This is a genomic window from Streptomyces sp. NPDC050625, from assembly GCF_040654755.1.
Taxonomy (GTDB): Bacteria; Actinomycetota; Actinomycetes; order Streptomycetales; family Streptomycetaceae; genus Streptomyces.
In genome coordinates, this window is the sequence record NZ_JBFAIQ010000020.1 from 55351 (window position 1) to 113021 (window position 57671).

The 57671-nt window shown below is 72.5% G+C and carries 49 protein-coding genes (2 of these 49 only partly in view); 22 read left to right on the plus strand and 27 right to left on the minus strand.

The window, feature by feature from the left end; translation table 11 throughout:
* Both AB0I54_RS33155 and AB0I54_RS33160 read right to left on the minus strand, forming a co-directional pair.
* A protein-coding gene (locus AB0I54_RS33155; RefSeq protein ID WP_363299935.1) for an SMC family ATPase crosses the window boundary here: on the minus strand, positions 1 to 2844 show its 5' portion. Its footprint begins 150 nt before the window's first position; the window shows 2844 of its 2994 coding nt (coding positions 1-2844); the start codon lies at positions 2842 to 2844; its stop codon lies beyond the left edge, outside the window.
* Positions 2841 to 4004 (minus strand): exonuclease SbcCD subunit D, encoded by a 1164-nt coding sequence (locus AB0I54_RS33160; protein WP_363299936.1) that lies wholly within the window; start codon positions 4002 to 4004, stop codon positions 2841 to 2843. Before AB0I54_RS33160 ends, AB0I54_RS33155 begins: the two co-directional genes overlap by 4 nt.
* Before the next feature lie 279 nt (positions 4005 to 4283).
* Between AB0I54_RS33160 and AB0I54_RS33165 the strand changes: the two genes are divergently transcribed.
* Complete coding sequence (locus tag AB0I54_RS33165; protein WP_363299937.1) at positions 4284 to 5618, plus strand: GAF domain-containing SpoIIE family protein phosphatase; 1335 nt, start codon at positions 4284 to 4286, stop codon at positions 5616 to 5618.
* 125 nt (positions 5619 to 5743) lie between these two features.
* A complete protein-coding gene (locus AB0I54_RS33170) occupies positions 5744 to 6763 on the plus strand; it encodes an MASE1 domain-containing protein (protein ID WP_363299938.1) in 1020 nt (339 codons plus the stop codon).
* Here the strand turns inward: AB0I54_RS33170 and AB0I54_RS33175 are convergent.
* From AB0I54_RS33175 to AB0I54_RS33185, 3 genes are read right to left on the minus strand one after another with little or no spacing between them, the layout of a single operon-like run.
* The gene (locus AB0I54_RS33175) at positions 6748 to 7374 is read right to left on the minus strand and encodes a YigZ family protein (RefSeq protein WP_363299939.1); all 627 of its coding nucleotides are present in this window, start codon (positions 7372 to 7374) and stop codon (positions 6748 to 6750) included. The two genes, AB0I54_RS33170 and AB0I54_RS33175, sit on opposite strands and share 16 nt — an antisense overlap.
* A 54-nt stretch (positions 7375 to 7428) precedes the next feature.
* Entirely contained in the window at positions 7429 to 7971 is a 543-nt protein-coding gene (locus AB0I54_RS33180) for a histidine phosphatase family protein (RefSeq protein ID WP_363299940.1), read from the minus strand.
* Positions 7968 to 8792 (minus strand): hypothetical protein, encoded by an 825-nt coding sequence (locus tag AB0I54_RS33185; protein ID WP_363299941.1) that lies wholly within the window; start codon positions 8790 to 8792, stop codon positions 7968 to 7970. Before AB0I54_RS33185 ends, AB0I54_RS33180 begins: the two co-directional genes overlap by 4 nt.
* A gap of 162 nt (positions 8793 to 8954) precedes the next feature.
* On the opposite strand from AB0I54_RS33185, the gene AB0I54_RS33190 reads away from it, so the two are divergent.
* Both AB0I54_RS33190 and AB0I54_RS33195 read left to right on the plus strand, forming a co-directional pair.
* Positions 8955 to 9362, plus strand: coding sequence for a CoA-binding protein (locus AB0I54_RS33190; protein WP_363299942.1), 408 nt, complete (start codon positions 8955 to 8957; stop codon positions 9360 to 9362).
* A 202-nt stretch (positions 9363 to 9564) separates the two neighbouring features.
* Positions 9565 to 11202, plus strand: a complete 1638-nt coding sequence (locus AB0I54_RS33195; protein WP_363299943.1) for an APC family permease — start codon at positions 9565 to 9567, stop codon at positions 11200 to 11202.
* Positions 11203 to 11327: 125 nt separating this feature from the next.
* Here AB0I54_RS33195 and AB0I54_RS33200 read toward each other — a convergent pair whose 3' ends face one another.
* Positions 11328 to 11681: a metalloregulator ArsR/SmtB family transcription factor gene (locus AB0I54_RS33200; protein ID WP_363299944.1), complete on the minus strand. Its 354-nt coding sequence runs from the start codon at positions 11679 to 11681 to the stop codon at positions 11328 to 11330.
* Between the two features lie 62 nt (positions 11682 to 11743).
* Between AB0I54_RS33200 and AB0I54_RS33205 the strand changes: the two genes are divergently transcribed.
* On the plus strand, positions 11744 to 12832 hold the full coding sequence (locus AB0I54_RS33205; protein ID WP_363299945.1) for a cation diffusion facilitator family transporter: 1089 nt from the start codon (positions 11744 to 11746) through the stop codon (positions 12830 to 12832).
* Between the two features lie 24 nt (positions 12833 to 12856).
* On the opposite strand, the gene AB0I54_RS33210 is transcribed toward AB0I54_RS33205, so the two are convergent.
* A complete protein-coding gene (locus AB0I54_RS33210) occupies positions 12857 to 13414 on the minus strand; it encodes a YbaK/EbsC family protein (RefSeq protein WP_363299946.1) in 558 nt (185 codons plus the stop codon).
* 43 nt (positions 13415 to 13457) lie between these two features.
* Entirely contained in the window at positions 13458 to 14030 is a 573-nt protein-coding gene (locus tag AB0I54_RS33215; protein ID WP_363299947.1) for an XRE family transcriptional regulator, read from the minus strand.
* A 93-nt stretch (positions 14031 to 14123) separates the two neighbouring features.
* On the opposite strand from AB0I54_RS33215, the gene AB0I54_RS33220 reads away from it, so the two are divergent.
* Positions 14124 to 14981: a DMT family transporter gene (locus AB0I54_RS33220; protein WP_363299948.1), complete on the plus strand. Its 858-nt coding sequence runs from the start codon at positions 14124 to 14126 to the stop codon at positions 14979 to 14981.
* A 1-nt stretch (position 14982) separates the two neighbouring features.
* Here the strand turns inward: AB0I54_RS33220 and AB0I54_RS33225 are convergent, their stop codons facing one another.
* A complete protein-coding gene (locus AB0I54_RS33225) occupies positions 14983 to 15747 on the minus strand; it encodes an acyltransferase (protein ID WP_363299949.1) in 765 nt (254 codons plus the stop codon).
* A 116-nt stretch (positions 15748 to 15863) separates the two neighbouring features.
* On the opposite strand from AB0I54_RS33225, the gene AB0I54_RS33230 reads away from it, so the two are divergent.
* Positions 15864 to 16397: a gamma carbonic anhydrase family protein gene (locus AB0I54_RS33230; protein WP_363299950.1), complete on the plus strand. Its 534-nt coding sequence runs from the start codon at positions 15864 to 15866 to the stop codon at positions 16395 to 16397.
* A gap of 36 nt (positions 16398 to 16433) precedes the next feature.
* On the opposite strand, the gene AB0I54_RS33235 is transcribed toward AB0I54_RS33230, so the two are convergent.
* Positions 16434 to 17081, minus strand: a complete 648-nt coding sequence (locus tag AB0I54_RS33235; protein WP_363300040.1) for a DedA family protein — start codon at positions 17079 to 17081, stop codon at positions 16434 to 16436.
* 298 nt (positions 17082 to 17379) lie between these two features.
* On the opposite strand from AB0I54_RS33235, the gene AB0I54_RS33240 reads away from it, so the two are divergent.
* Entirely contained in the window at positions 17380 to 18339 is a 960-nt protein-coding gene (locus tag AB0I54_RS33240; protein WP_363300041.1) for a lysylphosphatidylglycerol synthase transmembrane domain-containing protein, read from the plus strand.
* An 8-nt stretch (positions 18340 to 18347) separates the two neighbouring features.
* Here the strand turns inward: AB0I54_RS33240 and AB0I54_RS33245 are convergent, their stop codons facing one another.
* The 7 genes from AB0I54_RS33245 to AB0I54_RS33275 form a co-directional block, all read right to left on the minus strand.
* Positions 18348 to 19385 (minus strand): class I SAM-dependent methyltransferase, encoded by a 1038-nt coding sequence (locus AB0I54_RS33245; RefSeq protein ID WP_363300042.1) that lies wholly within the window; start codon positions 19383 to 19385, stop codon positions 18348 to 18350.
* A gap of 167 nt (positions 19386 to 19552) precedes the next feature.
* On the minus strand, positions 19553 to 20737 hold the full coding sequence (locus tag AB0I54_RS33250) for a glycosyltransferase (RefSeq protein ID WP_363299951.1): 1185 nt from the start codon (positions 20735 to 20737) through the stop codon (positions 19553 to 19555).
* Positions 20734 to 21555 (minus strand): alpha/beta hydrolase, encoded by an 822-nt coding sequence (locus tag AB0I54_RS33255; protein WP_363299952.1) that lies wholly within the window; start codon positions 21553 to 21555, stop codon positions 20734 to 20736. The genes AB0I54_RS33250 and AB0I54_RS33255 overlap by 4 nt, the downstream gene beginning before the upstream one ends.
* A gap of 3 nt (positions 21556 to 21558) precedes the next feature.
* Complete coding sequence (locus tag AB0I54_RS33260; protein ID WP_363299953.1) at positions 21559 to 21879, minus strand: acyl carrier protein; 321 nt, start codon at positions 21877 to 21879, stop codon at positions 21559 to 21561.
* Complete coding sequence (locus tag AB0I54_RS33265; RefSeq protein WP_363299954.1) at positions 21876 to 26540, minus strand: beta-ketoacyl synthase N-terminal-like domain-containing protein; 4665 nt, start codon at positions 26538 to 26540, stop codon at positions 21876 to 21878. The genes AB0I54_RS33260 and AB0I54_RS33265 overlap by 4 nt, the downstream gene beginning before the upstream one ends.
* 1 nt (position 26541) lies before the next feature.
* Positions 26542 to 33411, minus strand: coding sequence for an SDR family oxidoreductase (locus tag AB0I54_RS33270; protein WP_363299955.1), 6870 nt, complete (start codon positions 33409 to 33411; stop codon positions 26542 to 26544).
* Positions 33412 to 33815: 404 nt separating this feature from the next.
* The gene (locus AB0I54_RS33275) at positions 33816 to 35141 is read right to left on the minus strand and encodes a hypothetical protein (RefSeq protein ID WP_363299956.1); all 1326 of its coding nucleotides are present in this window, start codon (positions 35139 to 35141) and stop codon (positions 33816 to 33818) included.
* Between the two features lie 362 nt (positions 35142 to 35503).
* Between AB0I54_RS33275 and galU the strand changes: the two genes are divergently transcribed.
* Positions 35504 to 36466, plus strand: coding sequence for a UTP--glucose-1-phosphate uridylyltransferase GalU (galU, locus tag AB0I54_RS33280; RefSeq protein ID WP_363299957.1), 963 nt, complete (start codon positions 35504 to 35506; stop codon positions 36464 to 36466).
* A 111-nt stretch (positions 36467 to 36577) separates the two neighbouring features.
* Here the strand turns inward: galU and AB0I54_RS33285 are convergent, their stop codons facing one another.
* Entirely contained in the window at positions 36578 to 37015 is a 438-nt protein-coding gene (locus AB0I54_RS33285) for a DUF4442 domain-containing protein (protein WP_363300043.1), read from the minus strand.
* A gap of 89 nt (positions 37016 to 37104) precedes the next feature.
* On the opposite strand from AB0I54_RS33285, the gene AB0I54_RS33290 reads away from it, so the two are divergent.
* Positions 37105 to 37269, plus strand: a complete 165-nt coding sequence (locus AB0I54_RS33290; RefSeq protein ID WP_363299958.1) for a hypothetical protein — start codon at positions 37105 to 37107, stop codon at positions 37267 to 37269.
* An 83-nt stretch (positions 37270 to 37352) separates the two neighbouring features.
* On the plus strand, positions 37353 to 38363 hold the full coding sequence (locus tag AB0I54_RS33295; protein ID WP_363299959.1) for a hypothetical protein: 1011 nt from the start codon (positions 37353 to 37355) through the stop codon (positions 38361 to 38363).
* A 79-nt stretch (positions 38364 to 38442) separates the two neighbouring features.
* On the opposite strand, the gene AB0I54_RS33300 is transcribed toward AB0I54_RS33295, so the two are convergent.
* From AB0I54_RS33300 to AB0I54_RS33310, 3 genes are all read right to left on the minus strand, one after another.
* Positions 38443 to 39288: a fused MFS/spermidine synthase gene (locus AB0I54_RS33300; RefSeq protein ID WP_363299960.1), complete on the minus strand. Its 846-nt coding sequence runs from the start codon at positions 39286 to 39288 to the stop codon at positions 38443 to 38445.
* Positions 39289 to 39328: 40 nt separating this feature from the next.
* Positions 39329 to 40498, minus strand: a complete 1170-nt coding sequence (gene tuf / locus AB0I54_RS33305; RefSeq protein ID WP_363299961.1) for an elongation factor Tu — start codon at positions 40496 to 40498, stop codon at positions 39329 to 39331.
* Between the two features lie 285 nt (positions 40499 to 40783).
* Positions 40784 to 41506 carry a DNA alkylation repair protein gene (locus tag AB0I54_RS33310; protein WP_363299962.1) on the minus strand — a complete coding sequence of 241 codons (723 nt, stop codon included), beginning with the start codon at positions 41504 to 41506 and terminating at the stop codon, positions 40784 to 40786.
* Positions 41507 to 41555: 49 nt separating this feature from the next.
* Here AB0I54_RS33310 and AB0I54_RS33315 point away from each other — a divergent pair, with 49 nt between their 5' ends.
* Positions 41556 to 42359 (plus strand): VTT domain-containing protein, encoded by an 804-nt coding sequence (locus tag AB0I54_RS33315; RefSeq protein ID WP_363299963.1) that lies wholly within the window; start codon positions 41556 to 41558, stop codon positions 42357 to 42359.
* 54 nt (positions 42360 to 42413) lie between these two features.
* Here AB0I54_RS33315 and AB0I54_RS33320 read toward each other — a convergent pair whose 3' ends face one another.
* A complete protein-coding gene (locus tag AB0I54_RS33320; RefSeq protein WP_363299964.1) occupies positions 42414 to 43583 on the minus strand; it encodes a thiolase family protein in 1170 nt (389 codons plus the stop codon).
* A gap of 130 nt (positions 43584 to 43713) precedes the next feature.
* On the opposite strand from AB0I54_RS33320, the gene AB0I54_RS33325 reads away from it, so the two are divergent.
* Positions 43714 to 44184 carry a helix-turn-helix domain-containing protein gene (locus tag AB0I54_RS33325; RefSeq protein WP_363299965.1) on the plus strand — a complete coding sequence of 157 codons (471 nt, stop codon included), beginning with the start codon at positions 43714 to 43716 and terminating at the stop codon, positions 44182 to 44184.
* Positions 44185 to 44199: 15 nt separating this feature from the next.
* On the opposite strand, the gene AB0I54_RS33330 is transcribed toward AB0I54_RS33325, so the two are convergent.
* Genes AB0I54_RS33330 through AB0I54_RS33340 form a run of 3 tightly spaced genes read right to left on the minus strand, consistent with a single transcriptional unit; the run spans position 44200 to position 47020 of the window.
* Positions 44200 to 44952, minus strand: a complete 753-nt coding sequence (locus tag AB0I54_RS33330; RefSeq protein WP_363299966.1) for a cupin — start codon at positions 44950 to 44952, stop codon at positions 44200 to 44202.
* Positions 44946 to 45875, minus strand: coding sequence for a PmoA family protein (locus AB0I54_RS33335; RefSeq protein WP_363299967.1), 930 nt, complete (start codon positions 45873 to 45875; stop codon positions 44946 to 44948). The genes AB0I54_RS33330 and AB0I54_RS33335 overlap by 7 nt, the downstream gene beginning before the upstream one ends.
* Positions 45872 to 47020, minus strand: coding sequence for a Gfo/Idh/MocA family oxidoreductase (locus tag AB0I54_RS33340; RefSeq protein ID WP_363299968.1), 1149 nt, complete (start codon positions 47018 to 47020; stop codon positions 45872 to 45874). Before AB0I54_RS33340 ends, AB0I54_RS33335 begins: the two co-directional genes overlap by 4 nt.
* A gap of 299 nt (positions 47021 to 47319) precedes the next feature.
* Between AB0I54_RS33340 and AB0I54_RS33345 the strand changes: the two genes are divergently transcribed.
* From AB0I54_RS33345 to lnt, 9 genes are all read left to right on the plus strand, one after another.
* Positions 47320 to 48195, plus strand: a complete 876-nt coding sequence (locus tag AB0I54_RS33345; protein WP_363299969.1) for an undecaprenyl-diphosphate phosphatase — start codon at positions 47320 to 47322, stop codon at positions 48193 to 48195.
* Between the two features lie 248 nt (positions 48196 to 48443).
* The gene (locus AB0I54_RS33350) at positions 48444 to 48623 is read left to right on the plus strand and encodes a hypothetical protein (RefSeq protein ID WP_361612515.1); all 180 of its coding nucleotides are present in this window, start codon (positions 48444 to 48446) and stop codon (positions 48621 to 48623) included.
* Positions 48624 to 49077: 454 nt separating this feature from the next.
* Positions 49078 to 49608 carry a hypothetical protein gene (locus AB0I54_RS33355; RefSeq protein WP_363299970.1) on the plus strand — a complete coding sequence of 177 codons (531 nt, stop codon included), beginning with the start codon at positions 49078 to 49080 and terminating at the stop codon, positions 49606 to 49608.
* 219 nt (positions 49609 to 49827) lie between these two features.
* A complete protein-coding gene (tgmA, locus tag AB0I54_RS33360; RefSeq protein ID WP_263206284.1) occupies positions 49828 to 50019 on the plus strand; it encodes a putative ATP-grasp-modified RiPP in 192 nt (63 codons plus the stop codon).
* Between the two features lie 14 nt (positions 50020 to 50033).
* Positions 50034 to 50990 carry an ATP-grasp ribosomal peptide maturase gene (gene tgmB, locus AB0I54_RS33365; RefSeq protein WP_363299971.1) on the plus strand — a complete coding sequence of 319 codons (957 nt, stop codon included), beginning with the start codon at positions 50034 to 50036 and terminating at the stop codon, positions 50988 to 50990.
* 123 nt (positions 50991 to 51113) lie between these two features.
* Entirely contained in the window at positions 51114 to 51494 is a 381-nt protein-coding gene (locus AB0I54_RS33370; protein ID WP_363299972.1) for a hypothetical protein, read from the plus strand.
* The gene (locus tag AB0I54_RS33375) at positions 51494 to 53863 is read left to right on the plus strand and encodes a tetratricopeptide repeat protein (protein ID WP_363299973.1); all 2370 of its coding nucleotides are present in this window, start codon (positions 51494 to 51496) and stop codon (positions 53861 to 53863) included. Before AB0I54_RS33370 ends, AB0I54_RS33375 begins: the two co-directional genes overlap by 1 nt.
* A 64-nt stretch (positions 53864 to 53927) precedes the next feature.
* Positions 53928 to 54413: a nuclear transport factor 2 family protein gene (locus AB0I54_RS33380; protein WP_363299974.1), complete on the plus strand. Its 486-nt coding sequence runs from the start codon at positions 53928 to 53930 to the stop codon at positions 54411 to 54413.
* A 71-nt stretch (positions 54414 to 54484) separates the two neighbouring features.
* Positions 54485 to 56050 (plus strand): apolipoprotein N-acyltransferase, encoded by a 1566-nt coding sequence (gene lnt / locus AB0I54_RS33385; protein ID WP_363299975.1) that lies wholly within the window; start codon positions 54485 to 54487, stop codon positions 56048 to 56050.
* Here lnt and AB0I54_RS33390 read toward each other — a convergent pair.
* On the minus strand, positions 55968 to 56879 hold the full coding sequence (locus AB0I54_RS33390) for a Gfo/Idh/MocA family oxidoreductase (RefSeq protein WP_363299976.1): 912 nt from the start codon (positions 56877 to 56879) through the stop codon (positions 55968 to 55970). The genes lnt and AB0I54_RS33390 overlap by 83 nt on opposite strands.
* A gap of 10 nt (positions 56880 to 56889) precedes the next feature.
* Positions 56890 to 57671: the 3' portion of an FAD-dependent monooxygenase gene (locus tag AB0I54_RS33395; RefSeq protein ID WP_363299977.1), read on the minus strand. The gene runs 394 nt beyond the window's last position; 782 of the gene's 1176 nt are visible here — the last part of the coding sequence; its start codon lies off the right edge, out of view; the stop codon is at positions 56890 to 56892.

The window sequence follows — 57671 nt, forward strand, 5'->3', positions numbered from 1 at the left end:
CTCGTCCAGGGTCTGGTCGTCCAGGCTGCCGAAGCCCTCGTCGATGAAGAGCGTGTCGAGGCGGACCCCGCCGGCCTCGTCCGTCACGACGTCCGCGAGACCGAGGGCGAGCGCGAGGGAGGCGAAGAACGTCTCGCCGCCCGACAGCGTGGCCGTGTCCCGCTCGCGTCCGGTCCAGGCGTCGACCACGTGCAGCCCGAGCCCGCTGCGGCCACGGCCGGTGCGGTCGTCGGAGTGGACGAGGGTGTAGCGGCCGGAGGACATGCGCCGCAGCCGTACGGTGGCCGCGGCGGCGACCTGTTCGAGGCGGGCCGCGAGGACGTACGACTCCAGGCGCATCTTGCGTTCGTTGTCCGCCGAGGTGCCAGCGGTGAGGGCGGCCAGACGGGCCACGCGGTCGTACTCCTCGCGCAGCGGCGCGAGCCGTCGTACGCCGTCGGTCGCCCGGGCGGAGAGCCGGTCGAGTTCGGCGCAGCAGCGGGCCGCCCAGTCGCGGGCGGAGGCCGCGTCGCGCAGCCGTTGGTCGGCCGCGGCCGCGTCCCGTTCGGCAGCGGCGGGGTCGGCCGGCGGCTGCTGGGCCGCGGCCGCGGTGTCGGCCTCGGCGAGGACCGCGCGTACGGCGGCCTCCTCGGACTGCCAGGCGTCCAGGCGCCGCTGGAGCTCGCGGTGCTCCGCGTCGTCGAGGAGCGCCGCGGCCGCTGCCTGCGGGGTCTCGAAGCCCGCCCGGTAGGCGGCGTCGGCGAGGCGGGCGTCGGCGTCCTTGAGCCGCTGGGCGGTGTCCTCGGCGGCGCGCGCGGTGTCGGCCGCGTCGGTCAGCAGCGCGACCTGCCGCTCCAGCTGCGCGGCCCGCGCGGCCACACTGCCTGCGGTGCCCCGCGCCTGCGCCAACTCCTCTTCCAGGGTGGCTGTTTCACGTTCCAGGGTGTCGCGCCGGGCGATCCGGGAGGCGGCGGCGACCTCGGCCTGCCGAAGCTCGGCCTGGCGGCGCTCGCGTTCACGCTCGGCCCGCCGCAGTTCCTCGTGGGCGGGGTGCAGCGCGGAGGCGTCCCGGCGGGCCTGTGCGTAGGCACGCTCCAGTTCGTCCGCCTCGGCGGCGAGCCGGGCCGTGGGCGCGTCGCCCGCCTCGGCGGTCGCGGCGGCCAGGGCCTCCCGTACGACGCCCAGACGGCGCTCGGCCTCGGTGCGCTGCTCGTCGGCGTGCCGGGATGCGGCCAGGGCGCGCTCTTCGGCCTCGCGGTCGACGTGCCCGGCGACCTTGCGGGCGGGCGCGGGGTGTTCGGTGGCTCCGCAGACGGCGCAGGGTTCGCCGTCGGTGAGGTGCGCGGCGAGTTCGGCGGCGATGCCGCTCAGGCGCTGTTCCTTGAGGTCGAGCCAGTGGGCACGGGTCTGAAGGGCCTGCCGCTCGGCGGCGAGCACCCTCTTCTGGGCCCCCTCGGTGTCGCCCGCCAACTGGTCGCGCATCCGGGCCGCGCCCAGCCGCCGCCGCGCGGGATCGCGCTGTACGGCGAGCTGCTCGGAGCGGGTGGCGGCCTCCTGCGCGGAGTCGATCCGGGCCTGCAGCTCCGCGCGCGTGTCGTCCCATCCGGCGAGCCAGCCCGCGGCCTCCCGCAACACGTCCTCGTCGGCGCGCTCCTGACGGTCCAGTCCGGCCCGCTCGTCGGCGATCTCGGCGAGCCGCTGTTCCGCGCGGCGGGCCGATTCCAGGCCGCCCAGCTCCTCGGCGGCCCGGCGGGCGGCGGCGGCCAGCCCGGCGGGACCGGCGTCCGTGAAGGTCTCCGGCAGCGGTCCACGCGCGCGTGCCTCGGCGGCGGCCGCTGCCCGGTGTTCGGCGTCGGCGGCCTCCCGCAGTTCCAGGGCCGGCGCCACCATTTCCGCCTTGCGGCCCCGCTCCATCCGCGTCTGCGTCTCACGGTGGGCCGCGGACCGCTCCTCCAGCTGCGCCGCCCGCTGCCGCGCCTGGGCGAACCTGCCCTGCAGCCGCGCCAGTTCACGTACGTCGGCCAGCGCACGGTCGGCGGCGGCCTGGGCGGACTCGGCGGCGCTGAGGCGGCAGTGGGCGACGGTGAGCCGTTCCCGGGCGGTGCTGCGGGCGACGGCCGCGGCGCCCAGCACGGCCTCGGCCAGGCCCGGCTCCCCCGGGGCCAGTTCGGGCAGCGGCATGGCGTCGCCCGCCTCCTGCTGCATGCGGTGCGCGTCGGCCAGCAGCGCCGCATCGCCCTCCCGCACCCGTGCCTCCGTGGCACGCCTGCGTTCGGCCAGGCGCTTCTCCGCCTCGGCGAAGCGGCGGGTGTCGAAGAGACGGCCCAGCAGCTTGCCGCGGGCCTCGGCGTCGGCCCGCAGGAAGCGCGCGAAGTCGCCCTGGGGCAGCAGGACGACCTGGCAGAACTGCTCACGGCTCATGCCGAGGAGCTGCTCGAACTCGGCCCCGATCTCCTGGTGCGAGCGGCTGAGGTCCTTCCAGACGCGGGCCGGCGCGTCGTACTCGCGCAGCAGGCTCTGGGCCTTGTCCGTCGTCGTACCGGAGCCCCGCCTCTTGGGCCGCTCCCACGGTGGCTGCCGACTGACCTCCAACCGCCGTCCGGCGACGGTCAGTTCAAGGCGGACCTCGGTGCGGGTGCCCGCGTCGGCGTGGTCGCTGCGCAGGGAGAGACCCTGGCCGGTCTGCCGGGCCCCGGGCACGGAGCCGTAGAGCGCGTAGCAGACGGCGTCCAGGACGGAGGTCTTTCCGGCGCCCGTAGGCCCGTGCAGCAGGAAGAGCCCGGCGGCCGAGAGGGCGTCGAAGTCGACCGTCTGGCTGCCGCCGAAGGGACCGAAGGCGGTCACGTCGAGCCGGTGCAGCCTCACCGTGCCACCTCCCGTGCGGCGTCGTCCGCGCGCACCGCGTCGAACGCGTCGCGGAGCACCGCCCGCTCCCGTTCGTCGGGACCGGCACCCCGCACATGGGCGACGAAGTCCTGGGCGATCTCCTGGTCGCTGCGGCCCGCGAGGCGTCCGGCGTAGGACACGTCGGGGTCGTCCGGGGCGCGCTCCGGGGCGAAGACGAGGCTGAGCGCGTGCGGGAAGCGCTCGGCGAGCCGGGCCATGGGGTCGGCGGGGCGGACCGGGTCGGTGAGCGTCGCCTCCACCCAGGCGTCCTCGTGCCGGGCGAGGCCGGGGTCGGCGAGGAGTTCCTCCAGCGTGCCGCGGATGCGGGCCAGCGGTCGCGGGACCGGGCAGTCGAGGCGCTCGGCGCCGATCGCACCGTCGGCGCCGAGGTCGACGAGCCACATGGTCTTGCGGTGATCCGTCTCCGAGAAGGAGTAGGCGAGCGGGGAGCCCGAGTAGCGCACTCGCTCGGTGATGGTCTGGGAGCCGTGCAGATGCCCCAGGGCGACGTAGTCGGCGCCGTCGAAGACCCCGGCCGGTACGGCGGCCACTCCGCCGACGGTGATGTCCCGTTCGCTGTCGCTGGCCTCGCCCCCGGTGACGAAGGCGTGCGCGAGGACGACGGAGCGGGTGCCGGGCGGGCGTGCGGCGAGGTCGGCGCGGACGCGGTCCATGGCGGCCGCGAGCACGCTCTCGTGGCCTGCCTTCTCGACCCCGAACTCGTCCTTCACCAGGGCGGGTTCGAGGTACGGCAGCCCGTAGAAGGCCACGTCCCCGAAGGCGTCCGCCAGCACGACCGGCGTGCCGCAGGCGGACGGGTCGGTCCGCAGATGGATACCGGCCCGCCCGATGAGACCGGCGCCGACGCCGAGCCGGCGGGCCGAGTCGTGGTTGCCGGAGATCATCACCGTGGGGACGCCCAGTGCCGCGAGCCGGTGCAGGGCGTCGTCGAAGAGTTCGACGGCGGCGAGCGGAGGCACCGCGCGGTCGTACACGTCTCCCGACACGACCACCGCGTCCACCTCGTGCTCGCGCACGGTGGTGACGAGGTGACCGATGAACTCTGCCTGGGCGCCCAGCATGTTCACGCGGTGGAACGCCCGGCCCAGATGCCAGTCGGACGTGTGCAGCAATCTCAAGAAACCGCTCCGCCCCGCACGCTTCCCCCTCCGACGCCCCTCGGACCAGCACCCGACCGGCAACAGGCTCGCGGTCGGCACCCACCACGCTAACGCCTCTGGGTGCCTGATCCATCACGGACCTCGATGTGTCACTCACATCCGGTGTCATATGACCCGATATATCAGCGATGATCCGAGCAGGCGTAGTGTGACCAGGAAATTGACATCTGCAGCTTTTATGCCCCTCGGATGAGACGCTGTACGAGCGGATCCGTGGGCTGGAGGCGACCAGGAGCGATGGCACGAGAGAAGGAAGGGAAACGACCCCGGCAGCCGCAGCTTCCCGACCTGCAGTTGCGTCTGCGTGCCGAGCTGGGCCGGATCGACGACCAGTTGCGCTCCCTGCTCGACGCCATGGACCGGCTGCAGGGCCTGCTGGACGCGGTGGTGGCCATCAGCCGGGAGATGGAACTGCCCGCGGTGCTGGACCGCATCGTGACCACCGCCATGGACCTGGTCGGCGCCCGCTACGGAGCGCTCGGCGTACTCGACGAGGACGGAGAGTGCCTGAAGCGGTTCATCACCGCCGGTCTGTCCGAGCAGGAGCGCGCCGACCTGGCCGGGATCGACCCGCCTCGCGGTCTGGGTGTCCTCGGCCACCTGATCCGCCATACAGGGCCCCTGCGGGTGGAGAGCATCCCGGCCCATCCGGCCTCCGTCGGCTACCCGCCCGGCCACCCCCATATGCGCACCCTGCTCGGCGTCGCCATCACCGTCCGCGGCGAGGTCTACGGCGACCTCTACCTCTCGGAGCGGCACGACGGACTTCCCTTCGACGCCCACGACGAGAACGTCCTGGTGGCCCTGGCCAGCGCCGCCGGTATCGCCATCGAGAACGTCCGCCTGTTCGAGCAGGTGCGCGTCGGAGCCGAACAGTTCCAGCGGCTTCTGCTGCCGACCCTCCCCGACCTGCGGCCCTTCACCGCCGCCGCCATCTACCGGCCCGCCGCCGAGCCCAGTCAGGTCGGCGGTGACTGGTACGACGCCGTCCCGTTGCCCGACAACGTCGTGGCGGTCGTCATCGGTGACGTGGTCGGCCATGATCTGCGGGCCGCCGCCGCCATGGCCTCCACCCGCAACATGCTCCGTGCGCTGCTGTTCGACCGGGGCAATACGCCCGGCGCGGTCCTCGCCCGGCTCGACCGCACCCTGCAGGCCATCACGAACAATCCCGTCACCACCACCACACTGGCGCGCATCGAGCCGGAGGGACCGGGCTGGCGACTGCACTGGAGCACCGCGGGCCATGTCCCGCCCCTGCTGATCACCCCGGAGCGGAAGGCGGAATACCTGTTCGCCGAGCCCGGGCTGCCGCTGGGGGTCGACCCCGAGCAGCCGCGCCCCGACCACTCCCGCATCCTGCCCCCGGACGCCACCGTGGTCTTCTTCACCGACGGGCTGGTCGAGGATCCCCACCGTTCCATCGACACGAGCCTGAACGCGCTCGCCGCACTCGCCGGCGCGCATGCCCATCTGCCCCTGCGGGAGTTCGTTCAGGTGCTGGCCGATCAGCACCCCAGCGACGGACACGACGACATGGCGATCCTCGCCCTGCGCACCCCGCCCGGCTGACCCCCGGGCCGGCCGCCGGCCAGCGGCCGACGGCGCCGGACCGGCCGGCTCGGGTGTGCCGTGGAGGATCCGAGGGATCGGACGGATGATGGACCTCGTGGCGATGTCGATGCGGAGGTCGCCCGATGAGTGTCGAGCGGCGTGACCGGCTCCGGCGCGGTGGCCTGGCTGTCCTGGAGATCTGCGTGGTCGCCGGGCTGTACTTCGGCTCGGCCAAGCTGGGGCTGCTCCAGCAGCTGGTGCGCAGCCAGATCACGCCGCTGTGGCCGCCGACCGGTATCGCCCTGGCGAGCCTGCTGTTGCGCGGACCCCGGGTCTGGCCCGGGATCGCGATCGGCGCCTTCCTGGTCAACATCACGCTCGGGCCGACCGCCCTGGCCGTGCTCGCGATCGCGTCGGGCAACACCCTCGCGCCCATCTGCTCGTACGCGCTGCTCCGTCGTGCGGACTTCCACGTCGAACTGGACCGTCTGCGGGATGCGCTGGCGCTCATCTTCCTCGGTGCGTTCGCCGGGATGCTGGTCAGCTCGACGATCGGCAGCGGGACCCTGCGCCTGGCCGGAGTGCTGGGCCCCGACGACTTCTGGCCTGCGTGGTCGGTCTGGTGGACCGGCGACGCGATGGGCGTCCTGGTGGTCGCGCCGGTCCTGCTCGTCCTCCGCTCGGCGCGCCTGCCGAGGGACGTGCCGCCGCCCCGTTGGGCGGAGGCACTGCTCCTTGTCGCGGCCACGGCCGGCGTCGGTCTCCTGGAAACCAGTCGCGCGCCGCTGCTGTTCCTCGGCTTCCCCCTGCTGATCTGGGCGGCCTTCCGCTTCCAGCTGGCCGGGGCCGCGCCCTGCGCACTGGCGCTCTCGACCTTCGCGATCATCTCGGCCACCCGGGGATCGGGCCCGTTCGCCGGTCACGACCTGCTCGCCAACATGATCACTTTGCAGGCGTTCAACACGTCCACCGCGCTGACCGCGCTCCTGCTCTCGGCAGCCGTCGCCGAGCGCAACCAGACCCAGCTGGAGATCGCGCGCGCCTGCGGGCAGCTCGCCGGGATGGCGGCCAGGATCGCCACCGGCGATCACCGTCCGACACTCCCCGACGGCCAGGGCCGGGGCCGGAAGGAGGAACACGGCGCGCGTCACGCGTCCCCGTAGGCCTCCCCGCCCAGTTCGAACCCCGCCGTCCCCGCGGTGACGTCGGCCAGCCAGGCGCGGAAGGCGTCCACGTCGGCGTCCGGCAGGCCGATCTCGATGGTGACCGCTTCGCCGTAGCGCACGTCGCGCACCTCGCGTCCGGTCGCGCGCAGGTCGTTCTGCACCTTGCCCGCGCGCAGGTGGTCCACGGTCACCGTGGCCAGCCTGAAACGGCGCCGGGTGAGGGTGCCGAGCGCGTCCAGGGCCTCGCCGACCGCCCCGCCGTAGGCCCGGATGAGGCCGCCCGCGCCGAGCTTTACCCCGCCGAAGTAGCGGGTGACGACGGCTACGACGTACCGCATGTCGCGGCGCAGCAGCATCTGCAGCATCGGGACGCCGGCGGTGCCGCCCGGTTCGCCGTCGTCGCTGGCCTTCTGGGTCGAGGCGTCGGCGCCGATGACGTACGCCCAGCAGTTGTGGGTGGCGTCCGCGTGCTCCTTGCGGATCGCGGCGATGAAGTCCTGGGCCTCCTGCTCGGTGCCCGCCGGGGCGAGGGCGCACAGGAATCGGGAGCGGTTGACCTCTGTCTCGTGCACGCCGGCATGGGCGACTGTGCGGTACTCGTCCTGCATCCGGACAGCCTATGCGGACTCCCGCGGTGGCCCGGGCGGCCCCCGCTCCCGTGCCTACTCCTTCTTCCCCCGCGGCACGATCACCGACGTCAGCAGCGCCGTGCCCGGGCCCAGTGCCTCCCAGCCGGTGCCGTGCCAGGCCAGGACGGCGATCGCGGAGGTCGGGAACTTCATGCGCACCTGGTCCAGCGCGTCGTTCAGGCCGTCGCCCGCGAGGTCGAGGACCAGTTCCTCCAGGCCCGGGTTGTGCCCGACCAGCAGCAGCGTCTCCACCTCGGGCGGTACCTCGCGCACGACGTCCAACAGGTCCTCCGCGTCGGCCGCGTACAGCCGCCGGTCGTGCCGCACCGGAGGGGGCGTGCCCCATTGGTCCGAGGCCAGTTCCCAGGTCTGGCGGGCGCGTACGGCGGTGGAGCACAGGGCGAGGTCGGGCAGGCAGTCGGCCTCGACGAGGGCGCGGCCGGCGGCCGGGGCGTCCCGGCGGCCGCGCGGTGCGAGCGGCCGCTGGTGGTCGGGGATCCCCTCGGGCCAGGCGGACTTGGCGTGCCGCAGGACGATCAGCCGGCGCAGCGGGCCCACTCCCGCGCGGGCGATCACGCGAGCGTCCCGAGGTCGCGGGCGAGGTCGAGGCCCAGCAGACGGTCGGTGTAGGCGTAGGTCTCGAAGCGGGCGCCGTCCGTCAGGTCGGGGGCGGTCTCCACCCACCGCAGGACATCGAGTACCTCGGGCACGTCCAGATCGTCCTCCCATGCGGCCCGCAGCCGCCCTCGTACCTCGTCGGGAATCGGCCGCGACGGCCGGCGCGCCCAGGTGGCCACGGCCTGCCGCCAGCGCGCGAGCGTCCGTCCGGCCTCGTCGAGCGCGGCCGCGTCGAGTCGCACGGGGGTGGTACGCGGGCCGGCCAGCAGGACGAAGCGCAGGGCTGAGGGGTCGGCGAGCAGGCCGGGGAGATCGGCGGAAGCAGCCGGGGACGGCTCGCCGGCCGGCGCCGCGGGGGCGCTTGCGGACGGCTCACCGTCCCGCACCGCGGAGGCGCTGCCGGACGGCTCCCCCGCCCCGACGGCGGGAGCGACCCCGACCACGACTCCTTCCGCCGGCGTGGCACCCCCGTCCCCCACCACGTGCACGATCTGTGCCTCGCCGAGCCCGGAGGCGAGGTCGTGGGCGTCCTCGAAGGGGCGGATGCCGAGGGTCGCGGCCGCCCCGCGCAGCTCGGCCTGGCGGCGGTGGCCGGTCAGCATCGCCCAGACGGGGGTGCCGCCGAGCTCCAGGGCCCGGACGAGGAGATCGGCGACCAGGAGCACACGCAGGGACGAGGGGTCGAAGGCCGACGCGTGCGCCTCGACCCGGGTCAGGCCGCGGCGGGCGGGGGCGGCGTCGACGGTCTCGCCCGTTCGGGCGTCGGTGATGCGCAGCACGGGGCGAGCGTAGGCGGACGGAGGGCCGTACGCAGGCACTTGGTGCCGAATCCGGACACCGTGCCGCAAGATCGGGTACTCCTCCCGGGTGTGCGGGGGAATCGCGTTCCGGCCCGAACTGTTGCCGCAAGCACACATCCCCGGAGCCCAAGGAGGCCGACCGTGTACGGCGACGAAGCGACGATCCGCAGGATCCTGACCGAGTTCGGTGACACCTGGGCGGTGGTCGGCCTGTCCCCCAACCGGCGGCGCGCGGCGTACGGGGTGGCGGAGGTGCTCCAGCGGTTCGGCAAGCGTGTCGTCCCCGTGCACCCGAAGGCGGAGACGGTCCACGGCGAGCCCGGCTACGCCTCCCTGGAGGACATCCCCTTCGAGGTGGACGTCGTCGATGTCTTCGTCAACAGCGACCTCGCCGGGCTCGTCGCCGATCAGGCCGTCGCCAAGGGCGCGAAGGCCGTCTGGTTCCAGCTCGGAGTGGTCGACGAGGACGCGTACGAAAGGACCCGAAAAGCCGGGCTGGACATGGTCATGGACCGCTGCCCGGCGATCGAAATTCCTACTCTTCGGTAGCCCTGTCGGGCGATCTTCGCACAATACGCAACTGAATACACGCATTCGTTATCTGGCGATGACCTGCGTAAAGACCACCCCAACAACAGCCCAAGCACTGGGTCAAAATTTGGGAAACGGTCTTTTGCGGCTCGCGAATGCGTCCCTAACCTGTGGCCTCTTGTCCGTTAAACCTCTGTACAGATCTGAGAGGCCACTTGACATGGTGAATGTCGACCATGCCGTGCCCCAAGCCACGAAGGAGACCGGCGGCCTGCGGCGCGACGTCGGGCTGATCGGCCTGATGTGGGCCTCCGTGGGCTCCATCATCGGCTCCGGCTGGCTCTACGGCGCCGAGAAGGCGGTCGTGGTGGCCGGGCCCGCGGCGATCATCTCGTGGGTGATCGGCGCGGTGGCGATCGTGCTGCTCGCCCTGGTGCACGCCGAACTCGGCGGCATGTTCCCGGTGGCGGGCGGCACGGCCCGGTACCCGCACTACGCGTTCGGCGGCCTGGCCGGCATGTCGTTCGGCTGGTTCGCCTGGCTGCAGGCGGCGACCGTGGCCCCGATCGAGGTCGAGGCGATGATCGGTTACGCCGGTCACTGGAAGTTCGCCCAGGGCCTCCAGCACACCGACGGAACGCTGACGACCAGCGGCCTCGTCATCGCCGTCGCCCTCATGGCCGTCTTCGTCGGAGTCAACTTCTTCGGCGTGCGCGCGCTGGCGCACACCAACAGCGCCGCGACCTGGTGGAAGATCGCCGTGCCGCTCGCCGCGATCTTCATCATCGCGATCGGCAACTTCCACACGTCGAACTTCACGTCCGAGGGCTTCGCGCCGTTCGGCGCCAAGGGCGTGCTCGGCGCCATCAGCTCCAGCGGCATCATCTTCGCGCTGCTGGGCTTCGAGCAGGCGATCCAGCTGGCGGGCGAGAGCCGCAACCCGAAGCGTGACCTGCCGCGGGCGACCCTCGGCTCGGTCGCGATCGGCGCCGTGATCTACATCCTGCTCCAGGTCGTGTTCATCGCCGCGCTGCCGCACACCTCCTTCGCGCACGGCTGGGCCAAGCTCGACTTCCCCGGCATCAGCGGCCCCTGGGCGGGCCTGGCGACCCTGGTGGGTCTGGGCTGGCTGGGCTTCGTCCTCTACCTCGACGCGATCATCTCCCCCGGCGGCACCGGCCTGATCTACACCACCGCCACCTCGCGCGTCTCCTACGGCCTCGCCAAGAACGGCTACGCGCCGAAGGCGTTCGCCAAGACCGACGCCCGCGGCGTGCCGTGGTTCGGCCTCATCATGTCCTTCGTGACCGGCGTGGTCTGCTTCCTCCCGTTCCCGAGCTGGCAGGAGCTGGTCGGCTTCATCACCTCGGCGAGCGTCCTGATGTACGCGGGCGCGCCGCTGGCGTACGGCGTCTTCTCCGATCGGCTGCCGTACCACGAGCGCCCCTACCGCCTGCCCCTCGGCAAGATCATCTCCCCGCTGTCGTTCGTCGTGGCCAACCTGATCATCTACTGGGCCGGCTGGGACACCCTGTGGCGGCTGGGCTTCGCCATCATCCTCGGCTATGTGCTGCTCGGCGGCTACGCCTGGTACGCCACGAGCAAGGGGCTGCCCGACGCTCCCCGGATGAACTTCAAGTCCGCCCAGTGGCTGCCCGGCTACCTGGTGGGCATGGGCGTGATCTCCTGGCTGGGCGGCTTCGGCGGCCAGGGCACGATTCCCCTGTGGTGGGACATCCTCGTCGTCGCCGCCTTCTCCCTGCTGATCTACTACTGGGCCAGGGCGACCGCGGCGCGGCCCGAGGAGATCGAGCGCAGCATCGACGAGGTCGTGGTCACTGACGCCCCGGCGCACTGACCGACCCCATCGTCGACGGTGTCCCGTCCGCCACGGCTGCCCTGCCGCGGCGGACGGGACACCGTCATATGGGCGACCAACTCCTGACGCCGTTGGGTCCGTCCCCGGCCTTGCCGGTCCTGGGCTCAGCGCTCCGCTTCGCCGAGCCGGTGGTCCGCGACCTTCAGTGCCTCGTCGACCAGGCGGCGCAGATGGCCGTCGCCGAGTGAGTAGACCACCCGGCGGCCCTCCTTGCGGGTGTTCACGAGGCCCGCGAGCCGCAGTCGGGCCAGGTGCTGGCTCACGGCGGGCCGCGCCGCGCCGCACGCCTGGGTGAGCGTGGTGACATCGGCCTCCCCGGCCGTGAGCGCGTGCAGGAGCGTGAGCCGGGTGCGGTCGCCGAGCAGGGCCAGGAGATCGGCTGCGAGCGCGAACTGCTGGTCGCCGGGGCTGCGCGGATGCGCATGATGCGCAGGTGATAGGTGCATGCGTGCGCTCATACGCACATAATGGTCTGCGTGGGCATCCCCCGTCCACTCCCGCGCACCGGAAGGTGATCCATGTGAGCGAGCGGCACCACTCCCACGACCATGGCCATGCGCACGCGGACGCCCACGGGCACGGCCATGACCATGGGCACGACCACGCCCACACCCACCCCTCGACCGGTCTCCGCCACCGCCTCACCAATCTGCTCACCCCCCACTCCCACGAGACCGCCGACAAGCTCGACCCGGCCCTGGAGTCCTCGGCCCGGGGCATGCGAGCGCTCTGGGTCTCGCTGGCCGTGCTGGGCGCGACGGCGCTGATACAGGCGGTCGTGGTGGTCGTGTCCGGGTCGGTGGCCCTGCTCGGCGACACGGTGCACAACGCCGCGGACGCGCTGACCGCCGTACCGCTGGGCATCGCCTTCGTGCTCGGCCGCCGCGCCGCGACCCGGCGCTTCACGTACGGCTATGGGCGCGCGGAGGACCTAGCGGGCATCGCGATCGTGCTGACGATCGCCGCGTCCGCGGCCTTCGCGGCCTGGGCGGCGGTGGAACGGCTCCTCGATCCGCGCCCCGTGGCACAGGTGCCGGCCGTGGCCATGGCCGCCCTGGTCGGATTCGCGGGCAACGAGTGGGTGGCCCGGTACCGGATCCGGGTGGGCCGGTCGATCGGCTCGGCCGCGCTGGTCGCCGACGGTCTGCACGCCCGTACCGACGGATTCACCTCGCTGGCCGTGCTGGTGGGCGCGGCGGGCTCGGCGCTGGGTATGCAACTGGCCGACCCGCTCGTGGGGTTGGCGATCACCGCCGCCATCGTGCTCGTGCTGCGGGACGCGGCACGCGAGGTGTTCCGGCGGGTGATGGACGCCGTCGACCCGGCGCTGGTGGACCGGGCCGAGCGGGCGTTGCGGGAGGTGCCGGGCGTACGCGAGGTGGGCGAGCTGCGGCTGCGCTGGATCGGGCACCGGCTGCGGGCCGAGGTCGCGGTCGTGGTGGACGGCGAGGCGACGGTACGGCAGGCGCACGCCGTCGCCGTCGAGGCCGAGCACGCCCTGCTGCACGCCGTCCCGAGGCTCACCGCGGCGCTGGTCCACGCCGATCCGGCACCCGTGCCGGGCGAAGCGGACCCGCATCTGGCCCTGGCCCACCATCTGACGGGCTGAGACCCGGCGCGCCGCGGTCCGGCGTCAGGCGATCCCCAGCCCCTCCAGCACCACCGCGCCCGGCAGCTCGGCGAACGCCTTGCCGGGCACGAGCAGCTTGCCGCGCCGGCGTCCGCTGCCGACCAGGACATAGGGCAGATCGACGACCGCGGAGTCCACCAGCACGGGCCAGCCGTCCGGCAGTCCGACCGGGGTGATGCCGCCGTACTCCATGCCGGTCTCCCCCGTCGCCAGGTCCATCGAGGCGAACGAGGCCTTGCGGGCGCCGAGTTGCCGGCGCACGACCCCGTTGACGTCGACCCGGGTGGTGGACAGCACGACGCATGCGGCCAGGGTGGCCTCACCGCCCCGCTTGCCCGCGACCACCACGCAGTTGGCCGACTGCTCCAGCAGCTCGCGGCCGTAGTGCTCGACGAAGACGGCGGTGTCGGCCCACTGCGGATCGGTCTCGACGTAGACGATCTGGTCGGCGGGGACGCTGCCGCGCCACCGGCGTACGGCATCGGCGACCGGGCGGGTCAGTTCGTCCAGGCAGTCGGGGGCCGGTGTGGCGGTGTCGAAGTGTCCGATGGGTGCGCGCATGGCCGCACGCTAACAGCCGTGAGGCGGCGGGCGGCCGGACGTCTCAGGGGACGGGCGGCACCGAGACCGCCATCACCATCTCCATCGGTACGTCTCCGGTGTTGCCGTAGGTGTGGGGCGTGTTGGCCTCGAAGGAGGCGCTCGCGCCGGCCGGGACGCGGTAGTCCGTGCCGTCGACGGTGAGGGTCAGTTCTCCGGCCGTGACATGGACGAGTTCGACCGTGCCGGTGGGGTGCGGGTCGGAGGAACTGTGCTCGCCGGGCATCAGGCGCCAGTCCCACATCTCCAGCGGACCGGGGGCCTCGGTGCCCGCGAGCAGCCGGTTGTAGCTGCCGGCGTCCGTGTGCCAGAGCCGCACGGCCTGCTCGGCGGGGACGATCCGGACCTTCGGGCCCTGCTCGTAGTCGAGCAGTGTGGTGATGCTGATGCCGAGCGCGTCGCCGATCTTGACGACGGTGCCGAGGCTGGGGTTGGTGCGGGCCTGCTCGATCTGGATGAGCATGCCGCGGCTGACGCCCGCCCGGGCGGCCAGTACGTCCAGGGTGAAGCCGCGCACCGCCCGCCAGTGCTTGACGGTGCGCGCCAGGGACTGGGTCAGCAGGTCGAGGTCCGACACTTTCCGTCCAATATTCTGGATGACATAGTTTAATTGAATGAACTACGGTGGGGTGCACCTGATCGTTCACCGAACTGTACTGCGAGGCGACCCGTGACAGCATTCTTCGCCCTGGCCACCAGTCTCCTGTGGGGCCTGGCCGACTTCGGCGGCGGGCTGCTGACACGGCGCACTCCGGCCCTGACGGTGGTGGTCGTCTCGCAAGGGATCGCGGCGGCCGTCCTCGGCGCGGTCGTCGTGGCGACCGGCGGCTGGACCGAGGCCGGTCCACGGCTGTGGTTCGCCTTCGCGGCGGGCCTGGTGGGTCCGGTCGCCCTGTTCGCCTTCTACAAGGCGCTGGCCCTGGGCCCGATGGGCGTGGTCTCCCCGCTCGCCACACTCAGCGTGGGCGTCCCCGTGGGCGTCGGCCTGTTCCTCGGCGAGCGTCCGGGGCTGCTGCAGGTCGCGGGCATCGCCGTCGCCGTGACCGGAGTGGTCCTCGCGGGCGGGCCCCAGCTCAGGGGCGCCCCCGTGCAGCGGCAGACGATCGTGCTCACGCTCGTCGCGGCGCTCGGCTTCGGCACGGTGTTCGCGCTCATCACCGAGGCCTCGACCACCGTCACCGGCCTGTTCCTGGCCCTGTTCGTACAGCGGCTGACCAATGTCGCGGTCGGTGGCGCGGCGCTGTACGTGTCGGTCCGGCGCGGCGGCGCCGCCCTTCCCGAGGGCGGCTTCCCCTGGGCCTCGCTGCCCGCGCTCGCCTTCGTCGGCCTCGCCGACGTCGCGGCCAACGGCACCTACTCGGTCGCCGCCCAGCACGGCCCGGTCACCGTGGCGGCGGTCCTCGCCTCGCTGTACCCGGTGGTGACGGCCCTGGCCGCACGCGGCTTCCTCAGCGAACGCCTGCGGGCCGTCCAGGCCGCGGGCGCCGGACTCGCCCTGCTCGGCACGCTCCTGCTGGCGACCGGCTGAGTCAGCCGTCGGCCTCCAGCCGGGCCAGCCGCTCGGCGCCCTCCTCGTCGAGGTCCGCGAGGGCCCGCAGCTGGTCCGGGGTGACACCGTCCGGGATCGGTACCGGCGCGGGTGTGCGCAGCGGCGGCTGCCAGCCGTCGCCGGGAGTCCAGCGCCGTACGACCCGGGCGGGTGCCCCGGCGACCACGGCGTGGTCGGGCACCGTCCCGCGGACCACCGCACCGGCCGCCACGACCACGTTCCGGCCGATCCGCGCGCCCGGCAGGATCACCGCGCCCGTGCCGATCCAGCACCCCGGACCGATCTCCACCGGCTCCATCCGGGGCCACTGCCTGCCGATGGGCTCGTGCGGATCGTCGTACGAGTGGTTCGTGGACGTGACGTAGACGTACGGACCGAAGTAGCAGTCGCTGCCGATCGTCACCGTGGTGTCGGCGATGACATGGCTGCCGCGGCCCAGCACGACCCCGTCGCCGATGCGCAGGATCGGGTCGGGGCCGAGGTCGAGGTCGGGCATCAGGCCCGCGGTCAGGGTGACCTGCTCGGCGACGATGCAGTGGGAGCCCAGATGGATCCAGGGTTCGCCGAAGACCGTGCCGAGCGGGAAGGCGAGTCTGGTACCTGTTCCCATCGCGCCGAAGCGGAGGCGCCCCGGGTGCTCGGCGGTGACGGATCCCGTGCGCTGCACCCAGGCCCAGCCGGCGTGGACCGCCCGCTGGGCGATGCGGCGCCGCCAGGATGAGAACGTGTTCTTGGGCTTGGGCACCCGCTCACGGTACTCAGCGCCGACTGTGCCCATGGGGCCGGACCGCTGTGATCTTCGCCCCACCGCTGGCGTACGGTGCGGGGGTACCGAACACGACCGGAGACGGGGAGACCGTGATGACGCACAAGGCGCTGATCGTGGGCATGGGCGGCAAGGACCCCGAGATAGACCCGGAGGCGTTCGTCGCGCCCACGGCCTGTGTGATCGGCGACGTGGTCCTGTGCGCGGGGGCGAGTGTCTGGTACGGCGCGGTGGTGCGCGGTGACACCGAGCGGATCAGCGTCGGTGCCAGTGCCAATGTCCAGGACAACGCCACCCTTCACGCGGACCCCGGGTTTCCGGTCACGGTCGGCGAGCGGGTCTCCATCGGGCACAACGCCGTGGTGCACGGGGCGACCGTCGGGGACGACTGTCTGATCGGCATGGGAGCGACCGTGCTCAACGGGGCGGTGATCGGCGCGGGCTCCCTGGTCGCCGCCCAGGCGCTGGTACCGCAGGGGATGGTGGTGCCGCCGGGGTCACTGGTGGCAGGGGTGCCGGCCAGGGTGAAGCGGGAGCTGACCGCCGAGGAGCGGGAGGGCGTCACCCTGAACGGCACGCTGTACGCGGGCCTGGCGAAGGCGCACCAGGACGTGCACGACAAGGCGTGACGCACTGACGTCCTGGCCTTGGTGCTGCTCCCGGTCCTAGTCGGTGGCCGGGACGGGTTCCTGTTCCGCGTCCCGCTGGGCCGCCGCCTTCTTCGCCTTCCGCTTCAGCACCAGCATCGACGTCAGGCCGATCAGCGCGGCCACCACCAGGCCCAGATACGAGAAGCGCTTGAGCCAGTCCTCGGCGACCACGCCGACGTAGTAGATGACCGCCGTGGTGCCGCCCGCCCAGCAGATGCCGCCGAGGACGTTGGCGATCAGGAACTTCCAGTACGGCATGTGCAGCACACCCGCGAGCGGGCCGGCGAAGATCCGCAGCAGGGCGACGAAGCGGCCGAAGAAGACGGCCCACATGCCCCACTTCTCGAAGGACCGCTCGGCGGTGGCGATATGGCCCTCGCCGAAGTGCCGGGGGAACTTCTTGCCCAGCCAGGCCAGCAGCGGGCGCCCGCCCTTGCGGCCGATCGCGTAGCCGATGGAGTCGCCGACGACGGCGCCCAGGGTCGCGCAGGCACCGAGGACGATCGGGTTGATGCCCGAGTGCTGCGAGGAGAGCAGGGCCGCCGACACCAGGACGATCTCACCCGGCAGCGGGATACCCAGGCTCTCCAGACCGATGACCAGGGCCACCACGGCATAGACGGCGGCCGCCGGCACGGTGTCGAGCCATTCCTGGACGTGCAACGCCGGTTCCTCTCCTGTCGCGTCCTTGCTTTCCGGGACGTCACCCGTAAGACGCGCCCACAGGAAGGCTACCTGCTCGCCGCGCGAGGACAGCCGGACAAACCCCGTCACCACGGCACCGTCCCGCCGACGGTCCTTCGGTTTTCGGACATCCGCATGTCACACGGAGCGGGAAAGCTCCCCCGCGGTTCCCCCCGCCGCCTCGCATCTCCCGGTCCCGCCGCGCGGCCCGATGCGGAAGGACGACGTGCCCGTGTCCTCGCTGTCTTCGCTCTCCTCGCTCTCGTCGACGTCCCCACTGCGCTCCGACGCGCCCGCGCACCCGATGGCCGCCCGTCCCGTCCGGCTGGCGCTGTGCCTGAGCCCTCTCCTGCTGGCCGGGATCTGGGGACTGACCAACCGGTCCCTCGTCCACGAGGGTGCCGCGCGGCTGGTCGCGGCCGACCCCTGGTGGCTGCTGGCCGGCGGGGGCTTCACCTGCCTGGGCTGGGTCGCGGCCTCGTGCGTCCGCCAGGGCGCCGTGCCGGACCGGCTGCCACCGGGGCTGCTGCTGGCCTCGCAGTTCGCCGCCGGGGCCGCGAACCACGCGCTGCCCGGGGGCATCGGCGCGCACGCCGTCACCGTGCGCTTCCTGCGCGGCCGCGGGGTACCGCTCGACCGCGCCACCGCCTCGATCGCCCTGTACTCCCTGGCCAAGTCCGTCGCGAAGGCGATCGTGCTCGTGGTGTTCCTGGCGGCCTCCCCGGCCTGGCGGCGGCTGGGCGAACTGCTCCCGGACGGGCGGGCGCTCGTAGCGGTGCTCGCCGTCGTCGGCACCGGTGCCGCCGTCGCCGCGGTGGCCCTGGCCGTCGTACGTCCGCTGCGCCGCCCGGTGACGGGGCTGCTGCGCACCGCCCTGGCCGACGCGCGGCTGCTGCACACCCGGCCCTGCCGTGTGCTCGCCCTGTGGGGCGGGGCAGCCGCGATGCCGCTGCTCCAGGGGTGCGTGATCGCCTCGGTCGGGGCCGCGCTGGAGCTGCCGGTCCCCTGGGCGCACGTGGTCCTCGCCTACCTCGCCGCGGGCACCGCGGTGGGGGCGGTGCCCGCACCGGGGGGCCTCGCGGTGGACGCGGCGCTGGTGTTCACGCTGGCGGCCTTCGGCTCCCCTGTGGCCCTGGCCACGGCGACCGTGATCGGCTTCCGGGTGCTGACGGACTGGCTGCCGTTGCTGCCGGGGGCCCTCGTGCTGTCGGCGCTGATCCGCGCCAAGGTGCTCTGAGCCCCGGCTCAGTCGCGCCGGGCCACGAGCCGGTAGGCGTTGGACAGCCCCAGACGGTGCGAGAGGGGCCGTACCGCGAACCGGTCGAGAAGCGTGCCCAGGGCGAGGGCGGGCACCCCCGCGAGGACCACGGCGGTGCGCAGCCCGCGCCGGAGGGCGCCCGGCGGCTGCGCCAGCCACGGCGCGTCCTCGCGCGGGGCGGTGTGGTCCAGGGCCAGCCAGACCGCGGCGAGCAGATCCACCGGGTCGTGCGGCTGCGCGTGCTGCTCCGCGACCACCGTGAATCCCAGGTCGGTCAGGCGGCGGCGCAGATTGGCGGCGGGCACGAAGTGCAGATGCTGCGGCTGGAGCCAGGGCAGCCACCAGCGGCCCAGGAGGCGGGCGTAGCGGCTCTGAGGGTCCGGGACCTCGATGAGCAGATGACCACCGGGCCGTACGACCTCGTGCGCGGCCCGCAGTTCACGGTCGGGGTCGGTGCTGTGCTCCAGGTAGTGGAACATGCTGACCACGTCGTAGCGGGCGGTGAGTTCCGGGGCGAGCTCCGGGAAGGAACCGCGGTGGCCGTGCTCCACCCTTCCCTCGCGTTCGGCGAGCTCGACGCCGTCCGTGAAGTCCAGGCCGTCGAAGACCGTGCCGGGCAGCACCGCGCGGGCGGCCTCGCAGAAGTGGCCGTGCCCGGTGCCGACGTCCAGCCAGTTCTTCGGGGTGGGGTCGTGCGGCAGCATGGATTCGGCGCGGCCGCGGTACATCTTGGTGCGGCCGCCGAAGGTGCCGCCCATCTTCTGCTCGCCGAGGCCGTCGTAGAAGTCGCGGTAGTAGAACTCCAGACCGGCCTCGTTCAGCCGCGGGTTCTGGAAGGTGTGCCCGCAGTCCTCGCACCGGTCGAGCTGGAAGCGGCCCGGCTTGTGCTGGAGCAGATCGGTGGTGCGCAGCCGGGTGGTCAGCCGCTCCGAGCCGCACCAGGGGCAGCTGGTGCGCGGCGACTCGAAGAACCGGCCCACGCCGTCGGCCAGATCGGCCTGGTAGCCGGGGCGCAGGGCGGCGATGCGCGCGGCGCGGTCGGCGGCGTGCGCGGACTCGGTTTCGTCCACAAGTTCCTTGGCGTCCACGGATTCCGTGCCGCCCACGGGTTCCGTGTCACCCACGGATTCGGTCGCGTCCATGGGCTCGCTCCCGCCGTTCGACTGTGTCTTGTCGCTCATCGCGTCTCCGCTCATGGCTGTCGGTCGTGCCCTCGGCCTGTCCCGAGCCGTTCGAGGTGGGTCGCCGCCGCGTGGGCGCCGCCCGCGGTGCGGAACGCCGTGCGCAGACGGGCGGCCGCCTCGCGGTGGGCGGGTTCGTGCAGGACGGTGTCGAGGGCCGCGCCCAGCCGGGGTGCGGTGACCCGGCCGAACCTCACCCTGATGCCGGCCCCCGCGTCGACCACCTGCGCGGCCACCACGGGCTGGTCGTCGCGGATGGGGGCGACGACCAGCGGAACCCCGTGCCACAGGGCCTCGCAGACCGTGTTGTGCCCGGCGTGGCAGATCACCGCGTCGACCCTTGCCAGGAGCGGGAGTTGGGGCACGTAGGGCAGGATCAGTACGTCCTTGTCGCCGCCGGTCGCGGCCAGGGTGCCGCCCGGATCGACGAGCACCGCCTGTACCCGGTCGGCCCGTTCGCGCAGCGCGGTCAGGCACTCGGCGAGAAACCGGCCACCGGCGTCGGCGTTGGCGGTCCCGAGGGTCACCAGGACCTTGGCGCGGCCCGGGTCCAGCCACTCCCAGGGAAAGCCGGGCTCGGCCGGACGGTCCGCGATCGAGGGGCCGACACAGCGGATCGCGTCCGCCTTCTCGCCCGTGGGGCCGACGAGTTCGGGCGTGGTGAAGGCCAGGACCAGGTGGGGCGAGAACCGCGGGTCGGCGGTGCCGGAGGGGTCGCCGATGCGTCCCCGCAGTTCGGTCAGCCGTTCCCGCGGCCAGGCGGCGACCCTCGGCATGCCGTCGTACGCGTCGGTGAACTCGGCCGACGTGGTGGCGGAGGTGGCCCAGACGAGCCGCAGACGCTCGGCCACCAGGGGGCCGGCGAAGGCCTGTTGGTCGGCGACGACCACGTCCGGCCGGAAGCCGTCCACCGCCGCCCGCACGCCCGGGGCCATCGCGTCGGCGAGCGGCACCAGGTACCCCTCCCACAGGAACTTCAGCGCCTCCGGGCCACGCAGGTCGGGCGGCCGCTCGACCCCCGTGACGCCGTCGCACGGAAACACGTCGGCGTCCGCTCCCACGAGCCGACGCACCAGATCGGGATCGGCGCACGCCCACGCCACCCGGTGCCCGCGCGCGGTGAGTTCGGCCGCGACGCCGACCGTCGGGTTGATGTGCCCGACCAGGGGCGGCACCACGAACAGGAACCCGCTCACCGGGCCTCGGCCCCCACCGGCCGGCCCCCGCTCGCCGCGCGGATCAGCTCCAGGATGTGCCCGCCGACGGCCCCCGGCGCCTCCACCAGCACCGAGTGCTCGTGCCCGGGCAGTACGACGGCCCGGAAGTCCCCGAGCAGCGTCTCCTTCAGGGACACCAGCTCCACCAGGTCCGAGTCGCCGCCGTAGACCCCGAGGACCGGGCAGCGCACGGACCTGATCTCGTCCTCGGTCAGCACGCGGCTGGCGGGGATGTCCCGGCCGAGGGTGGTCTCCCTCGCGAGCCGCGCCGCGCCCTTGGCCAGACGGGCCGTGTTGTGGCTGCGGTGGGAGGTGATCCAGGCGATCGCGTCGGGCTCGTTGTACGCCAGCTCGGTCACCACCCGGTCCAGGATGCCGCCCAGTTTCGCCGCCCAGGCCGCGGTCGCCGGCTCGGACTCGATCAGGGTGAGGCTCGCCGTCCGCCCGGGGTGGCGGGCCGCCCAGCCGAAGGCGATGGTGCCGCCGTAGGAGTTGCCCACGAGGTGGACGGGGCCGGTGACGTCCAGCCGGTCGAGGAGCGCCTCCAGGTCGTCGATGTTGTGGTCGAGGGTGTAGCCGCTGCGTGGACGTTCGCTGCGGCCGTGACCGCGCAGGTCGTACATGACCACGTCGATGCCCGCCGCGGCGAAGGCGGGGGCCACGGTGAAGTAGTAGCTGGCCAGGCTGTCGGTGAGCAGCCCGTGCACGAGCACCGCGGTCGCGGCCTTCGGGCGCCCCTGGCGAGGGCCCATTCTCTGTACGTGCAGCCGGATGTCACCGGTGTCGACGATCGCCATGTGTCAGCCCGCCTCCGCGGCCTTCAGGCTCTGCACCACGTGCTCGACGAGCCTGCCGACGGTGAGCTCGATGATCTCGTCGAAGTCCATACCGGCCAGGAACTCGGCGAAGTTGACCCGGTCTCCGTACCGCTGTTCCAGGAGGCCGGCCAGGGTCACCAGGTCGATGCTCTCCAGCTCCAGGTCGCGGTTGAACGTGGTGCTCATGCCGATCTCCACGTCGTCCTCGCCGTACTCCTCCAGGAGGATCAGGAGCATGCCCCTGATGTCGGCGAGCACGGCCTCCTCGTCGGCGGGCTCGGTGGTCGGCTGGATGGGGTTCATCGGCGGTGCTCCTCTTCGTCCGATGCCGCTGCGGGCAGTTCTTCGGCCTCCTCGACCGGGCCCGTCGTCCAGGCCACGACGTACTCCCGGTCCGGCAGTGCGGGGGTGTTGCGGACGGATCGGCAGTGCACCGTGTACGCGCGTTCCAGACGGCCCGAGACCAGCAGGCGGCAGCCGTCCGGAGCCGCGTCGAACACCGCGAAGTCCCGGGGCCGTCCGCCGAATCCGGTGCCCTCCGCCTTGGCCACCGCCTCCTTCGCGGCCCAGAACCGGGTGAACCACAGCGGCTCGGAGTCCTCGCCGTCCGCGCACCGGGCGCGCAGGAGCCGGAGTTCGTCGGCGCCCAGGGCGGCGGCGAGGGCCGCCGGGTCGCGCTCGCTGACCTCTTCGATGTCGATACCGGGGCCGGGACCGGGTGTGTGGGGCCGTACGATCGCCACGGCGGCCTCGGCGCGGTGCGCGAGGGAGACGTCCAGCGGGGGCAGGGTGCGGCCGTGCTCGCCGGTGACGTACGGGCGGCCCAAGTCGTCGTTGCGGACCCGCAGTTCGGCCGGGAATACGGGCCCCTCGCCGTGCTCCCACAGCCACCGGCGCACCGCGTCCTTGGCGGCGATCCGGCCGAGCAGCCACTGCCGGCGGCCGCGCGGGGCCTGCGCGGCGTACTCCGAACGCTCCGCTCCGCCGAGTGAGTTGCGCATGATCAGCTCGCGCGACGCGAGGTCCGGCCACCGCTCGTGCAGCAACGACCAGCCGCCGGGGCGCGGTTCGGAGAGGGTGTTGCGCTCAGGGAAGCGTTCGACCGGGCGGGTCTGCGGGTCGTTGTCGAAGCGTCGGTCCTGCCAGCCGGTGAGCCGCGCCCACACCCGCCCCGCGACGGTCAGCTCGATGTCCGCCTCCAGGAGGGTGTCGGCGAGCGAGGTGATGCGCACCAGGCACTCGACCTCCGTGCCCGGACCCGGATGCGGCCCGTAGAAGCGCATGTGCCGCATCTGCACGGGGAAGACCACGGTCCGTTCGGTGCGCGTGGCCATGATCCAGTAGCCGAGGATCTGGCCCACGTTGTCGAGCAGGGCGCCGGGGGCCGCGGGTGTGGTGATCACTCCGAGTATGTGCTTCTCGCCGATGGCGGTGAGTTCCGTGACGCCCTGGAAGGCCGGGCCGTGGAACATCCAGCGCTCTTCGTAGAGCTGGGCGGCGGTGTGGTCGGGGGTGCGTTCGGGGCTGGGCGGCTCCGTGCGGACGTGGGGCGGGGTGGGGTGGGCCGCGGCCAGCTCGACGACCGCGCGGGCGGTGGGGCCGAAGGTGACGGTGAACCGGTTCGGGTCTTGGGGGGTCCGGGTGACGGTGACCGGGACGTCGACGGCGGGCGTCGCGGTGAGCCAGCGGTCGAAGCGCGCCCCGTGCACGGCGACCGCCCGCAGGCCCGGTGCGGCCCGTTCCGCCGCGTCCATCATGTGCCGCACGATCGTGGTCGCCGGGACGACGGGCCAGCGGTCGGCCACGTCCGGCCAGCCGGGGCGCTGCGGGAAGAAGCAGTGGTCGAGGAGGTGGGGCATGGTGTGCGGGGACACATGGAGGGTGGTCTGCCAGGTGTCGGGGGTGGTTGGTGGCCGGTGGGGCGTGGAGCTGCCGTGCGGCGCGGTCGGGGTGGCGACCGCCCCGTGCACGGCCTTGGCGGGCGCCCCGGGCCGGACCGCGGCCGGAACGTAGGCCCTGCTCGGTGGGCGGTCGGCCGCGCCGATCAGCGCGGCCGCCATCTCCGCGGTGTCGCGCAGCAGCGCGCTCAGCTCGGCGGCCACGGGGAAGCGTCCGGTCACGGCGTCGAGGGGGGAAGGGGTGGGATCGGCCGCGCCGACGCGTGCGGCAGCTGCCGGCGCCGGGGATGCCGTGCGCAGGTCACTACGGAGCCCGGCGAGGACCCGGTCGTCGAGGGACACCAGGGCTCCCCCGAGATCGAGCCGGACCGGTCGGCGCTCGGGGACACCGCGAGCGGTCGCCCGGGCGGCCGGGGTCGGCAGTGCCGGTGCCACGCTCGCCCCTGCCGTCCACAACGCCGTCGCCACGCAACGGAGTTGGGACAGGCCCGGGCGGTGCGGTGAGTTGGCCGCGACGGCCAGGTGGTCGCGGTCGCCGAGCGTGTCGCCGATGAGGGAGGCGAGTCCGCCCGGGCCGGTCTGGACGAAGGCGCGGTGGCTGGCCGCGTACAGGGCCTCGACGAGCTGCCGGAAGCGGACGGGTTCCAGCAGATGCCGGACGAACAGCTCACGGACCTCGGCCTCCCCCTCGGGGAAGGGTGCCGCGGTCGTCCCCGACCACACGGGCACGGTCGGCGGGTGGAGCCGGAACCGGTCCGCCGCCTCCTTGATGGGCGAGAGGTACGGCTCCAGCATCGGCGTGTGGAACCCGGACCGGAACGGCAGCACCTGGCAGATCACGCCTTGGGCCCGGAAGGACCGTACGAACTCCTCCACCGCACCGTCCGGCCCGCACACCATCGACTGGTGGGGGGCGTTGTCGTGGGAGAGCACGATCCCGGCACCCGCCCAGTCCTCGCGCAGGGCCGTCCGGACGCGCTCGGCGGACGCTCCGACCGCGCCGAAGGCGAGGCCCGGCACGGTCACCGTGTCCGGGTCGAAGTCCGCCATGAACGCGTCGACCTGGTCGCCGGAGTACAGCCCGGCCACGGCCATCGCCGTCCACTCGCCGACGCTGTGCCCGGCCACCGCGTCGGGGACGACCTCCATGCGGCGCAGCGCGGCGTCGAGGAGCCGCCCGACGCCGACGACACCGAATCCGTGCCGGCCCACGTCCGCGACCCGCACCTCCTCGTCGGCGGGAGCGGCCGCGGCGAGGCCGAAGTGGGCGGCGATGTCGTCGACGCGGGGCGCGAAGTCGCCTTCGAGGCCGGGGAAGACGAACGCGAGCCTGCCGTCCGCGCCGCCGAGGAGCGGCCGGGGGCGGAACCATACGTCGTTGCGGCCCTGCCAGGCGCGGCCCTTGGCGACCGCCCGGCGGGCCAGGGCGAGCCGCTTGGCGGTCGGTTCGACGATGCCGAGGCGTGCCGGGCCCGCGTCCGGGTGTGTGCGGGCGGCGTCAAGCCCGGAGGCGAGGACCGCGGAGTCGTCGGTGTCCAGGGCGGCGGCCAGCCGCTCGGGACTGTCGGCGGCGAGCAGGAGGACACGCTCGGCTTCGGCGACGGCAACCGTGGCTCGGGGCCCTGGGCTCCCTGTGGACCGCGCGGCCGCGCCGGGTGCTTCCTCCAGCACCACATGGGCGTTGATCCCCCCGAACCCGAAGGCGTTCACCGCTGCCCGCCGTACCGGCCGCTCGGGACCGGTCTCCCAGGGGACCGCCTTCTCCAGCGGGCGGAAGCGGGTGTCCGCGAGGGCAGGGTGCGGGGTGTCGCAGTGGAGCGTGGGCAGCAGGGTGCGGTGGTGGAGCGCGAGGGCGGCCTTGACCAGTCCCGCGACTCCGGCGGCCGGCATGGTGTGGCCGATCATCGACTTCACCGAGCCGATCACCGCGCGTTCGTCGCCGTACGCCTCGCCCGGCCCGAACACCGCGGTGAGCGTGGCGAGTTCGGCGGCGTCCCCGGCAGGTGTCGCGGTGCCGTGCGCCTCCAGGAGACCGACCGAGCCGGGCGCTGCGGGGTCGAGTCCGGCGGCCCGCCACGCCTGGCGCACGGCGTGTGCCTGTCCGCCGGGGTCGGGGTTGACCAGTCCGGCCGTGCGGCCGTCGCTGGCCACGCCGGTGCCCCGGATCACCGCGTAGACGCGGTCGCCGTCGCGCTGGGCGTCCGCGAGGCGCTTCAGTACGACGATGCCGGTGCCCTCGCCGATGAGGATGCCGTCGGCGTCGCGGTGGAAGGGGCGGATGCGCTGGCTCGGGGAGAGCGCGCGCAGCTGGGAGAAGACGCTCCACAGGGTGATGTCGTGGCAGTGGTGCACTCCCCCGGCCAGCATCAGATCGCAGCGCCCGGAGGCGAGTTCGCCGACGGCCTGGTCGACGGCGACCAGCGAGGAGGCGCAGGCCGCGTCGACGGTGTAGGCCGGGCCGCGCAGATCGAGCCGGTTGGCGATGCGGGACGCGGCGAGGTTGGGGACCAGGCCGATCGCGGACTCGGGGCTCGCCGGCCCCAGACGGTCGGTGAACGCCTCGCGCACCCGGGCCAGTTGGCTCGGTGTCAGGTCGGGCAGCAGCTCGCCCAGGGTGCGGACGAGCTGGCCCGCGGTGCGGACCCGCTGGTCGAGCCGGACCAGGCCGGGGGTGAGGTAGCCGCCCCGGCCCAGGACGACCCCGACGCGGTGCGGGTCGGGCAGCCGCTCCCCGGCCCCTGCGTCGGCGAGCGCCGCGGCGGCCACGTTCAGCGCGATCAGCTGGTCGGGCTCGGTGCCGGGCACCGAGGCGGGCATGATGCCGTAGCGGGTGACCTCCACCTCGGCCAGGCCGTCCACGAAGCCACCGCGCCGGCAGTACACCTGGTCGGCCATGGCGGGCCCGGCCGCGGAGCCGGGGCGGTAGTAGTCGGTGTCCCAGCGGCCCGCCGGCACCTCCCCGATCGCGTCCACGCCGTCCCGCAGATTGCGCCAGTAGGCGTCGAGACCGGCGGCGCCGGGCAGCAGCACCGCCATCCCCACGATGGCGACCGCGTCCTGACGCATGTCACCACCCCGAGGCGGTGTAGACGACCGCGCGGGCCGACTCCTCGCCCCAGGCGAGTTCCCGCAGCAGGGCCGCGGTGCCCTCGTGGGGGTCGATCAGTCGGATGCCGCACCGGGCGTACTCCCGGCCGAGCTCCGGACCGACCATCCCGCCGTGGGAGCCGGTGGGTGCCCACGGCCCCCAGTGCACGGTCAGCGCACGGTGTCCGGTGCGGGCGGCCCAGGCGGTGCCCAGGGTCTCCAGGGCGTCGTTGGCGGCCGCGTAGTCGGCCTGGCCCCGATTGCCGAGTACGGCGGAGATGCTGCCGAACAGGACCGTGAACCCCGGCCCGTTGGGCAGTTCCTCCAGCGCGGTCAGCAGGGTGGCGGCTCCGCCCGCCTTGGTCCCGTACACGCGCTGGAAGGACTCGGCGGTCTTCTCGGCGATCAGCCGGTCCTCGATCACCCCGGCCGCGAACACCACCCCGTCGAGGCGGTCGTGCTCGGCGTGGATCTCCTTGACCGCCTGGAGCGCGGCGTCCTGCTCACGGAAGTCCACGGCGTGGTAGCGGACCCGGCTGCCGAGCGCGGTGAGTTCCGCCAGCGTCGCGGCGATCTCCCGCTGGGCGAGGATCAGTTCGGCGGCCCGGTTGACCTCGGCGGGTCCGAGCGAGCCGCGGGAGGCGAGGGCCGCCCGCAGTTCGGCCGGGGTGCGCGCGGCGGCGGTCCGCGGGTCCTCGGGGCCGGTGGCCGCGGGCGTTCTGCCGAGCAGTTCGATGCGGCAGCGGCAGGCCGCGGCGAGCGAGGCCGCGAACTTCGCCGTGATCCCGCGGGCACCGCCCACCAGCAGCACCACGGAGTCCCGGTCCAGGCCGAGCGCGGCGGCCTCGGCGGCACCGTCGCCCGCCGGTCCCGCGCCGGTGCTGCCGAGCGTGCCGAGGGGTGCCTCGACGAGCTCGAAACCGTGCCGGCCGGCGGCGGTGCACAGGACGACGGGCGCCGGGTCGGGTGCGAGCAGTTCGGCGAGCAGGGCGTCCGCGACGGCGGACGGACTCGTGTCGGCGAGGGCGACGGTCCGCGCGACCGTCTCCGGGTACTCGCGGGCGATGGTGCGGAACAGGCCGTCAAGGCCCGCCGCCCGCAGCGCGTCGTCGCCGTCGGCGGGCCGTACGGCCAGCAGCCATCGCGGGCCGTGCGCCAGGGCGGCCTTCAGCGTGGGGAAGGCGTCGGGCAGGACCGGTGGCTCGGCGCCCGGCAGCGCGCCCAGGTACAGCACTCCGTCCACCACGCCGTCCGCCTCGGTCAGCAGGTGTTCCGCGTCGACGGTCACCACCTCGGCGCCGTACGGAGCGAGCCGCGCCGCGATCTCCTCAGCCGCGCCGCCCTGGTCGCCGAGCACGACGAACCGTTTCCCGGACAGGACGGAGGCCGGATCCGCCGGGCGGTCCGGCTGCCCCAGAGGCACCGGACGGAGCTGAAGTCTCCTCGGCGCGACGCCGACGACCGCCTCCGTCAACTCCTCTGCGGAACCCGACACTTCGGACCGGACGGCACTCTGCTCCCCGGCCCCGTCCAGCCGCGCCGCGAGCCAGCGCGTCACGGCCGCCGCCGTACGCGCCTTGGCCAGCTCCTCCAGCTCCGCGTCGTCCAGGGCCGTGACGTCCGCCCCGGCGCCGATCCCCAGCCGCTTGGCGAGTTCGCCCGCTATCTCGGCCCGCTTGATCGAGTCGATGCTCAGGTCCGCCTCCAGGTCGAGGTCGGGCTCGATCATGTCGACGGGGTAGCCGGTGCGCTCGCTGATGATCTCCAGGACGACGTGTTCCACATCGGCTGCCGGGTCCGTGCCGGAGTTGAGCGGGGTGGACTCCGGGACGGGCTGCGGGGCGGCGACGAGCTCGGCGGGCTGGATCTGGGGCACCACCAGGGGGCCGGGCGCCGCGGGTGCGGGAACGGACTGGCCCGGCACCGCGCCCAGATAGGTGAGCAGCACATCGCGCTGGGCGGCGATCATCTCCCGGCTCGTGCGCAGGAATTCGGAGATCAGCGCGTCCTGGCCGGCCGGGACGCCGTACGGGTGGTTCGTCGTCACACTCGTCTCCACGACTCGTCGGGCCGGTGCCAGGGCACCGGGAAGGAGTTCTCCGGCGGCGGTACGGACCAGGTGGCCGTCGACCGTCCAGCCGGGTCGCTTCGGTGCCGGGGTGCGGACGGCGTCGACGGCGTCGCGCCCCCGGAAGAGCCCGCCGGTGCGCACCGGCCGTCCCGCGACGGCCAGTTGGGCGAGTGCGTCGAGCCAGCCGCGCAGCCCGCTGCCGTCGCGGGGCTCGCAGGCGACGGTGCGGTGCGGGCGGTCGCCCAGGATCTGTCCGACCAGCCGGGTGAGGACCGTGCCGGGTCCCGCCTCCACGAAGATCCGTGCTCCCGCCTCGTACATGGCCTCGATCTGCGCGGCGAAGGCGACCGGCGCCCCGATCTGGGCGGCCAGCTCCGCGCGCACCGCGTCCGGGTCGGCCGCGTACGGGGCGGCCGTGCGGTTGGACCAGACCGGGAACTCGGCCGGGTGCACGGTCCTGTCCCGGAGGACCTCCGCGAACCGCTCGCCCGCGCCCGCCACCAGGGGGCTGTGGAAGGCGCAGGCGACCGGGATGCGCTTGGCGCCGAACCCGGCCTCGCGCAACAGGCCTACGGCGCCGGCGACTTCCTCGGTCGGGCCGGAAATCACCGTCTGCTGGGGCGAGTTGCGGTTGGCGAGGACGACCGAGGCGGGCGCCCCGGCCGTGCGCAGAGCTGCTTCGACGTCCTCGGCGCCGGCGGAGACCGCGGCCATGCTGCCGGGGTCGTCGCCCGCCGCGGCGAGGATGGCCGAGGCCCGCTCGGTGCTCAGCTCCAGCAGCGTCTCGGGGTCGAGGGCGCCGGCCGCGCACAGGGCGACCAGTTCGCCGTAGCTGTGTCCGGCTGCCATGTCCGGTCTCACCCCTGCCGCGGTGAGGAAGGCGTGGGCGGCGAGGCCGGTGATGCCGAGGGCGGGCTGGGCGGCCCGGGTGTCGGTGAGCTCGGCCCGCCGGCGCTCGCGGGCCGCGTCGTCGAAGGCGGCGGGCGGGTACAGCCGGTCGGCGTGCGCCCGGCCGAGCTGAAGGTAGTGGTGCAGTTCGGGGAAGGCGATGAAGAGGTCGGCGAGCATGCCGGGGCGCTGGCTGCCCTGGCCCGGGAACAGGAAGGCGACCTTGTCCTCGCCGTCCGCCGCCGCGTCGGCCAGGTGGATGCCCGCGGCCGGGTCGTGCTCCCCGGCCAGGGCCCTGCGCAGCTGCCGGATCAGACCGGCCACGTCCGTCGCGACGACCGCGACCCGCACCGGTTCCGGCGAGGCGTCGGAGCGCCGGGCCGCGCTCAGTGCGAGGTCACGCAGCCGCCAGGGACGGCCCTCGGACTCGGCGGCCCGCAGGACCGCCTCGATCGCCCGACCGGAACTCGCCGCGTCCCTCCCGCGGAAGGTGAACAGCTCGGCGGGCCACTCCTCCACACCCTGCTCCGGCGGTACGGCGTCGGCGTAAGCCCCCAGCACCACATGGAAGTTGGTACCGCCGAAGCCGAACGCGCTCACTCCCGCCACGCGTTCGCCGGCCGGAGTCGCCCAGGGCTGGGCCCGCGTGTGGAAGGCGAAGGGGCCGGCGCCCTCCTCCCACGCCGCGTTGGGGCTCTTCAGGTGCAGGGTGGGCGGCCGGACGCCGGTGTAGAGCGCCAGGGTGGTCTTGATCAGGCCCGCGAGACCGGCGGCGCACTTGGTGTGCCCGATCTGCGACTTGACCGAGCCCAGCACACATCCGCCGGGCCGCGCCCCGGCCTTGGCGAACAGCTCGCCGAGGACGGTGAGTTCAGTGCGGTCCCCGACGACGGTCCCGGTGCCATGGGCCTCCACCAGGCCGACCGCGGCCGGCGAGACGCCCGCGTTGCGGTACGCCCGCTCCAGCGCGACCCGCTGGCCCTCGGGCCGGGGCGCGGTCAGGCCGAGGGAGCGGCCGTCGCTGGACGAGCCGAGCCCCTTGATCACGCCGTAGATCCGGTCGCCGTCGCGTTCGGCGTCCGCCAGCCGCTTGAGGACGACGCAGGCGACGCCCTCGCCGAGCGCGATGCCGTCGGCCGATCCGTCGAAGGCCCGTGACCGGCCCGTCGGGGAAAGCGCGTGTACCGACGAGAACAGGACGTAGTCGTTGATGCCGTTGTGCAGGTCGGCGCCGCCGCACAGGACGACGTCGCTGGTGCCCGCCGTGAGTTCCTTGCACGCCACGTCCACCGCGGCCAGCGAGGAGGCGCAGGCCGCGTCCACGGTGTAGTTGGCACCGCCGAGGTCCAGCCGGTTGGCGATCCGGCCCGAGATGACGTTGGCGAGCATGCCGGGGAAGGAGTCCTCGGTCAGCCGGGGCAGCTGCTCATCGATCCCTGCGGGCACCGTGCCGTAGTACGACGGCAGTACGGCGCGCAGGGTGGCGGCGTTGGACAGGTCGCTGCCCGCCTCGGCCCCGAAGACGACGGAGGTGCGCGAGCGGTCGAACTCCCGCCCGCGGTCGCCGTATCCGGCGTCCTCCAGGGCGCGCCGTGCGGCCTCCAGGGAGAGCAGCTGGACGGGCTCGATACTGCCGAGCGAGGCGGGCGGGATGCCGTAGGCGAGCGGGTCGAAGGGGATGCGCGGCAGGAAGCCGCCCCACTTGGAGGTGGTGCTGCCGTCGGCGTGGTGCAGGTCGGGATCCCAGCGGTCGTGCGGGACCTCGGTGACGGCGTCGTGCCCGGCGACGATGTTCGCCCAGAAGGAGGCCAGGTCGGGGGCCTGCGGGAACATGCAGGCCATGCCGACGACCGCGATGTCGAGGGGTGCGGGCTGCGACGGTCCAGCCATCTGGTCGGCGCCGAGCCGTTGGTTCAGCTCCTCGGTACGGGCGGCGAGGAAGTCGGCCGCACCGTCGGTCACCGAACGGTGCAGGGCCTCGATGGTGGTCGTCGCGGAGCGCAGCACGGCCACTTCCCCGGCCATGAACATGCCCTCGTCCAGCTGGCGTTGCTCGCCCACGGGCGCGGGCTCGCCGCCGTCGGTGCGGTCGACGCCCTTGCTGGCGATGCGCAGCCGTCCGACGTTGAGCCGCTCCAGTTCCTCCCAGACGCGCCGCTCCGGGAGGCCCTGAGCGCGCAACGCGGCTTCGCGGTCCCGGTAGTTCAGGGTGAACGGGCTGGGCACGCAGCGGGTGGCATGGCCGGGCGCGGTCTCCAGGAGCGCGGTGGCCCCGGCCGCCACGACCTGTCTCTGGAAGAGGGGCTGTATCGCACCTCGCTCCACCACCTCCTCGGTGAACAGATAGGCGGTTCCCATCAGGACGCCGACGGCTGCTCCGCGCTCCGTGAGCGGTGCGGCGAGCGCCGCGATCATCGCGGCGGAGCGCTCGTCGTGGACGCCGCCCGCGAAGAACACCTCGATCCGCGAGGCCGTGTCGTCGTCGGCCCCGGCGTCGGCCAGGAAGTCCTCCAGCACCGCCAGTTGGGCCTCCCACAACGGGAAACCGGCCCGCGGTCCGACGTGTCCGCCGCACTCGGAGCCTTCGAAGACGAACCTGCGGGCCCCGGCCTCCAGGAACTGCCGCAGCAGCCCGGGCGAGGGCACATGCAGGAAGGTGCTGATGCCGGCCCGCTCCAGCGCCTCGGCCTGGGCGGGCCGGCCGCCCGCGATGATGGCGTGGCTGGGCCGCAGCTCCCGTACGGCCTCCAGCTGGGCGGCGCGGACGTCCTCGGGCGCGAACCCGAGCACACCGACGCCCCAGGGCCGCCCGTCCAGCGCTACGCGCGTCTCCTCCAGCATCGCCCGCGTCTGCGCTCCGTCGGCCAGGGCCAGCGCCATGAAGGGCAGCGCGCCGTGCTCGGCGACGGCCGCGGCGAATCCCGCCCGGTCACTGACCCGGGTCATCGGCCCCTGCGCCACGGGCAGCCGTGTCCCGAGGGCCCGGCTCATGCCCGAGCCGGAGCGCAGCGCGCGGGCGGGCGCGGGGTCGGCGGACCGACCGGGCAGGATCTCCCGGATCGCGGTCTTCAGCCCGCGCAGGGTGCGGCCCACGTCCTGCCAGCGCTCCGCGAAGCGTGTCGCGAGGAAGCCGTCCTGGCCGACCGGCAGCAGCTGGGTGCGCGGGTCCTGGGCGCCCAGCAGTGCGGCGACGGCGGCGGGGTCGTCGGCGGGCGGGCGTAAAGCGTCGGGTCCGCGGCGGTGCAGGACCCGGTGACCGGCCACGACGACGGTCTCCGAGCCGTCGAGGGAGCGGAGCGCGGCCGCGGTCGCCTCGGGCAGCGTCGACTCGGCCAGCAGGGCCAGTTGCGTGTCGAGGACGACTCCGGCCGCCCCACCGGCCACGGCGGCGGCCGCCGTCCGGGGCCCGATGCCGCCGCATGCCCAGACCGGCACGTCCAACTCCGGCTCGGCGAGCAGCTGTTGGAGCAGCACGAAGGTGCTGAGCTGCCCGATGCGGCCGCCGCTCTCGCTGCCGCGGGCGATGAGTCCGTACGCTCCCGCGCGGACCGCGTCCCGCGCCTGCTCCAGATCGGTGACCTCGGCCAACACCCGGTGGCTCGCGGCGACTTCGGCGAGCGGCCACGGGGCGTCGGCCGTGCGGACCACGGTGTCGACCGCCTCGATGTCCTCGGGCCGCATCCGGCACCGGCCCGTGACCCGCACCCCGAACGGGCCCGGCGCCATATGTCTCACGCGTCCGAGGGCCTCACGGGATCTTCGGTCGCCGTTCCCGAGGTCCAGGATCCCGAGTCCGCCGGCCCGGCAGACCGCCGCGGTGAGCCTGGCATCGGGCTCTCCGAAAGGGGTGATGCAAATGATCAGGTCCAGAGCGCGCGCAGCAGACGTCATGATGCTCCGAATAATCGGTAAGACAGCACGGTGGGGGGTTTGTGCGACGTGGAAGCGCTGGTCGGGGCCACCGGAAACTAGCGACTTATTACTGGCGGGTCAATAACGATGCGGCCATTCCGCTTGTGGTGGAATCAATTCGGCCAGCGGACGAGAGTCGGCGCAAGAGCCGAAAATCCGAGCAAGTCCCATCCACCGTACGGTCGTCCGCCCCACGAGCCCCAGGCACCACAACGCCACAAGCCCGTCAAAGCGTCCGGCGGATTCACCCCCCACCCACCCGTCCACAACGCGGCGGGCGGCCGGACCGGGCTCTGTAAATTCCGCATGACTTCGGCGCCGTGGCTCGATCGATGCGCCCCGAAACCTGTCGGCGACTGAATTCCATTCAGGTCAAACGTGAATCATGGAAAAATCTTGTAAATCCTTGAAGAAGCGGCCGGGGGACGCCGGGTCCCGGCCGCTCCGGCGCAGGTCGGCTGCCGTCCACGCTTCGTGGTGCCCGACGCCGCCGGACAGCAGGACCTTTCGGTCCTGCGGTTCGGCGGCGAGGCAGAGGGTGAGGTCCGCGGCGCTGCGCAGGGTCCGGTGGCGGGGCTGCGCGGTCTGCCGTGCGCGACCTCGACGGGCTCGCTCGCGGAGGCGGCGGACGGGGAGGCGACGACGGACGGCTCACGGGTGGCGCCGAGCCGGGTGGAGCCGCGGCCGGCGGCTCCCCGGGTGTCACCGGGTGCGGAGACACCGTGGGTGCCGTCGGTCCAGCCCCTGACCACCAGCACGGTCGCGAGCAGCACGAGGCAGGTGAGCCCGACTCCGACGGCCACCGCCGTGCGCCGCGTCCGTCTTCGACTCGCGTACGCCGACCGTACGACCTCCGGGTGCGGGACCGCCGGGTGTACGCCCTCCGGGCCTACGGCCTGCGGCGCGGGCGGCAGTGCCTCGACGGCTCCGCGTCCCGGGCGCGAGTCGAGATAGCGGCGCGCGCCCCAGCCGAGCACGGTCTCGGCGAGCAGGATCTCCAGTCCGCCCTCGGCGTGGCCGAGTTGTTCCGCGGCTTGACGGCAGTACTGGCACACCGTCAAATGCCGTTGAGCGTCGGGCAACAGAGAGCCGCCGCGGCGAATGGAAATATCGAGGAGGCGGTTGTGGTGACGGCATTCCGCAGTGGGCGCGAGTTCGCGGTGGGCGCGTACCAGTTCCGCCCGGAATTGTTCACGCGCCTGCTCCAGCGTCGCCGTGGCGGCAGAAGTGTCCACGCCCAGCAGTCCGGCGGGAATCGATATCGGCTCCGCCTCGACCTCGGTGTGCCACAGCAGACATTGGGACGCTCCGGGAAGGGCGTGGAAAGCGCGCTCGGCGAGTTGCCTTCTTTCGGGGATGCCGGACTTCACCGCGCGTAGACCTCGGCCGCCGGTCGGTTTGCGCAGTTCGGGCAGGACCACGCAGATGCCCTCGTCGGCGGCCCACTCCCGGACGGTCTCCCGCACGGCCACGAGGAACTGCGGGCGCAGCGGGCCGTCGGCCGCCCCGCCCGCGAGCCGGCCGAGGACGCGATTGAAGGCCGTGGTGGCGACGAACTGGGCGGCACCGGTGGCGGAGGCGAGGCAGACGACCGCGTAGTCACAGGTCGCCCGCCAGTGCCGGGCCAGCAGAAGGGCGACGGCACGATGGCTGCCGTCGCCCTCGGCGCCGAGCTGTGCGACGAGGTTGCGATCGGACCGGGACTGCACGGAACCATTTCCTTTCCAAGCCGAAGGACGACACAAGGAATGGCGCCCCGCCGGAAAGCAGTGACTGTTCGGTGCCCGCCTCTGCCCTCCCAGGAGGAGGCTCACCTTCGCACACCCAACTCACAAGTAACAAGAAGTTCGAGCGCCCCAGTGCAAGGTCCGAGGAATTCAAGATGAGTTACCGGCGGTATCCGTACCGGCATTCGACGCGTTGGTCACTCAAGGCTCAACTTGCATACACAGAAAGCCAGATGGCGCACCAAATCTTCAACCTTCCCGCCGAAAGCGGAACGCGCCCGTCCATAGGAAGCTCCCATGTTTCTCCCGGCGTGCTCTCATCCCCGTGCGCCAGCATGGGCCGCATGATCGCCCCGCGCTCCTCAACCACCCCCACACCCCCGCGCACCGTCCGCAAGGCGGTCGTCCCCGCAGCCGGACTCGGCACCCGCTTTCTGCCCGCGACGAAGGCGACGCCGAAGGAGATGCTGCCGGTCGTCGACAAACCGGCCATCCAGTACGTCGTCGAGGAGGCCGCCGCGGCCGGGCTGGACGACATCCTGATGGTCACCGGACGCCACAAGCGGGCCATCGAGGACCACTTCGACAACGCCTTCGAACTGGAGCAGGCTCTTGCGGCCAAGGGCGACACGGTGCGGCTGGACGCCGTGCAGGACCCCGCGCGCCTGGCCGACATCCACCACATCCGCCAGGGCGACCCGCTCGGCCTCGGCCACGCCGTGCTGTGCGCCCGCCACCACGTGGGGAACCAGCCGTTCGCCGTCCTCCTCGGCGACGATCTGATCGACGCGCGCGAGACCCTGCTCAGCCGGATGCTGGACGTGCGTGACCGGTACGCGGGCAGCGTGGTCGCGCTGATGGAGGTGGACCCGTCGCAGATCCACCTCTACGGCTGTGCGGCCGTGGAACCCTCTGGCGAGGCGGACGTGGTACGTGTGACGGGCCTCGTGGAGAAGCCCTCACCCGAGACCGCCCCCAGCACCTACGCGGTCATCGGCCGCTATGTCCTCGACCCGGCCGTCTTCGACACCCTGGAGCGCACCCCGCCCGGCCGCGGCGGCGAGATCCAGCTGACCGACGCCCTGCGGGAACTCGCCTCGGGCGGCACGGTCCACGGCGTGGTCTTCGACGGCCTGCGCTACGACACCGGCGACAAGGCCGACTATCTGCGCACGGTGGTCCGCCTGGCCTGCGACCGCCCGGACCTCGGCCCCGGATTCATCGCCTGGCTCAAGGAGTTCGTCGGCGGCCTGGAGGACACGAGGACGAGGCGGGAGGAGCGGGAGGAGCGGCACCGGGCCGCCTGAGCACTCAAGGCGCGGACGGCGGCCGACGCCGCACACACGTAAGGCCCCGGCCGCCGGATCCACCGTCCGGCCGGGGCCTCTCCCAAGATCCGCAGATCCGCGAGGCGGACGTCAGCCGTTGGGGCGGAGCGTCCAGATGACCGTCATCTCACCGGTGACGGCGCCGTCCTCGCGCTGGATGGCGACGGCCACCGGGAACTCGGGCCGCTTGCCCTCGTCGAGCTCGGCGACGACGTCGGCGATGGGGCGGCCGAGGGTCGCGGTGGCCTTGACCGGCCCGAGGGCGATCTTCTTGAACGCGATCTCGGCGGTGACCGGAAGCGGCACGGCACGCGCCAGCTGGTCGCCGAAGGCGGCGAGGACGATCGCACCACTGGCGGACTCACCGAGGGTGAACATCGCCCCGGCGTGCGGCCCGCCCACGTGATTGCGGTACTCGCCCTGGTCCGGCAGGGACAGCACGGCCCGCTCCGGAGTGGTCTCCAGGTACTCCAGGTTCAGCGTCCGCACCATCGGAACCGTGGCGGCGAGCAATTCGCCGATCGACATCTGGTCTGTGCTCATGCCCGCCATGTTACTCACGAGTAGCAGTGCCTGACCAGAGCCGGTCCGATGATCGCTGTATCGTTACGGCCCATGTGGCCAGGGGGTACCTGGGACAGCAGCCCGCCCAGTGGCCCGCACCGCCCACCGTGACGCCGCCCGGGCCGGACGGCGGTGGCCGGCGCTCGAAGGACTGGATCACCTACGTCACGGACGACGCCGGCTCCGGCGACAAGGTGATCAGGCGGCACGTGTGGTGATTCGGTGTGGTCGTTGATTCGGTACGTCCCTGACAAGGGGCGGTGACCGAATCGTGTCCCTGGCGCCGTTAGGGTAACTGCCCATGTGGCCAGGACAGCAGCCGCCCGGGGGCGAGCAGAACCCGCAGAACAACCCGTATCAGCAGCCGGGTTACCAGCAGCCGAATCCGTATCAGCAGCCCGGCTACCAGCAGTATCAGCAGCCGAACCCCTATGGGCAGCAGCCGCAGTGGGGCGCCCCGGGGCCGGTGGGCGGGCCCCAGCCGCCGCAGGGCGGTGGCGGCGGAAACCGGACCAAACTGATAGCGGTCGTCGCGGCGGTGGCCGTGGTCGTCGCGGCCGGTGTGACCGGATTCCTCGTCCTCGGCGGGAACAAGGACGACAAGGCGGACGGCGGTTCGGGCAAGAAGACCAGCCAGTCGCCGAGCCCGGAGCCCACCGCCACCTCGACGGACTCGAACGACAACCCACGGGGCGACGAGACCGAGAAGCCGCTCGTCGCGGGCTGGAAGGTCGTCGTCAACCCGAAGTGGGGCACGGCCTTCGACGTGCCGGCGGACTGGCAGGTTCTCAGCCCGGGCACCTCGATCGGCTTCGAGGACCGCAAGTCGAGCGACGGCAAGCCCCTCATCACGATGTCGGCACCGGCCGAGTACAAGTCCAAGTGGTGCACGTCCGACGACGACAAGGACGGCAGGTCGGACGACACGGCGCTGGCCGCGGTGGGCACCAAGGGCGAGAGCGGCGCCAAGAGCGCCGGCGACGCTGCGATCCGCGAAGTGCCCTGGTGGGTGTACGGCGGCTACACACAGCCGGACAAGAAGAGCATCACCTACGACAAGAAGGCCACGGACTTCACGACCAAGTCGGGCGTCAAGGGCGCCTACGCCTGGGCGCGTTCGACGAACGCCCCGCGCAAGGGCAAGTGCGCCACCGACGGCAAGTCGCTCACCTTCGGCTTCGAGAACTCGGCCGGAGACATCGTGTCGTTCAACTTCTACGGCGCCAAGGGCGTGAAGGAGGAGGTCGACACGGCGACCATCATGAAGATCCTCAGCACGGTACGGCTGCACGGGGACCCCACCCAGAGCTGACCGCGGGGCTGGTCGCCCGGTGCCTCACCAGTTCTGGCACGCGTACCGGGCGGCTCCGCCGCGGACGACCGCGAACGGCTCAGCCGATGCCGAACGCGCCGTCGGGGGGCTCGGGTGACGGTACGGCGTCCTCGTCACGTACCGGGCGGGCGCCGCCGATGAACTCGCGCAGCGCGGGGCCGTGTTCGACCCGGGCAGGGAAGGCGTCGGAGGCCGTGCGGCGGGCCAGGGCGGCCGTGTCGACCGGGTGGTGCGAGGCGACGAGCACCGCGTTGCCGAACCGGCGGCCGCGCAGCACACCCGGCTCGGCGATCAGCGCCAGCTCCGCGAACACGGCGGCGAACGTGGCGAGTTGGGAGCGGAGGAAGGCGAACGGCGCTGCGTCGGCGAGGTTGGCCAGATAGACGCCGTCGGCCCGTAGGACCCGCTCGGCCTCGCAGGCGTAGGCGAGCGAGGTGAGATGGGCGGGGACCCGGGAGCCGCCGAAGACGTCGGCGATCAGCACGTCGGCCGAGTGGTCCGGGGCAGACTCCAGCCAGGCGCGGGCATCGGCGGGGTGCACGGCGATCCCGGCACCCTCCGGCAACGGCAGATGCTCCGCCACCAGCTCCAGCAGCCCTCGGTCGGCCTCCACGACGTCCTGCCGGGAGCCCGGCCGGGTCGCCGCGAGGTACCTGGGCAGGGTGAGCGCTCCCCCGCCCAGGTGCACGACGTCCAGCGGCCGCCCCGGTTCCCTCACGGTGTCCAGCACATACCCGAGCCGCCGCGCGTACTCGAACTCCAGATGCGTCGGCGCGTCCAGGTCCACGTACGACTGCGGCGCCCCGTCGACCGTGAGCAACCAGGCCCGCTCACGGTCGACGTCGGGCATCAGCTTGGCGGTGCCGTGATCGGTGGCACGGGTGACGGGTATCGGCTCGCTCACGTCCCCCATTGTGCCGGTGCGAGATCCTCCCGCGCGCCGGTCAGCCCAGGGACGTCACCGTCCCGGCCCCGACCGTCCGCCCGCCCTCGCGGATGGCGAACCCGAGCCCCGCCTCCAGCGGTACGTCCCGCCCCAGCTCCACGGTCATGGTCACCGTGTCCCCGGGCCGGGCCACCGCGACCTCACCGAGGTCGACGTCCCCGACCACGTCCGCCGTACGGATGTAGAACTGCGGCCGGTAACCGCTCGACACCGGCGTCGTACGACCGCCCTCGCGCCCCGACAGCACATACACCCGCGCCGAGAAGCGCCGGCTGGGCACCACACTGCCCGGCGCGGCCACCACGTGCCCACGGCGGACCGCGTCCCGGGGGACGCCCCGCAGCAGCAGCGCCACGTTGTCCCCGGCCTGGGCCTCCGCCATCGGCTTGCCGAAGGTCTCGAGGCCGGTCACGACGGTGTCGATGTCCGCGCCGAGCACCTCGACGCGGTCACCGACCCGGACCGTGCCGCGCTCGACCGCGCCCGTCACGACCGTGCCCCGCCCGGTGATGGTGAGCACGTTCTCCACCGGTAGCAGGAACGGCGCGTCCAGATACCGCTCGGGCATGGGCACATAGGTGTCCACGGCGTCGAGCAGCGCCTCGATCGACGCCGTCCAGCGCGGGTCCCCTTCCAGGGCCTTCAGCCCGGAGACCCGTACGACGGGTACGGAGTCGCCGCCGTAGCCCTGTGCGGTGAGCAGCTCCCGTACCTCCAGCTCGACCAGGTCGGTGAGCTCCTCGTCGCCGGCGTCGGCCTTGTTCAGCGCCACCACGATGTGGTCGACGCCCACCTGCCGGGCGAGCAGGACGTGTTCGGCGGTCTGCGGCATGATCCCGTCGAGCGCGGAGACGACGAGGATCGCCCCGTCGAGCTGCGCGGCGCCGGTGACCATGTTCTTGACGTAGTCGGCGTGGCCCGGCATGTCCACGTGCGCGTAGTGCCGGGTGTCGGTCTCGTACTCGACGTGCGCGATGTTGATGGTGATGCCGCGGGCGGCCTCCTCCGGAGCGCGGTCGATGCGGTCGAACGGCACGAATGTGCCGGTGCCGCGCTCGGCCAGCACCTTGGTGATGGCCGCGGTCAGGGTGGTCTTGCCGTGGTCGACGTGGCCCATCGTGCCGATGTTCAGGTGCGGCTTGGTGCGCACGTATGCCGTCTTGGGCATGGCTCTACCTCGAAGCCTCGTAAGTGGTGATGGGACCCCAGGCAACTGGCCGACCCTCCCCCCTGCGGGGTCCGCCGGACGATCCGGAGAGGGTCAGCTTCGGGCGCCGTCGACAGCGGCCAGGAAGATCGGGACGGCAGCCTTCGGAGCATCCGCGACCGCGGATGCTGCGAGAACGAAGGCGTACCGGAACATGGAGACGATCATCGCCGACGCCCTGTCCCGCGTCGAATGGTTTTCCCGGGGCGGGTCCGGCCGTCGGGCGGGTCCGGCCGTCGGGCCGCTTCAGCCGCCGATGTTCTTCAGCGCCTCCCGGACCGTCAGCGGCGCGAACCTCCCCCGCTCACGGGCGAGGAAGGACCGTACGGCCTCCGGGTCGGTCTTGGCGTACTCGCGCAGGCACCAGCCGATCGCCTTGCGGATGAAGAAGTCGGTGTGCCCGGACTGGAGCAGGCAGTAGGAGAACAGACGGTCGGCGTCGGTGTGCTCCTTGTAGCGCAACTGGTGGAGGAGGGCGGTGCGGGCGACCCACAGGTCCTTGTCCGCGATCCACCGGTCCATGTCGGCGGCCAGAGGCGGGTCGGCGGCGACGAGCGCGCCGACGACATGGGCGGCGAGCAGGTCGACCGTGTCCCACCAGGGGACGGTGGTGACGAGGTGCCGGGCCACCGGCAGGAAGGCCGACGAGCAGCGCCCGGCGTGGCGGCGCAGATAGTCGGCGGCGAAGTAGTGGTACTCCCGCTGCGGCAGCGCCCAGCAGCGCAGGGCGATCGCCGTGCAGTCGGCCTCGTCGGGGCGCGGGGTGCCCGCGAGGACGGTGCGGGACAGCGCGCGGCGAGCCGGGGTGGGGATGCCCAGGAAGGGGGTCACGTCCTTCATGTAGGCCCGCATGGCCGCGGCCCGCTCCGGGTCGGCCGCGGCGGCGTAGACGGCGGTGACCCGCTCCAGCACGGTGTCGGCGAGATCGCTGGGCGGCACGTCCGCCGGGCGGGCACCTGTGACGGTCATGAGACGAACCATACGGCGATCAGACACATGCGTCGGTTAGTGTCACCGGATGCTCGATGCCAACCGCTCTGGCACCGCCACGGCCTCTCCCCGGGCCGCCGCCACGGAGCTCGCCGTCGCTGTCCCCACAGCCGTCGCCGTCCCCACGGCCGTCACGGTTTCGCCGCTCACGCGCGCGGGTTTCGTCGCGCGGTGCACGCGCGTGCTGCTCTCGCCCTGGTCGCGGCTGTCCCTTCTCGTGGCGCTGCTCGCGGCCGCCGCCGCGACCATGCTGCTGTTCGAGCCACAGAGACTGATCACCCACGGATGGCCGCCCCAGCTCGGCGGCGCCGCGGCGACGGTGGTCTTCGCGGCGGCGTACGGGCTGTGCACGGTGGCGTTCGTGCCCCGGCCGCTGCTGAACCTGGCAGCGGGTGCCCTGTTCGGCTCGCAGCTGGGGCTCGGCACGGCACTGGCCGGTACGGTGCTCGGCGCCGGGGTCGCCTTCGGCCTGGGCCGGGTGCTCGGCCAGGACGCGCTGCGTCCGCTGTTGCGCGGCCGCTGGCTGAAGGCCGCCGACGGCCAGCTCAGCCGGCACGGCTTCCGTTCGATGATGGCGGCGCGGCTGTTCCCCGGCGTGCCGTTCTGGGCGGCGAACTACTGCGCCGCCGTCTCCCGCATGGGCTGGCTACCGTTCCTGTTCGCGACGGCGCTCGGTTCGGTGCCGAACACCGCCGCGTACGCCGTCGCCGGGGCCCGTGCCTCGGCGCCGACGTCCCCGGCCTTCCTGCTCGCGATGGCGTGCATCGCCGTACCGGCCCTGGTGGGCGCGGTGGTGGCCTGGCGCAAGCGCCACCACCTGCGCGCACCCTGAAGCGCCTGAAGCACCTGAAGCACCTGAAGCGTCCTGACGCGCCGTTACATGCCGTTACGCGGCTTCCAGGATCATCGCGTTGGCGAGTCCGCCCGCCTCGCACATCGTCTGCAGGGCGTAGCGGGCGCCGCGCTCGCGCATCGCGTGGACGAGGGTCGTGGTCAGGCGGGTGCCGCTGGCACCCAGGGGGTGGCCGATGGCGATCGCGCCGCCGTGCACGTTGACCTTGGCGAGGTCGGCGCCGGTCTCCTGCTGCCAGGCCAGGACCACGCTGGAGAAGGCCTCGTTGACCTCGAACAGGTCGATGTCGTCGAGGGTGAGGTGCGCCCTGCGGAGCACCTTCTCGGTCGCCGGGATGACGCCGGTGAGCATCAGCAGCGGGTCGGAGCCGGTGACGGCGAAGCTGTGCAGGCGGGCGATCGGGCGCAGGCCGAGGCGGGCCGCGGTCTCGCTGGAGGTGATCAGCACGGCGGACGCGCCGTCGTTGACGGGGCTGGCGTTGCCCGCGGTGACGTTCCACTCGATCTGCGGGAAGCGCTCGGCGAACGCGGGGTCGTGGTAGGCGGGCTTGAGACCGCCGAGGATCTCGGGGGTGCTGCCGGGCCGTACGCACTCGTCGCGGGCGACACCCTGCAGGGGGGCGACCTCGGCGTCGAACAGGCCCGCGTCCCAGGCGGCGGCCGCCTTGTGGTGCGAGGAGACGGCGAAGGCGTCCATCCGCTCGCGCGTGAGGGACCACTTGGCCGCGATCAGCTCGGCGCTGATGCCCTGCGGGAGGAGCCCCTCGGGGTAGCGCTCGGCGACTCCGGGACCGAAGGGGTCCTTGCCGGGCGGCACGTTCGACCACATCGGCACACGGCTCATCGACTCGACGCCACAGGCGACGACGAGGTCGTAGGCGCCGGAGATCACGCCCTGGGCGGCGAAGTGGACGGCCTGCTGGGAGGAGCCGCACTGGCGATCCACGGTGGTCGCCGGGACCGATTCGGGGAAGCCCGCCGAGAGGACGGCGTAGCGGGTGGTGTTCATGGCCTGCTCGCCGACCTGGTCGACGGTGCCGCCGATGACGTCGTCGATCAGGGCCGGGTCGACGCCGGAGCGCTCGACGAGGGTGCGCAGGGTGTGGGCGAGGAGCTCCACGGGGTGGACGTGGGCCAGGGAGCCGTTCGGCTTGCCCTTGCCTATGGGGGTGCGTACGGCTTCGACGATGACTGCGTCACGCATGGTGCGGGCCTCCTTGGCCGCCGGGGCGACGACCGGTGTGATTACCGGCGCGATTACTAGTGAGTAGGAAATCCGAACTCACCATAGCTCGCCGAGTTGGAAAATCAAACCCTCACCTAGACTGGGCGTCATGGCCGCCATGAAAGACCCGCGCCCCTGCTCCATCGCCGACGCCCTCGCGCTCGTGGGCGAGAAGTACTCCCTGCTCGTGCTGCGGGAGGTGTGCCTGGGCAACGGCCGCTTCGACCAGCTGGTCCGCAACATCGGGGCCCCGCGCGACGTCCTGGCCACCCGGCTGCGCCGGCTCGTCGACGCGGGCATCCTCACCAAGCGCGCCTACAGCGAGCGCCCGCCGCGCTTCGAGTACCGGCCCACACAGGCGGGCCTGGAGCTGGAGCCGGTCCTCATGACCCTCATGGCATGGGGCGACCGCCATCTCCGCGGGGACGACGACCGCCCCATGGTGATCGAGCACATCTGCGGCAACGAGCTCGTCGCGGTCGTCACCTGCTCGGCCTGCGGCGACCCCGTGCGCCACGAGGACCTCACGGCCCATCCGCAGGCCCCGGGCTGGACGCTCAGGGGACCGTCGGCGGCGTAGGCGGTGTGGGCGGCCCTACGACCCCTGCCCCTGCACGTCGAGCCCATACGCGTCGAACCCATACACGTCGAGCCGCCCGCACATCCCGAACTTCCCGTGGGACGAAGGCCGTTCGGCCCGTACGACGGCCTCGGCCAGATGGGAGACATCGCCCCGTCCGAGGCGGTCGAGCTGCTCCCCCGTGGCCGCCGCCGCGGCCTCGGCGCCGCGCCGCCAGCGCTCGCGCCACTCGGCGAGCCGGGGCCGTACGAGCGCGGCGGCGGCCCGGTGGAAGGCGGCCAGCGCCTCGGGGCCGGAGGCCTCGCGCAGCGCCCGGTAGCCCTGCAGTGCGAGGTCGCGCCGGGCACGGGCGGCCCGCGCCCGTTCGGCCTCCGGCGCGTCCGCCGGGATCGTGGTGGCGGCGGCGTACGTCCGCGGGTCGGCCAGATACTTCGGGGGCAGCGTGAGCACCGCGTCGCCCGCCTCGGGCAGCCCGCTGTTCTGCATGAGGACGGTGATGCGCAGATCGTCCATGTTGACGAGCCGATGGATGGTGCCCGGCGTGAACCAGGCCACCGTGCCGGGCTCCAGGGGCGTAACCTCGTACCCGGACGTGGTGAGCGTCTGTACGGCGCCCCGCCCGGCGGTGACGACGTACGCCTCCGAACAGGCCAGGTGCAGATGGGGAGTTCCGCCCCGGGTGCCGTCGGGTGCGGGCCAGTCGTAGACGCACAGGCGCGAGACCGCGACGCCGCCCGGCAGACCCGTGAACTCCCCTCCGCTCACCACGGATGGGCGTCCAGGTACTTGGCGATGTCCGCCCGCTCCCAGGCGCCGTCCGCGACGACGACCCGGTAGCGCCGCCGGAGCGTGGCGCCGGGGGCGAGTTCCAGTTCGTCGAAGAACGCCCAGGAGGGTGCGACCCCGGCGAAGGGGTCGTTGCGCACGAACCAGTGGGCGGGGTGGGCGCCGCCCGCGCCGGAGTGGTCGTTCTCGGGGGCGTGCGCGAAGACGAGGGTCGCGTGGCCGTCGGCGCCGTCGTGTTCGCCGGTGAGGGCGAGCCAGGGCGACCGGGTACCCATCAGCCCCGGCCCCTCGCCGTCCGGACCGATGATCCGCCCGCCCCGGAAGGCTCGCGGACCGCGCCAGAACAGGCCCGTGTAGCCGGCCATCTCACGCCCGGCGGTGGTCGGGCTGCCGAACCGCAGCGGCTCGTCCCTGCGGTTGGTCACCGCGCTGGTCCAGGTCAGTGCCCATGATCCGGCCCCGGGGTCGACGTCGTGCACCTCGATCCGGCGCTCCTCGTCCGCCCACAGAGTGCCGTCGTACGGGTGCCAGGTCAGCCGCTCGGCGATGACGAACCGCCCGCCGTGCGAGGCCACCTCGTCGAAGCCGACATGCCTCATCGAGCCGACCCGCTCCGGGAGTTCGAGATATCCCTGCCCGTGTACATACGAGTTGCCGCCCCACAGATTGGCCCCGGACAGATGCGAGGCGGTCAGCGACAGGCCCTTGTGCCAGCGGTGGTCGTTGGGCCGGTAGTCGGTGACGACGCCGCCCGCCAGGGTGCGCATCGGGTGGAGGTACGGCTTCGGCGCCTCCCAGGCCGCCTCCGGCCGGTAGACATAGGCGAGCAGCTCGACGCCGGTGACGGGTTCGGTCACCGTGATCCGGTCGCCGTGGGCGTGGACGACGCGCAGCTCGCCGCTCACGCGGACACCTCCTCGCGCCCGGCCGGCGCCCAGCCGGGGGCACCGCCGTGCAGGGCGGTGTAGTACGGATCCCCCGGTCCGATCTCCCCCGCGCGTACGGTCGTGTCGGTGAACGCCGACTTGTAGAGCGCGGTGATCAGCTCCAGGCTGGTGCGCCCGTCCGGGCCGCTGCTGCGCGGCCGCTGCCCGGCGCGCATGCTCGCGACCAGCTCGCGCAGCTGGGCCAGATGCGAACTGGGCACGTCCGGACCGAAGTCCCGCCAGGCCGCCACCTGCTCGCCGGGCACGTCCGGGGCCGGGGTGATGCGCCAGTTGCCGTTGCTGTGGCCGTACAGGTGGGTCAGCTCCACGGTGGCGCGCTCGCAGTCGATGCGGATGCGGCTGACCTCGTCGGGGCTCAGGACGCTGTTCACGACGGTCGCGAGGGCGCCGCTCGCGAAGCGGACCAGGGCGGTCGAGACGTCCTCCGCCTCCACATCGTGGACCAGCCGCCCGGCCATGGCCCGCACCTCGCTCCACGGGCCGAGCAGATCGAGCAGGAGGTCCATCTGATGGATGCCGTGCCCCATGGCCGGGCCGCCGCCCTCGGTGTGCCAGCGGCCGCGCCAGGGCACGGCGTAGTACGCGCTGTCCCGGTACCAGGTGGTCTGGCAGTGCGCCACGAGCGGCCGCCCCAGCGCCCCCTCGGCGAGCAGCCGGCGTACGTGCCGGGAGCCGGAGCCGAAGCGGTGCTGGAAGACGATCGCCGCGTACGGGCCGCCGACCGCGCCCTCCTCCGCCTCGACGGCGTCGAAGTCGGCCAGCGTCGGGACTGGCGGTTTCTCGCACCACACCCAGGCCCCGGCGCGCAGTGCGGCCACGGTCTGCTCGCGGTGCAGCGTCGGCGGCGTGCAGATGGTGACCAGGTCGGGCCGCTGCTCCTGGAGCATGCGGTCCAGGTCGGTGTAGGCGTGCGGGATGCCTGCCTCCGCGCAGAAGGCCCCGGCCGCGCCCGCGTCGATGTCGACGGCGGCCACGACCTCCGTCTCGCCCTCCTCGGCGAGCCGGGCGAGCGCCGGCAGATGGGAACCGCGTCCTATGGCGCCGGTGCCGATGACGGCGGCCCTGATGCGCCTGCCGGTGAGCGGGGCTGTGGAGCGGGGCATGGGCGTGATCAGCACTCCTCCGGGACGGCGGGCACGTATGGCGAGCGGGGTGGCAAGCGATACGGCACGCGGTGCGGCAAGCCGTGCAGCAAGCGCTTTCTCACGCTGCAAAGTAAGCGGCGGCCCGGTGGACGGTCAACACCCCAAGTCGGTAAGCGGTCGGCAAAGGGCTGCCCAAACCCCCTGTGTCCGGGCCGTCGCCCCGGGGCGCTACGCTGCCTTCGGCACACATGATCAGACTTGAATGATGATCACCTTCACCGGACTTTTCCCGATCAGCGCTGGGACGCCCTAACTCCATGTCTTGGTTTGAATCGCTCGTCCTCGGACTCGTCCAGGGGCTGACCGAGTTCCTCCCCGTCTCCTCCAGCGCGCATCTGCGGCTGACCGCGGCCTTCTCGGGCTGGAAGGATCCGGGTGCGGCCTTCACGGCGATCACCCAGATCGGTACGGAGGCCGCGGTGCTGATCTACTTCCGCAAGGACATCGGGCGGATCGTCTCGGCCTGGTTCCGCTCGCTGTTCGACAAGGCGACGCGCCAGGACCACGACGCCCAGATGGGCTGGCTGGTGATCGTCGGGTCCATCCCCATCGGTGTGCTGGGCGTGACGCTGAAGGACCAGATCGAGGGGCCGTTCCGCGATCTGCGGATCACGGCGACCATGCTGATCGTGGTCGGCGTCGTCATCGGCATCGCCGACCGGCTGGCCGCGCGCGACGAGACGGGCGGCCGGCACCGGGCGCCCAAGCAGCGCAAGACCCTGGAGAACCTCCGCGCCAAGGACGGCCTGATCTTCGGCCTCTGCCAGGCCTGCGCCCTCATCCCGGGCGTCTCCCGCTCCGGCGCCACGATCAGCGGCGGCCTGTTCATGGGCTACAAGCGCGAGGCGGCGGCCCGCTATTCGTTCCTGCTCGCCATTCCGGCGGTGCTCGCCTCCGGGGTGTTCGAGCTGAAGGACGCCGCGGGAAGCGGGCACGTGTCGTGGGGGCCGACGCTCTTCGCGACGGTGATCGCGTTCGCGTCCGGCTATGCGGTCATCGCGTGGTTCATGAAGTTCATCTCGTCGAAGAGCTTCATGCCGTTCGTCTGGTACCGGATCGCTTTGGGCATCGTCATCATCGCGCTGGTGACGACGGGGGCGCTCAGCCCGGATGCGGCGGAGTCCGCGGGCTAGCCGAAGCGGATTCATCTCGGCCAACCTCCAAAGACCGGCGGGTCGCGGGACTTTGGGGGCGTCGCGCCCGGGCGTGGCAAGGGCGAAGGTGCCCGCGGCGCCGTACGGCCCTCACCGCGCCATGGCGTGCGGTCACGCAAAAGCCGTGGATCGCGCGCGCCTTCGCCGTCGCGGCCGTGACCAACCGCATACGGTCTGAGTAGCGGTCCGGTAGCGCAGTGTCAGTACTTGCCCCTAGGCTTGTCCGCGTGTCCCCCGATTCCGTGACCCGTGGTTCCGTGCGCTCTGCTGCAGAGGTGAACGAGCAGATCCGGGCGCTGTGGCTGCGTGCGGGCGGATACCTGTCGGCCCAGGACCGCGCGGAGTACGAGCTGTTGGTGGTCGAGTGGGCCGAGGCGATCCGCGACGAGATCATCGAGGCGGCCTGAGCCTTCGGCGACATCAGCGGGGCGGTGGCGGCGGCGATCTCCCGCCCGGCTATGGATACGCACATGGTTGATCACTCTCCGGCGGCAGCTCCCCTGTCGCTCATGAGCGACATGCAGGCACATGCGCTCTCCGGTGGCACGGCAGCCACCGAGAGCTTCACCTTCGGCTGCGCCACGGTCGTCATCGGCGACGCCGGGACGGTGATCATCGTCGAGGCAGGGGACACGCTCGACAGGAGGGGCGTATGGAACGCCGACGAGGTCCGTCCTCTCGGCGATGCGCCGGCGCCGGTCGGAGAGCGACTTGTGGGCGGGCCCCGGGCACGGGGCACGGACGGGGCGGAGCTGCCGGTTCATCTCATGGTCAGAGTCCCGGAAGGCCAGGGCCGACCTGGACTGGGTCCGCCCGCCTCCTCCTCAGCCGGATCTTCCGGGTCTGGAGTGGCTCGGCGATGTGAACGGCGACCGGGCGGCTGTGCTCGAACGGTTCATCACCGGCTGGTACCCGGCCGTGTCCGACGCGCCCACGCCGGCACAACCGCCGTCGCCCGCCCTTGACCTGCCGGACGGGCTGCGGCACTTCCACCGGCCGGCACGGCAGCGCCCTCGTTCCCTGGGGGTGCAGAACCACATCCTCCCCGCCTCCGAGCGTCCGACCGATCCCAACGGGGAGATGCTTGTCTTCGGTGAGGAGAACCAGGGAGGGTTCTCCTGGTCGCTGCTGTGGACGCTTGACGGCCCCGAGGCCGATCCAACGGTGTGGCTCCGCGAGTACGACGAGCCTCCCATCGCCGAGCAGGAACCGCTCAGCGGCTTCCTCCTCCAGTTCTCGCTCTACGAGGCCGCCATGGGCGCCGACTACCTCGCATTCCGCAACCGGCTCACCGCGCAACAGGTCGAGCGGCCCACCGAAGGACTTCGCCCCGTACCCCTGCGCCCGTTCTGGCAGCCACCGACGGGCGCCACGAAGATCCTCCCGGAGTGAGGACACGGTCACCGTTCGTGCCGCAGTGACAGATCTGATGCTCCATCCGATGTGTGACTTGTGGGGAAGGTGTGCACAGTGATGCTGTTGGTGCAGACAATGCGAAGCATTTGGTGTGAATGTGATGACCTTCGCCACGATGTGACCGAAAGAGGCAGTTCCTTACGCAAGGGCGCGTAAGTGCTGCGTACAACCCCTTTGCACCCGTGGAGGTTCCGAGTGCGACCATTCACCCTCAACTACGCCCTGCCCAAGGCGTTTCCGACCGTGGTGACGCCGTACCACTTCGACGAGACCCGTCAGTTGAACGTGCTTCCCGACGGCCGCCCCGCCGTCAGTGACCCGGACCTGCTGCTGGCTGTCGGCACGACCACGTCCACCGCCGGTTCCCAGACCCACTTCGACGACTGACGCTTCGTAACCGAATGACCGTATTGATCCTTACGTCCGAGGAGGACGTGACCGCCGACATGGTGGTGGCCAAGCTGCACGAGAAGGGGACCCCTTTCGTGCGGCTGGACCCTGCGGACCTGCCGGACAAGGTCGTGTTGTCCGCCCACTACGCCCACGGCGACTTCGACGGTCACCTGTCCGTGAACGGACACGTACTCAGCATGGAAGGCCTGCGCTCCGTATGGGTGCGCAGGCCCGGCGAACCGGCGGCGCACGCGACGCACCCCTCGCCGTGGCTGACCGCCGAAGCCCGTCAGGCGCTGTTCGGGATGCTCTTCTCCGCCTCCACCCGGTGGATGAACCATCCGCGCAACGCCGACCGGGCCCGCCTGAAGCCCTGGCAGTTGAAGATCGCTCAGCTCAGTGACTTCGCCGTACCGCCGACCGTCTTCACCACGGCCCCGCGGCTGGCACGGCAGTTCGCGGAGGAGCACCGGCACGTGGTGGTGAAGTCCGCCTCGGGGCCGCCGCCCGGAGACCCCGGCATGGCCCTGCCCACCACCCTGATCGGGCCCGACGCCGACTTCTCGGCCGTCGCGGCCGGCCCCGCGCTGCTGCAGCGTTACATCCCCAAGCGCGCCGACATCCGTCTGACCTGTGTCGGCTCTCGGCTGTTCGCGGCACGAAAGACGGCCGAGCCGGACCAGGTCGACGGGCGCTACGGCGACACCGGGCACGCCTGGGAGGCGGTCCCCGTACCCGAACGCATCGGCCGGTCCGTGCGCGAGTACCTCGCCCTCGGCGGACTGGCGTACGCCGCCTTCGACTTCGCCGAGGACGAGGACGGCATCTGGTGGTTCCTGGAGTGCAACCAGGGCGGCCAGTTCGGCTTCATCGAGCTGGAGACGGGACAGCCGGTGTCGGAGGCGGTCGCCCTGTGGCTGTCACAGTGCACGGTCGCCGACCGCGTACCGGAGCTCCACTGGTGACGCGTCACGCACCTCGTGCGCGGCCCGGAGCACAGGGTCCGCGCACGAGGTGCATCTGTTCTGGTGCACGTCAGTTGCCCGAAAAGGGGCTTGGGGGCACGGGCGCTTCGGAATGATGCCCGTATGACGGTCTGGAAGGTATTGCGCTGGGTGGGGGCAGCTGTCGGTCTGGCTGCTCTGATTGCGTTCTTCGCCCTGGTGGGGCTGGATCGGGCGGATCAGTGGAGCAGCGTGTTGAGTCTGTTCTTCACGGTGGCCGGGTTCATGCTGGCCGTCATCGGCCATCTGCAGCAGAGGCCCGCGAACGGGCCGGCGCCGGTTGCGCGTGGGGGGTCGATCGCATCGGGCGGCAGCGTGCGCGGTTCGAGGGCCGTCGACACCGGTTCGGGTGGTGCTCCGTCCGGTTCATGGACCGCGCCGCCGGGCGGAGGACCGTCGGCCGACCAGGGGTCGATCGCGGCTCGTGGTGACGTCGACGACTCCGAGGCACGGCGGGGTTCGTGATGAGCCGCCGCAAGCCCCGCGCAAAGGCCGGTCGTGAGGCCTCGGGCCTGTCTGCCGACCGGGGTTCGATCGTGGCGGGACGTGACATCAAGAACGCCACGTCCATCCATACGCACACCACGGTGTTGCCCGCGGGAGCGCTGAAGAGCCCGTCGAAGGTGAAGGCACCCCGCGACTGCGGCAACGTGCCGCGCCCGCACGGCTTCGTCGGCCGTGAGCGTCAACTGGCCGCGCTGGACTCCGCGTTCGCCACGTCCGGAGAGGTGGTCGTGCAGGCGCTCCACGGCCTGGGCGGAGTCGGCAAGTCCACGCTGGCCGCCCACTGGGCCAGGACACGGTCGCGCACCTCCCCGCAGTGGTGGATCACGGCCGAGTCGGCCGACTCCCTGGATTCCGGGCTGGCGGACTTCGCGGTCTTTCTCCAACCCACGTTCAGGAGCGCGGAGACCGGAGCCGACGAGCTACGGGAGTGGGCACTGTCGTGGCTTGCCGCCCATCGGGGCTGGTTGATCGTGCTGGACAATGTCAACGACCCCGAGCACGTCCGTCCGGTCATCGACCGGGCCGGTCACGGTGGACGCTTCCTCATCACCAGCCGCCGCGCTACCGGTTGGCACCACCTGTCCTCCACGGTGTCCCTGGACGTCCTGGACGAAGGGGAAGCGGTCGAGCTGTTCACCCGCGTCCTGAACCACGGCGGGGAGCGGGACAGCGACGGTGCGGCCGAGGTCTGTGCGGCAGTGGGCCATCTGCCGCTGGCCGTGGAACAGGCAGCCGCGTACTGCGCCGAGACCGGGGATTCGCCCCGCGCCTACCTGGACCTGCTGACCAGCAGACCGGCCGAGATGTTCGCCACCACCGCGGAAGGCGGGGACGCGGAGCGCACGGTCGCCCGGATCTGGAGCATCACACTCGACCGCCTCAGAGACCTGCCCTTGGCAGGGGAGGTTCTGCGGGTGCTGGCCTGGTACGCGCCCGACGGCATCCCGCGCAACCTCCTCGACGACCTTGCCTACCCGTCCTCTCTTCGGCCAAGGCTCGCAAAGCTGCGTTCTCAGCAGGCGGACAACGCCGGTGCGGTGCGTGTCCGGCTTCACCAGCTCGCCCGCACCTACGTGGAAAGGACGGCCGACCCGCTGGCGCTGAACACGGCGATCGGCAAACTGGCCGCCTACAGCATGATCAGCCAGCAGGACGGCATCATCACGGTGCACCGCCTCGTACAGGCCTTCGCTCGGACGCCCGACCCCGAGGATCCGTACCGCCGGGCAAAGGACATCGCCCGCGCACAGCAGATCGCGGCGAACACCTTGGCGCATCTGCTCCCCACGGATTCGCACGATCCCGAGACCTGGCCGACATGGCACACACTGTTGCCTCATGTGTCCGCTCACACCGATCACACCCCGCCGCAGTCCGAATCACTCACCACTGCCCGACTCCTGAGAAAGGTCTCGACGTTCTATGCGCGGCGGGGCGCCGTGGCTCCGGGAACAGCCGCTGGAATCCGAGCGGCCCACATTCACGAACGTCTGCTGGGAAAGAGGCATCCCGCCACTTTGAGCAGTCGCAACAGCCTCGCGAACGCCCTCCGCGCGGCCGGGGACTTCAAGCGTGCCGTCGAGTTGCTGGAGTCCAATCTCGCGGACACCGAACGCGTCTTCGGCCCTGACCACCCCGACACACTGGCCAGCCGGAACAACCTCGCCAGCGCCTACCAGGACGCCGGCGACCTGAAGCGCGCGATCCCCCTGTTCGAGTCTGCTCTCGCCGACAACGAGCGCATCTTCGGCCCCGCGCACCCCACCAACCTGCTGCGCCGCAACAACCTCGCGCTCGCCTACAAGAACGCTGGTGATCTGGAGCGCGCCACTCCTCTGCTCGAAACCGCTCTCGTCGATGCCGAGCGCGATTTCGGACCCGACCACCCGGACACCCTCACCTGCCGCAGCAACCTCGCGGCGGCCTACCAGCACGCAGGTGATCCAGAGCGCGCGATCGCCCTGTTCGAGTCCACGATCGCCGATACCGAGCGCGTTCTGGGACCCGACCACCCCGACACCCTCATGCGCCGCAACAACCTCGCGAACGCCTACGAGCGCACCTGCGACCTGAAGCGCGCGATCCCCCTCTTCGAGTCCACGCTCGCCGGTTCGGAGCGGGTTCTCGGGCCCGACCACCCCAGCACCCTCACCATTCGCCACAACCTCGCGACCGCCTACCAGCACGCCGGGGAACTGAAGCGCGCGATCGCCCTGTTCGAATCCACACTCGCCGATACCGAGCGCGTGCTCGGACCCGACCACCCGAACGCGCTCGCCCGACGCAATCAACTCAAGCGCGCCTACCAGGCTCGTGGCTCGCAGTAGGCGGAGTGGAAGTTGTCCCCGCGCGCCTCTTGGCTCCACCCGTCCCGTGCCCAACACTGTGCCGATGACGCAGCGCGTGGAGCTCGCGACCGTGATGGACCGGCTGGCCGTGGACGGCGTGGTCACCGAGTACGCGGTGGCCGTGGACGACGGTGACTGGGCGGCGTACCGGACACTTTTCACGAGGGACGGGCGGGCGGACTACCGTTCCGCCGGCGGGATCGAGGGGGACGCCGGCCGGGTCGCCGGGTGGCTGGCCGAGAGTCTGGGGCTGTTCTCGATGCGGCAGCATCTCATCGTCAACCGCCGGATACGGTTCGGGGTCCTGGAGCAGGACACCGGGGACACCGCGCGGGTGCAGGCCGACTACGTCAATCCGATGCGGTTCGCGGGCGGCGACGGCGGAACCACGGCGCCGGACTTCGTGTGCGGCGGCCGGTACTCCTTCGGGCTGCTGCGGACCGCCGAGGGCTGGCGGCTGCGCGAGGTCGTCGTCCAGGAGAAGTGGCGCCGTCTGCCCGACCCGCGTCCGGCTCCCGTGACCGGCTGAGCCGAGGCCCTCTGTCCGGGAGGGCTCCCCGGCGGCCACACTGGAAGGAGCGGCCGGGTAGGAGGCGACGTATGAAGACGATCGATCGCTGGCTCGCCTCCCCCTGGCGTCGCTCCGTCGCCGTCGTCCTCGCCGGAGCCCTGCCCGTGTTCGCCTTCCCGGCGCCCGCGCTGTGGTGGTTCGCGTACGTCGCGCTGGTCCCCTGGATCCTGCTCGCCCGCTCGGCCCCGACCGGGAAGCGGGCGGCGTACGACGGCTGGCTGGGCGGGCTCGGGTTCATGGTGGCGGTGCACCACTGGCTGCTGCCCAGCCTGAATGTCTTCCTCTTCCTGATCGCGGGGCTGCTGGGCGCGCTCTGGGCGCCCTGGGGCTGGCTGGTGCGCCGGTTCCTGGGCGGGGTGCCCTCGCCGGGCCGGGGCGCGGCCGCCCTGGTGGTGCTGCCGTCCGGCTGGCTGGCGGTGGAGCTGGTCCGGTCCTGGCAGGGGCTAGGCGGTCCCTGGGGCCTGCTCGGCTCCAGCCAGTGGCAGGTGGAGCCGGCGCTGCGGCTCGCCTCGGTGGGCGGGGTGTGGCTGCTCAGCTTCCTGGTGGTGGCCGTCAATGTCGCGGTCACCATGCTGGTGGCGATACGCGCGGTCCGGATACCCGCCCTCGCCTCGCTGGTCGCCACGGCCGCCGCGACCTCGGCGGCCTGGGTGTGGTCGCCCCGCCCGGACGTCGACGGACGGGTCAGGATCGCCCTCGTACAGCCCGGTGTGATCAACGGCGCCGACCAGCGCTTCGACCGCGAGGAGCAGCTCACCCGGGGGCTCGTCGGGCAGCGCCTCGACCTGATCGTCTGGGGCGAGAGCAGCATCGGCTTCGATCTGGGCGACCGGCCGGACCTGGCGAAACGGGTCGCGGCCCTGTCCCGGCAGACCGGCGCGGACATCCTGGTCAACGTGGACGCCCGCCGCTCCGACCGGCCCGGCATATACAAGAGTTCGGTCCCGATCGGCCCGGACGGCCCGACCGGCGCCCGGTACGACAAGATGCGGCTCGTCCCGTTCGGTGAGTACATACCGGCCCGCTCGGTGCTGGGCTGGGCCACCTCGGTAGGCAAGGCGGCGGGCGAGGACCGCCGGCGCGGCACCGAGCAGGTGGTGATGGACGTGGGGCACGGGCTGCGCATCGGCCCGATGGTGTGCTTCGAGACCGCGTTCCCGGACATGAGCCGGCACCTCGCGCAGGACGGCGCCGACGTGCTGCTCGGCCAGTCCGCGACGTCGACGTTCCAGCAGAGCTGGGCCCCCGAGCAGCATGCCTCACTGGCCGCGCTGCGCGCCGCCGAGACCGGCCGTCCCATGGTGCACTCGACGCTGACCGGCGTCTCGGCCGTCTACGGTCCCGGCGGACAGCGTCTGGGCCCGTGGCTCGGCACCGAGGCGAGCACCGCCCAGGTGTACGAAGTGCCCCTGGCCCATGGCATCACTCCGTACGTCCGCTACGGCGACTGGCCGGTGAAGGGCGCCCTGCTCGCGCTGGCCGCCCTCGGCGTGACCGAGGGCGTACGGGCGGTCAGGCTGCGCCGGAGCGCTCCTGGACCGCATGTACGACCCGCTCGCACAGTTCGTGAGTCGCCAGTGCGTCACGGGCACTGAGGACCTTGCCGGCGCGCACGGCGTCGAGGAACGCGAGCACCGCCTGCTCGATGCCGCGCTGCCGGGCGACGGGCACCCAGTCCCCGCGCCGCCGCAGCGTCGGCTGCCCCTTGTGGTCGATCACCTCGGCGAGGTTGACCACCTGGCGCTTGGTGTCCTGTCCGGAGACCTCCAGGATCTCCTCGGCCGAGCCGCTGAGCCGGTTCATCACGCCGAGCGCGGTGAAGCCGTCCCCGGCGAGCTGGAGCACGACGTGGTGGAGCAGCCCGTCCTCCAGGCGGGCGCGCACGGTCACGTCGTCGACCGCGCCCGGCACCAGGAAGCGCAGCGTGTCCACGACGTGGATGAAGTCGTCGAGGATCATCGTGCGGGGCTTCTCCGGCAGCCCGATGCGGTTCTTCTGCATCAGGATCAGCTCGCGCGGGTGGTCGGCGCACTGGGCGTACCCGGGGGCGTAGCGCCGGTTGAAGCCGACGGCGAGGGAGACGTCGCGCTCCTCGGCGAGCTTCACCAGGCGCTCGGAGTCGGCGAGTTCGTAGGCGAGCGGCTTGTCGACGTAGGTCGGTACGCCCGCCTCCAGCAGCCGGGTGACGATCTCGGGGTGCGCGGGGGTGGGCGCGTGCACGAAGGCGGCATCGAGGTCCTGGGCGAGCAGCGCGTCCAAAGTCGTGTGCCGTCGGCCTGCGGGGAGGTGGAGGCCGTCGGCGACCCGGGCGAGGGTCTCGGGCGTGCGGGTCTGCAGGTGCAGTTCGATGCCGGGCCGCATGCCGAGCACCGGCAGGTACGCCTTCTGCGCGATGTCGCCGAGTCCGATGCAGCCGACCTTCACGTGCTCTCCCCTAGCGGTTGCCTACCGGTGCCCTCCCGGAAGCATACGGCGGCCGCCAGCCGGCGATGTCGTCGAAGCCGCGCAGGAAGAGCGCCGGTCCGGCGAGCGACAGTGCGGCGAGCACGGTGTTGCGTACGGCGATGACGGCGCAGTTGCCGGTCATGTCGAGCCGGGCGACCTTGACGGCCCGGCGGGCGATCGCCGTCGTGCGGGGCAGCCGGGCGGCCGTGTAGGCGGGCAGGGCGCCGGCGTGGTGGGCGAGGACGACGGCGTCCTCGACGGCCTGGTTGCCGCCCTGTCCGAGGGTCGGCGGCATGGCGTGCGCGGCGTCGCCGAGCAGGGCCACCCGGCCGCGGTTGAAGGCGGGCAGCGGGTCGGCGAGGTGGTGGACGTCGTGGCGCAGCACGTCCTCGGGGCGGGCGGCCGCGATGACGGCGGGGATCGGGTCGTGCCAGTCGCCGAACCGGCGGGCGAGTTCGGCCCGCTCGTCGTCCGGCGCGTGTTGCCCGGCGGGGGTCATGGCGGCGGCGTACGCGTACACCCGGCCGTCCTTGAGGGGGTGTGTGCCCCAGATCCGGCCCCGGCCCCAGGTCTCGTGCGAGGCGAACTCGGCGCCGGGGACCGGGATCACGACCCGCCAGGTGGTGAACCCGGCGTAGACCGGACCGGGATGCCCGGGGAAGAGCACGCCGCGCGCGGCGGAGTTGATGCCGTCGGCGGCGACCACCAGGTCGGCCTCCAGTTCGCCGTCGGCGGTGGTGACCCGGGCGGGCCGGTCGGTGTCTCCGGGGT

Bases quoted from the DNA above. Each gene is read 5' to 3' on its own strand.
- AB0I54_RS33165 (WP_363299937.1), top strand. From the start codon at position 4,284: ATGGCACGAGAGAAGGAAGGGAAACGACCCCGGCAGCCGCAGCTTCCC.
- AB0I54_RS33170 (WP_363299938.1), top strand. From the start codon at position 5,744: ATGAGTGTCGAGCGGCGTGACCGGCTCCGGCGCGGTGGCCTGGCTGTC.
- AB0I54_RS33175 (WP_363299939.1), bottom strand. From the start codon at position 7,374: ATGCAGGACGAGTACCGCACAGTCGCCCATGCCGGCGTGCACGAGACA.
- AB0I54_RS33195 (WP_363299943.1), top strand. From the start codon at position 9,565: ATGGTGAATGTCGACCATGCCGTGCCCCAAGCCACGAAGGAGACCGGC.
- AB0I54_RS33200 (WP_363299944.1), bottom strand. From the start codon at position 11,681: ATGAGCGCACGCATGCACCTATCACCTGCGCATCATGCGCATCCGCGC.
- AB0I54_RS33210 (WP_363299946.1), bottom strand. From the start codon at position 13,414: ATGCGCGCACCCATCGGACACTTCGACACCGCCACACCGGCCCCCGAC.
- AB0I54_RS33230 (WP_363299950.1), top strand. From the start codon at position 15,864: ATGACGCACAAGGCGCTGATCGTGGGCATGGGCGGCAAGGACCCCGAG.
- AB0I54_RS33255 (WP_363299952.1), bottom strand. From the start codon at position 21,555: ATGGCGATCGTCGACACCGGTGACATCCGGCTGCACGTACAGAGAATG.
- AB0I54_RS33260 (WP_363299953.1), bottom strand. From the start codon at position 21,879: ATGAACCCCATCCAGCCGACCACCGAGCCCGCCGACGAGGAGGCCGTG.
- AB0I54_RS33265 (WP_363299954.1), bottom strand. From the start codon at position 26,540: ATGCGTCAGGACGCGGTCGCCATCGTGGGGATGGCGGTGCTGCTGCCC.
- AB0I54_RS33270 (WP_363299955.1), bottom strand. From the start codon at position 33,411: ATGACGTCTGCTGCGCGCGCTCTGGACCTGATCATTTGCATCACCCCT.
- galU (WP_363299957.1), top strand. From the start codon at position 35,504: ATGATCGCCCCGCGCTCCTCAACCACCCCCACACCCCCGCGCACCGTC.
- AB0I54_RS33285 (WP_363300043.1), bottom strand. From the start codon at position 37,015: ATGTCGATCGGCGAATTGCTCGCCGCCACGGTTCCGATGGTGCGGACG.
- AB0I54_RS33295 (WP_363299959.1), top strand. From the start codon at position 37,353: ATGTGGCCAGGACAGCAGCCGCCCGGGGGCGAGCAGAACCCGCAGAAC.
- tuf (WP_363299961.1), bottom strand. From the start codon at position 40,498: ATGCCCAAGACGGCATACGTGCGCACCAAGCCGCACCTGAACATCGGC.
- AB0I54_RS33310 (WP_363299962.1), bottom strand. From the start codon at position 41,506: ATGACCGTCACAGGTGCCCGCCCGGCGGACGTGCCGCCCAGCGATCTC.
- AB0I54_RS33315 (WP_363299963.1), top strand. From the start codon at position 41,556: ATGCTCGATGCCAACCGCTCTGGCACCGCCACGGCCTCTCCCCGGGCC.
- AB0I54_RS33320 (WP_363299964.1), bottom strand. From the start codon at position 43,583: ATGCGTGACGCAGTCATCGTCGAAGCCGTACGCACCCCCATAGGCAAG.
- AB0I54_RS33325 (WP_363299965.1), top strand. From the start codon at position 43,714: ATGGCCGCCATGAAAGACCCGCGCCCCTGCTCCATCGCCGACGCCCTC.
- AB0I54_RS33340 (WP_363299968.1), bottom strand. From the start codon at position 47,020: ATGCCCCGCTCCACAGCCCCGCTCACCGGCAGGCGCATCAGGGCCGCC.
- AB0I54_RS33345 (WP_363299969.1), top strand. From the start codon at position 47,320: ATGTCTTGGTTTGAATCGCTCGTCCTCGGACTCGTCCAGGGGCTGACC.
- tgmB (WP_363299971.1), top strand. From the start codon at position 50,034: ATGACCGTATTGATCCTTACGTCCGAGGAGGACGTGACCGCCGACATG.
- AB0I54_RS33370 (WP_363299972.1), top strand. From the start codon at position 51,114: ATGACGGTCTGGAAGGTATTGCGCTGGGTGGGGGCAGCTGTCGGTCTG.
- AB0I54_RS33375 (WP_363299973.1), top strand. From the start codon at position 51,494: ATGAGCCGCCGCAAGCCCCGCGCAAAGGCCGGTCGTGAGGCCTCGGGC.
- AB0I54_RS33380 (WP_363299974.1), top strand. From the start codon at position 53,928: ATGACGCAGCGCGTGGAGCTCGCGACCGTGATGGACCGGCTGGCCGTG.
- lnt (WP_363299975.1), top strand. From the start codon at position 54,485: ATGAAGACGATCGATCGCTGGCTCGCCTCCCCCTGGCGTCGCTCCGTC.